The sequence below is a fragment of the Paeniroseomonas aquatica genome (genome assembly GCF_030409335.1).
GTDB lineage: Bacteria > Pseudomonadota > Alphaproteobacteria > Acetobacterales > Acetobacteraceae > Belnapia > Belnapia aquatica.
This window is the reverse complement of sequence record NZ_JAUFPN010000108.1, coordinates 1-56,258: the sequence shown is the minus strand read 5'-3', so window position 1 is coordinate 56,258 and position 56,258 is coordinate 1. Positions and strand designations below refer to the sequence as shown.

Below are 56,258 nucleotides of genomic sequence, written 5' to 3'. Positions count from 1 at the left end.
GGCCTCGCCTTCGAGGCGGTGCACGCGCACGACTGGCAGGCCGGGCTGGTCGGCGCCTATCTGCGGCACGTCCATGCCAGCGCGCTGCCGCTGGTCTTCACCATCCACAACCTGGCCTTCCAGGGCCAGTACCCCGCCAGCCTCTTCCCCGCGCTGGGCCTGCCGCCGGCCGCCTTCGGCATCGAGGGGGTGGAGTATTTCGGCCAGGTCGGCTTCCTCAAGGCCGGGCTCTGGTTCGCCGACCGGATCACCACGGTCTCGCCGACCTATGCCATGGAGATCCGCACCGCCGCGGGCGGCATGGGGCTCGACGGGCTGCTGCGCGGCCGCGGCGGCGCGGTCAGCGGCATCCTCAACGGCATCGACGATGCCGAGTGGAACCCGGCGACGGACGCCCATCTCGCCGCCCGCTTCGACGCCAGGGACCCGGCGCCGCGGGCGCTGAACAAGGCGGAATTGCAGGCCCGCTTCGGCCTGGCGGCGGAGCCGGCGGCGCCGCTGTTCCTCTTCGTCGGGCGGCTGGCCTGGCAGAAGGGGGTGGACCTGGTGCTGGACGCGCTGCCGGCGCTGCTGGGGGAGGGCGGGCAGCTCGCCATCCTCGGCACCGGCGAGGCGGCGCTGGAAGCCCGCTGCCGGGACGCGGCGGCGGCCCACCACGGCCGGGTCGGCACGGTCATCGGCTTCGACGAGGCGCTGGCGCGGCTCGGCTACGGCGGGGCGGATGCGGTGCTGGTGCCCTCCCGCTTCGAGCCCTGCGGCCTCGCCCAGCTCTGCGCGCTGCGCTACGGCGCGCTGCCGGTGGTGGCGCGGGTCGGCGGGCTGGCGGATACTGTGATCGACGCCAACGAGGCGGCGCTGGCGGCCGGCAGCGGCACCGGGGTGCAATTCGCCCCCGCCACCGCCGAGGCGCTGACGGCCGCGATCCTCCGCACCACCGGGCTCTACCGGGATGCGCCGGCCTGGGCGCAGGTGCAGCGCAACGCGCTGGCCGGCGACGTGTCCTGGCGCCGCTCCGCCGCGCGCTACGCGGCCTTGTTGCATGGGATATCGCATGGCTGATGGTCGGGTGGGCGAGGGTGTGCCGGAGCCGCTGGGGGTGGTGGCCGATGCGGCGGGGGTGAATGTCGCCGTCGTCGCGCCGGAGGCGACCGGGGTGGAGTTCTGCCTCTTCGATGCGACCGGCACGGTGGAGCTGGCGCGGCATGCGCTGCCCGGGCGGTGCGGGGCGGTGTGGCACGGCCATGTTCCCGGCGTGGCGCCCGGGGCCCGCTACGGCCTGCGGGCGCATGGGCCCTGGGACCCGGAGGTGGGGCACCGCTTCAATGCGGCCAAGCTGCTGGTCGATCCCTGGGCGACCGCGCTCGACCGGCCCTTCCGGCTGGACCCCGTCCTGTTCGACACCGGGGACCGGCCGGATGCCGCCGACAGCGTGGCGGCGGTGCCGAAGGCCATCGTCGCGCCGCCGCCGGCGCCGCCGGCGCCGCCGGTGCCGCTGCCGGCCGGGCCGCGGGTGATCTACGAGCTGCACGTCCGCGGCTTCACCATGCGCCACCCCGGGGTGCCGGAGGCGATCCGCGGCACCTTCGCCGGCCTCGCCCATCCGGCGGCCATCGCCCACCTCAAGGCGCTCGGCGTCACCCATGTGGAGCTGCTGCCGGTGGCGGCGGGGGTCGACGAGCGGCACCTGCCGCCGCTCGGCCTGACCAACTACTGGAACTACAACCCGGTCGCCTTCCTGGTCCCCTGCCCGAAGCTGGCGCCGGGCGGCATGGCCGAGGTACGGGCCGCCGTCGCCGCGCTGCGCGAGGTCGGGATCGGCACCATCCTCGACGTGGTCTTCAACCACAGCGGCGAGGGCGATGCCGACGGTCCGACGCTGTCGCTGCGCGGGCTCGGCAATGCCGGCTTCTACCGGGTGCGCGGGCGCGGCTACGCCAATGATTCCGGCTGCGGCAACACGCTGGCGCTGGACCGGCCCTGGCCGCTGCGGCTGGTGATGGACGCGCTGCGGCACTGGGCGGTGCAGGCGGGGGTGGCGGGATTCCGGCTGGACCTGGCCGCCACCCTGGGGCGGCGGGACCACGGCTTCGACCCCGAGGCCCCGCTGCTGAGCGCGATGCGCCAGGACCCGGTGCTGCGGCACTGCCTCATCATCGCCGAGCCCTGGGACATCGGCATGGGCGGCTACCAGCTCGGCCGCTTCCCGCCCGGCTGGGGCGAGTGGAACGACCGCTTCCGCGACACGGTGCGGCGCTTCTGGCGTGGCGACGCCGGGATGCTGGGGGAGCTGGCGACGCGCTTCGCCGGCTCGGCCGACCTGTTCGGGCCCGGCCGGTCGCTGGCCGACAGCGTCAATTTCGTCACCGCGCATGACGGCTTCACCATGGCCGACCTGGTCTCCTTCACCCATCGCCGCAACGAGGCCAACGGCGAGCAGAACCGCGACGGCGGCGGCGAGAACCATTCCTGGAACCATGGCACCGAGGGGCCGAGCGACGACCCCGCGGTGCGGGCGCGGCGGGCGGCGGACGTGCGGGCGCTGCTGGCGACGCTGCTGCTGGCCCGCGGCACGCCGATGCTGTCCATGGGCGACGAGGCCGGGAGGAGTCAGGGCGGCAACAACAATGCCTATGCCCAGGACAATGCCCTCTCCTGGTTCGACTGGGCGGGCATGGATGCGGGGCTGGCGGCCTATGCCGGCCGGCTGGTCCGCGCCCGGCTGGCGCATCCGGCGCTCCATGCCGCGGCCCGGCTGACCGGGGCCGGGGATGTCGCCTGGCTGCGGCCGGAGGGCGGGGCCTTCGAGGACTGGCACAGCGGGCGCAGCATCGTCGTGCTGCTGCAGGCGGCGGGCGACCGGGTGCTGGTCGCGCTGCATGGCGGCGACGTGCCCTGCCCGCTGGTGCTGCCGCCGCCGCGCCCCGGCTTCGCCTGGCGGCTGCTGGCGGACAGCGCCGGGGAGGCCGGGCCGGAGACGCGTCCCCTGGCGCCGCGCAGCGTCCGCCTGCTGGCGGAGGCGGCTACTTAGCCGCCACCGGCACGCCCAGCGCCGGCGGCGCCGCGGCCGGCTTCCGCCGGCGCTCGAAGATGCCGACGATGCCGCGCGGCAGGTAGATCATGAAGAGCACCAGCAGGATGCCGTAGATGAAGGGCGCGCCGCCGGTGAAATCGGTGCCGAAGGCGACCCGCAGCGATTCGTCGAGGCCGATGGTGATGATGGCGCCGACGGTCGGGCCGAGCGGCGCATACATGCCCCCCGCGATGGCGCCGAAGACGATCTGCAGCGAGGGACCGAGGCCGGCGAGGGATTCCGGGTTCAGGTACATCCGGTACTGCGCGGTCAGCGCCCCGGCCAGGGCGGCGAGCCCGGTCGAGATCAGGGTGACCTTCAGCTTCTCCCGCGTGACGCGGATGCCGATGGAGGCCGCCGCATCCTCATCCTCCGAGATCGCCGCCAGCGCCTTCGAGGACATCGAGCGGTCGAGCAGCCACCAGGCGAGCAGCCCGCCGGCCCAGGCGGCGAGCGCCAGCCACCAGAAGCCCGTCTTGTCGAATTGCATCGCCAGGAAGGCGCTTTCCGGCGGCACCCGGTCCGGCGTCATGCCGAGCGAGCCGCCGGTGTACTCGCGGAGCGCGGTGATGAGGATGCGGACGATCTCGCCGGCCGCCAGCGTCACCAGCGCGAAGTAATGGCCGATGACCTTCAGCCGGAAGCAGGGATAGCCGAGCAGCACGCCGGCCCCCGCCGCCAGCGCCACCCCGATGGGGATGCCGACCCAGGGCGAGAGCCCCGCCATGTTCCACAGCAGCGCCATGGTATAGGCGCCGATGCCGAGGAAGGCGCCATGGCCGAAGGAGACGAGGCCGTAGCGCCCCATCATCGCCCAGCCGGTGCCGGCGACCGCGGTCAGCAGCACGGTGACGCCGAGGTGGATGAAATACTCCGGCGGCGAGAGCAGCGGCAGGCAGGCCAGCAGCGCGACGACGACGGCCCAGGGAATGAGGGATTTCATCGGGCGAACAACCCCCGGGGACGGGCGAACATGGTGACGATGAAGAAGCCGAAGGCCACCACGTAGGAGAATTCGGTGGTGCCCCAGAAGCCGCCGACCGAGACGATGATCCCCATCAGGAAGGCCGCGAGGAACCCGCCCAGCATGTTCCCGAGCCCGCCCATGACGCAGATCATGAAGGTGATGGGACCGAAGGACAGGCCGACGAAGGGGTGGACGTCGAGCTGCACCACCAGCAGGCAGGCCGCCAGCCCGGCCAGCGCCCCGCCCACCGCCGAGGCGATGAGGTAGATGCGCTGCGGGTCGACCCCCATCAGCGGCATCACCTCCCTATCGCGGGCGATGGCGCGGATGGCGGTGCCGACATAGGTGTACTTGAGGAAGGCCCAGAGGATGGCGGCGCCGACCAGCGCCGCGCAGAAGGCCGCCAGCTTGGTGCCGCTGACGAAGATCTCGCCCACCTCCATCGGCGGCATGTCGACGCCGAGGCTGCGGAACTCGGTGCGGAAGACCAGCGTCATCGCGCCCTGCAGCAGGAACAGAACGCCGCCCGTCGCCAGCACCTGGTTGATCGGCGGCGAGGACAGCAGCGGCCGCACGACAAGGTAGTGCAGCGCGATGCCGAGCAGCGAGACGATCGGCAGGCAGGTGGCGAAGGCCAAGGGCAGGGGCCAGCCGAGCTGGGTGAAGAGGAACCAGACGGCATACATGCCGACCATCACCAGCTCGGCGTAGCAGAGCCAGACCACGTCGACGACGCCGAAGACCAGGTTCAGCCCCAGCGCCGGCAGGGCGAAGACGCCACCCAGCAGGATGCCGTTGACCAGGGCCTCCAGGAGAAACGGGTCCATGGGTCAATGCCCTCCCAGATAGCTGCGGCGGATGGCGGGGTCGGCGGCAAGCTCGGCGGAACGGCCCTCGGCGGCGACGCGGCCGGTCTCGAGCACATAGGCGCGGTCGACGACGCGCAGCACCTGCGCCACGTTCTGCTCGACGATCAGCACCGTCAGGCCTTCCTGGCGGATGCGGCGGACGAGGTCGAAGACCTGCTGCACCACCAGCGGCGCGAGCCCGGCCGAGGGCTCGTCCAGCAGCAGGATGCGGGGGCCGCACATCAACGCCCGGCCGATGGCGCACATCTGCTGCTCGCCGCCCGACATGGTGCCGGCGAGCTGGTGCCTGCGCGCCTTCATCTTCGGGAAGAGCTCATAGACATGGTCCCGCCGCGCGATGAAATGCGGCCGCGCGGCCGGGGAGAAGGCGCCGACCTTGAGGTTCTCCTCCACCGTCAGATGCGGGAAGAGCCGCCGGTTCTCCGGCACATGGGCGATGCCGAGGGCGGGCAGCGCATGCGCCGGGGTGGTGGTCAGGTCATGGCCGTCGAAGCGCAGGCTGCCGGCGGTCGGGCGGATGAGGCCGGAGATGACCCGCAGCAGGGTGGTCTTGCCCGCCCCGTTCGGGCCGACGACGCCGACCGCCTCGCCGGGGTCGACATGCAGCCCGACGCCGAAGAGGGCCGCGAAGTCGCCGTAGCCGGCATGGACGCCGTTGAGCTCGAGCGAGGCGCTGGAGGCGGGGCGGGGCCGGTGCAGCGGTTCCACGGCGGCGCTCATGCGACCCTCGATTCCGGCGGGCCGAGATAGACCTCGGCGACCTTCTCATCCTCCTGCGCCTGCTGCGGCGTGCCCTGGAAGATGACCGCGCCATGGTCCAGCACCACCACCCGGTCCACGACGGAGAGAAGCACGCCCATGATGTGCTCGACCCAGACGATGGTGATGCCGCGCTCGTCGCGGATGCGCTTCAGCATGGCGGCCGCCTGGTACATCTCGGTGGTGTCGAGCCCGCCGAGGCTCTCGTCGGCCAGCAGCAGCTTCGGCTGGGTGGCCAGGGCCCGGGCCAGCTCCAGCTTCTTCAGCCCGGCGGCGCCGAGCCCCTGGGTCGTCGCATGCGGGTCGACCGGCAGCTGCGCCAGCTTCAGCGCGTCCCGGGCGCGGCTCTCGGCCTCCTCCCGGCTGATATGGCCGCCGGCGCCGTAATGCGCGGCAAGCGCGGCATTCTCGAGCAGCGACAACCCGCGGAAGGGGCGGGGGATCTGGAAGGTGCGGCCGATGCCGCGCCGGCAGGTCTCATCGGCCGTCAGCCCGCCGATCTCCTCCCCGGCGAGCTTCACCGAACCGGCGCTGGGCTTCAGCATCCCGGCGATGCAGTTGAAGGTGGTGCTCTTGCCCGAGCCGTTCGGCCCGAGCAGGCCGAGGATCTCCCCCTTGGCGACCGAGAAGGAGACCGCGTCGACGGCGGTGAAGCCGCCGAAGCGCTTGGTCAGTCCCGCGACCTCGAGCAGGGCTGTCATCGGGCGGCGAAGGCATGGCCGGCGGGCAGCGGCAGCACCGGCGGCACGCCGATGGCGGTCGGCCAGATGACGCGGGACTTGCCGTTGTCGAATTGCATGACCACGGCGATGCTGCGCTGGTTCTGCCCGGCCATCGCATCCCCGGGGGGCGCGAATTTCACCCCGTAGCCCTGGATGGTGCCGCCGGTCGGGATGTCGATCTCGAGCGCGGCCTCGCGCAGCGCATCCGCGGTCATGCCGCCGGTCTTCCGCACCGCGGGCTTGAGCACGTGCTCGAGGAAGATCCAGGTGTTGTTGAAGCCCATGGAGGCATGCGGCGGCAGGTCGCGGAGGTTGTGCTTGGCCTGGAACTTCTCGACGAAGGCCTTCGCCAGGTCGCCGACGCCGGGGCCGAGCTTCGACCAGTCCAGCATCTGGGTCGCCGCCGGGTCGACGTTGCACATGTGGTTGACGTCGGCGCCGAAGGTCTCGGTCAGCCGGTCGATCTGCGACCAGCCGGCACCATGGCCGATCAGCATCTTGAAGCGCAGCCCGCCGGACTTGGCCTGGCGGAGGAACAGCGTGATGTCCGGGTTGTAGCCGACCTGGAAGACCACGTCCGGGCGTTCCCGCCGCAGCTTGGTCACCAGCGTCGAGAGGTCGGGCGCGGTCGCCGCATAGGCTTCCTTCAGCACGATCGGCATGCCGCGCTGCTTGGCATTGGCCTCAATGGCGGAGGAGACGCCGGTGCCGTAGGGGCCGTCCTCGTAGATGACGCCGAGCTTCACCTTGTCGGGCGCCGTGCCGAGCTTGGCCTGGGCGTGCTCGTGGATCATCGAGACCGAGCCTTCGCCGTACTGGTCCGAATGCACGGTGGGGCGGAAGACGTAGCGGAAATTCTTGTCCTTCAGGACAGCGGTGGCGATCGCCGAGGTGATCCACATCATCTTCTTCGACTGCTCGAAGCGGCCCGAGAGCGGGACGGCATGGGCGGAGGAATAGATGCCCGTCACCACCTCCAGCCGTTCCTGGCCCAGCAGGCGCTCGGCCTCGTTGATGGCGACGTCGGCCTTCGACTGGCTGTCGGCGGTGATGGCCTGGACCGGCCGGCCGTCGACCCCGCCGGCGGCGTTGAACATCTCGATCGCCACCTCGGCGCCCCAGAACAGCGGCTGGCTGCCGGCGCCGGCGAAGGGGCCGGAGAGGTCGGTCATCACGCCGACCCGCAGCGGGTCGCCGCCGCGCGCCGGCGCTTGGGCGCGGGCGACGGTGGCGGGCAGGGTGAGCGCGCCGGCGGCGAGGCCCGCACCGGATTGCAGCAGGCCGCGACGGGTGGTCCCGAGGTCTTTCATGGATGAGTCTCCCTGGAGGATCTTGTTCGTGCGGCCGCCGCGGGGCGGGGCCGATGGGTCAGGCGGCGGCATCCCGATGCCGGGTGCTGGCCGCGCTCGGCCGTGGAATGCCGTCCGGCATCAGGCGTCTCCCTTCCCGGCGCCGTCTGTCGCGGCGCGTTTCAGTACGAAGCCAAGCCTTGTTGCGCGGCGGCGTCAAGCGCCCCCTAGCCCTCCTGCGGAATGCCGGCGCGGCGGATGAGGTCGCGCCAGTAGGGCACCTCGCGGGCGATGCGGTCGGCCAGGCCTTCCGGGCCGCCGCCGCGGAGGCCGAAGCCGGCGGCGCGCAGGCGGCCGGCGGTCGTCGGCTCGGCCAGCACCGCCCGCGCTGCGGCCTCCAGCCGCCGGATGATGGCCGGCGGCGTGCCGGCGGGGGCGAGCAGGCCCTGGAAGGTTTCGGAGACGAAGCCGGGATAGCCGAGCTCGAGCATGGTCGGCACCTCCGGCAGGTCGGGCCAGCGCTCGGCGCCGGTGATGGCGAGCGCGCGGAAGGCGCCCGACCGGATATGCGGCTGGGCCGGCGGCAGGGCGGTGATGCCGACCGGGGTGGTATTGGCCAGCAGCGACTGCACCGCCAGCGCCGCGCTGGCGTGCGGCACCTGGACGAAGCGGATCCCGGCGGCGAGCTGCAGCAGCTCCGCCGTCAGGTGCGGGGTGGAGCCGGTGCCGGGATTGGCGAGGTCGAGCCCGCCCGGCTGCACCCGGGCGCGGGCGACGAGGTCGGCGACCGAGCCGATGCCGGATTGCGCCGTGGCGAGGATGACATTGGGCGAGGCGCCGAGCTCCGTGATCGGCGCGAAGTCCCGCACCGGGTCGTAGCCGGGGTTGCGGAACAGGCTGGGGTTCACGACGAAGCCGGTCGAGGTGACCAGTAGGGTGTAGCCGTCGGGCGCGGCCCGGGCCGCGGCGGCGACGCCGATGTTGCCGCCGCCGCCGCCGCGGTTCTCGACCACGACCGGCTGGCCGAAGGCCCCGCCGAACCCGGCCGCGAGCACGCGGGCCATGACGTCGGTCGGCCCGCCGGGGGCGAAGGGGACGATCAGCCGGATGGCGCGGCCCGGATAGGCCTCGGCGCGCGCCGCGGCGGGGCCGGCGGCCAGTCCAGGGACCAGGCGCAGGATCAGGCGGCGGGTCACCCGCATGGCGTCGTTCCTCCGCGGCGGCCATCCTTGCGCGGGCCGCCCTTGCCGGGAGGATGCGGAAGGCGCCGCCGCCGCGTCAAGCGGCGGCGGCGGGCGCCCTCAGGGCACCGCGACGGTATCGCCCGGCCGCTGCGGCGGCAGCTTGATGGCCAGCGCGCGGAACCGCCCGGTGGTGGCGCGCGAGCCGGCATGGACCGTGCCCTTCGGGATGATGACGAGGTCGCCGGCCTTGACCTGCATCTCCCGCTCGCCGAGCCAGAAGGAGCCGGCGCCGTCGAGGATGAGCTGGATCTCGTTCGCGTCGGCGTGGAAGTGGCGCATGACGTTGCCGCTCTGGAGGCTGACGGTGCCGTCGCCGGTGGCGCTCAGCAGGCGGGAGCGGAGGTCGGTGTTCGGCACCAGCGGGCCGATCTCGTCGTCGGTCATGGCCATGACGTTGATGATCTGCGGCACCATGGGCGGCGGCCCCGGCTGCGCCTCGGCCTCCGGGACGACGCGGGCGGCGAGCAGCCCGGCGGCGAAGGCGGCGGCAAGGCAGGCGCCACGGCCGGCATGGCGGAGGAGGGGCTGGCGCATCGGTGTCTCCTGAAGGTCTGGACGCGCGGTGATGATCCGCCGCGCCGGGCCGGTCCCGCAACCCCGGCCGCGGCGAAACCTAAGGGGATCGTAATGTCATCTTTCTGCAGCATCGGCCGTTGGGACGCCTGACCGCAGAAGGACCGACGATGCTTCCCCCATGCCAGGGCCTAATGGCCCGATGAGCGGCGCCGCCCGGGCGAAGGCCGGCCCCCGGCCGCAAGACCGGCCGGCGATCCTGGCCGCCGACCGCAACCGCAAGATGGCCTCCTCGGCCCATGCCTATGTGCGGGGCAGCACGACGCGCTTCTACGAATGGCTCGAGGCCTCGGGGCGGCTGCGGCTGCCGGAGGGTCCGCCGGTCTGGATTTGCGGCGACTGCCATGTCGGCAACCTCGGGCCGGTGGCCAGCGCCGAGGGGGCGCTGGCGCTGCAGGTGCGCGACCTCGACCAGACGGTCATCGGCAACCCGGCGCACGACATCATCCGGCTCGGCCTGTCGCTGGCGATGGCGGCGCGGGGCTCCGACCTGCCCGGGGTGACGACGGTCCATATCCTCGAGCAGGTGGTCGCCGGCTACGAGGCCGCCTTCGCCCCGGAGACCGCGGCGGCCCCCGGGGCCGGCGCCAGCCCGAAGCTCATCCGCTCGGTGATGCGCGAGGCCGCCCGCCGGTCCTGGAAGCACCTGGCCGACGAACGGATCGAGGGCGTGGCGCCGGTCATCCCGCTGGGCAAGCGCTTCTGGCCGCTGACCCGGGCGGAGCGGGAGGCGGTCGAGGCGCTCTTTGCCGAGGATGCGCTGCGCGGGCTGGCGACCGCGCTGCGCTCGCGCGATGCCTCCGCCCCGGTGCGGGTGCTGGATGCCGCCTACTGGCGCAAGGGCTGCAGCTCGCTCGGCCGGCTGCGGCTCGCGGTGCTGGTCGCGGTCGATACCGGCAAGGCCGAGCGGCACTGCCTGATGGACGTGAAGGAGGCGATCGCCGCCGCCGCCCCGCGCAGCGGCGCCGGCGAGATGCCGCGCGACAATGCCGCGCGGGTGGTGGCCGGCGCCCGGGCGCTCTCGCCCTTCCTCGGCGGGCGGATGGTCGCGGCGCGGCTGCTGGACAAGGCCGTCTTCATCCGGGAATTGCTGCCGCAGGACCTCAAGCTCGAGATCGAGCACCTGACCCGGGCCGAGGCGATGGACGTGGCCGCCTTCCTCGCCCAGGTCGTCGGCCAGGGCCATGCCCGGCAGATGGAGGCCGCGGGCCGCCGGCACTGGCTGGCCGAATTGCAGCGCCATCGGCCCAGGACGATCGATGCGCCCTCCTGGCTCTGGAACAGCACCGTCGAACTGGTGGCGGCACACGAGGCGGCCTACCTCGAGCATTGCCGCCGCCACGCGATGCAGCCCGGCTGACGCGTCAGCGGCCGCGCCGGGCCGCGATGGTGACGAACATGACCACCACCAGGATGATCATCCCGGTCCGGTGCTCGGCGATCCATGCAAGCGCCTGTTCAAGTGGCATGCTCTCTCCTCAGGTGATGGTCCGGCCCGGCCAGAAGGCCGGCATCGCCGAGCCGTCCCGGCCGCCCCAGCCGGCGGCGGCGGCGCTGTCATAGGCCGTCAGCGCCGTCTCCGTCATCGGCAGGCGCGCCCCGCGGGCGGAGGCTTCCGCCAGCATGGCGCGGAGGTCCTTGCGGATGCCGTCGATGTCGAAGGCGGTGGCGCCGAGGTCCGCGCCCTGCAGGGCGCGGGCGATGGTGCCGCCGCGGATCTTCAGCACGTTGGCGCCGCCGGTGGTGTCGCCGAACAATTCCATCAGCCAGGCCGGGTCGTGGCCGAGGTGGGCGCAGAGCGTCACCGCCTCCCCCAGCGTCTGGTAGTAGAGCGCCAGCGGCAGGTTGATGGCGAGCTTCATGGAGGCGCCGGCGCCGATGGGCCCGACATGCTCGATGCGGCGGCACAGCTGCTCCAGCAGCGGCCGGGCCCGGGCGACATCCTCGGCGCGGCCGGCGGCGAGGCCGAGCAGCCTGCCCTGCCGCGCCGGGGCGGTGGTGCCGCCGACCGGGCATTCGACGAAGGCGCCGCCGCGGGCCTCGACGCGCGGGGCCAGGGCCTGCGGCGCCTCCGGCCGCAGCGTGCTCATCTCGATCACCAGCCGGCCCGTGAGATCGGCGGCCAGGATGCCCTGCGGGCCGGCATAGACCGCCTCGACGGCGGCGGCGTCGGTCAGGACGGTGACGATGACCTCCACCGCCCCGGCCAGCGCCGCCGGGCTTTCGGCCAGGGTGGCGCCGGCCGCCGCCAGCGGCGCGCATTTCTCCGCCGAGCGGTTCCAGACCGTCACGGCATTGCCCGTCTCCAGCAGCCGCGCCGCCAGCGCCGCCCCCATCCGGCCGAGGCCGGCGATCCCGATCCGCGCCATGCTGTGCTCCCCCGCGTGTCGCCGGCAGGATGGCCCGGGCCGGGGGTGCCGGGCTAGCCTCACCCCCAGCAGGGGAGACCGCGTGCATGACCGAGCCCAGCAACCACTACGGCGCCACCGCCGCCCGCCGCCACGCCAGGCCGGGGCGGGAGACGCGGCCCGCGTCGCTGACCGTCGACATCCACGCCCATGTGCTGGTGCCCGAGGCCGGCGCCTTCGTCGCCCCGCACCTCGACCCCGCCACCATCCCGCTGTCCCGCTTCGCCACGCCCGAAACCCGGGCGCTGAACGCGAAGCAGAATGCCGACCGGCGGGAGGTCTTCCTGCGGCACGGCCCGCGGCTGGCGGCGCTGGATGCCATGGGCATCGACTTGCAGGTCTGCGCGCCGCCGCCGCCGCAATGCTACTACACCGTGCCGCTCGAGATCGCAGTGCCGGCGACGCGCATGGTCAACGACGGCATCGCCGCCTTCTGCGCCGCGCGGCCGGACCGCTTCATCGGCCTCGGCTCCGTGCCGATGCAGGATGCCGGCGAGGCGGTGCGCGAGCTCGGGCGCTGCATGGGCCCGCTCGGCTTCAAGGGCGTGCAGGTGCTGACGACGGTGGGGGACAAGGAGCTCTCGGACCCCGCCTTCGAGCCTTTCTGGGCGGCGGCGGAGCGGTTCGGCGCGCTGGTGATGATCCACCCCAACGGCTTCTCGGACGGGGCCCGCCTCACCCGCTTCTACCTCAACAACGTCCTCGGCAACCCGCTCGATACCACCGTCGCGCTGCATCACCTGATCCTCGACGGCGTGCTGGAACGCTACCCGGGGCTCAAGATCCTGGCGGTCCATGGCGGCGGCTTCATGCCAGCCTATTCCGGCCGCATCGACCACGCCTGGGGCGCGCGCTCCGACAGCCGCGGCGCCCTGCCGCAGCCGCCGACGCACTACCTGCGCAAGGTGTATTTCGACACCATCGTCTTCACCCCGCATCAGCTCGAGTATCTGGTGAAGGTCTATGGCGTGGACAGGATCGTCATGGGGACCGACTTCCCCTTCGACATGGCCGACAGCGACCCGATCGGCCATGTCTGCGCGGTCGAGAGCTTCGACGAGGCGACCCGCGCGGCGCTGGCCGGCGGCACCGCGAAGGCGCTGCTCGGCCTCTAGCCCTGCGCGGCCCGGCGGCAACAGGCGCCGACGGTCACGCCCAGCAGCATCCCCGTGACCAGGTCGGTGAGGAAATGCGCGCCGACCCCCATCAGCGCCCCGCCCACCGCGGCACAGCCCAGCAGCCAGGCCAGCCGCAGCGGCCAGCCGTAGGCCCAGGCGAAGGCGGTCAGCACGCCGAGCACCGCCATGTGCCCGGAGGGAAACGACCCGGCATAGAACAGGTGGAAACTCCGCAGCGGGCTGCTGTAGTGGCGGAACCACATCACCGGCTCGACCCGGCCGAACAGCAGCTTGAACTCGGTCTTCAGGGCCAGCGCCACGCAGACGCCGAGGCCGGCGAGGAACAGCGTATTCCAGCCGCCCCGCAGCCGCCCCGCCGCGCAGCGCCACAGGCCGAGCCCGGCCGTCCCGGTGATGGCCAGGGCGGTCAGCGCCTCCGGCCCGCGGATCAGCAGATAGGCAGGCCGCGACGGACCGATCCAGCGGTACATCGCCAGCGCCAGCCAATGGTCCGCTAGCACCACGCCCGCCAGCGACCCGGCACAGGCCACCACCCAGATCGCCAGCCACAACGGCAGGCTGGTCCAGGCGGGCCGTACCGGGGCGTCGTGGCGCGGGGCCTCCGGCATCGGTCCTCAACCCTCCTGTCTGCTGGGACAGGGGGTTAGAGGGCCGCGGCGGCGCCGGTCAAACCGCAATGCGGTGTGCCCGGCGCCGCATCCTGTCAGACGTGGATGCCGTCCAGCTCCTTGCCCGCATTCTCCGGGCTCCAGAACCAGACCACCGCGCCCTGCAGCAGCATCACCACGGGTATCAGCAGGAAGGCCGCGGCGAAGCTGCCGGTGCCCTCCCGCAGCCAGACCGCGACGAAGGGCCAGAGCACGTAGCCGATGAAGAAGGCGACCGCCCAGGAGAAGCCGTTGCCCACGCCGCGGATGCGGGTCGGGTAGATCTCGGTCGTGTAGGTCGTGGCCGGCCCCCAGACGCCGAGGAAGCCGATGCTCCAGAGCAGGCCGTAGGTCCAGAGCATCGGCTTGCTGTCGGCATAGACCCAGAGGGTCAGGAACAGCGCGCCCTCCAGCAGCATCAGCAGGAAGCCGAGCCGGCGGCCGAACCTGTCGATGATCCAACCGGCGCCGGCGATGCCGAGCACGCCCACCAGCCCCCAGGCGATGTAGAAGCTGCCGTATTCCGCCGCGGTCCAGCCGTGCGCCTCCTTCAGGAAGAGCGGCATCCAGAGCCCGACGGTGGAGAAGGCGATCAGGTTGGTTGTCGCGACGAAGGTGGCGAGCGCGGTGTTGCGCCGCATGTCCGGCAGGAACAGCTGCCGGATGCCCACCTTCTCGGCCTTGCCGATCCAGGCGCCGTCGTCCTCGCTCAGCCGGGCGCCGCGCGCCTGCTGGTCCCGGATGCGCCGCTTGCGGTCGATGGTGCGGACCCAGTAGGGCGATTCCGGGCAGAGCAGCCGGACGTAGATCGCCAGCAGCGCCACCACGCCGGGCAGGATGAAGGCGGCGCGCCAGCCCCAGCCGCCGACGACGAAGGCGGTGATGGTGCCGGCCAGCGCCGCGCCGACGCCCCAGGCCGCGCGGTCGGCGCAGACGATCCGCCCGCGCAGCCGCGCCGGCCAGGTCTCCGCCACCAGCATCGAGCCGATGGCCCATTCGCCGTTCAGCGCGAAGCGGCACATCGCGTAGGCGGCGACGAAGAAGCCCCAGCTCGGCGCGAAGGCGACCAGCGGCATCATCAGCGAGAACATGGCGATGTTGATGGCCAGCAGGTTGCGCCGGCCGTAGCGGTCGGCCAGCCAGGGCCAGAGGTAGAGCCCGATGATGCCGACCAGCATGGCGATCTGCACGCCGGTCCGGTACTCCGGCAGGCCGACGGCAAATTCGGCCATGACCATCGGCGCGACCAGCGCGAAGATCGCGCCATCCATGCCGTCGAAGCCCCAGCCCAGGCCATTGGCCCAGGCGATGTGCCAATGCGTGCCGGTCAGCTTCTGCTGCTGCGCCACGTTGCGATAGGCCGGGGAGCGCAGGTGATGCTCCTCCAGCGGGCCGCCCGCGATCAGGGCGGGGTCGGTGGTGGGTGCTGGTCTGCTGGCCGCTCCGTAGGTTGTCGTGCTCATGCGCTTCCTCCTGGTTCGCGCGTTGCTCGCGCTTTGCCGGGCGCCGCGGGGCGTCCGGGTGGACCATGGTGGTTGGCGCGGGTCGCCCCGCGCTGGGGCGATCGTGACCGCCGGCTCCGGCGGTTGCAATCCTCAACCGGCGGTGGCCGGCCCGGCGCGACGCGCGCGGCCCGCTTCGCTCCGGCAGCGGGAGCCGCATGGGCGCCGTCACTGGCGGAAGTGCTGCATCCCGTCGAAGGCGAGCTGGGCGGCGGTGATCAGCAGGACGACCGAGGTGATCTGGAACATCGGGCGCAGCGGCAGGCGGATCGTGGTGCGGATGGCGATCTGCCAGAGCACCAGCAGCACCAGGACGGCGAAGGCGACCCCGCCCCACAGGTCGGCCGGCGCGCCGTGCCGGCCCAGGGCCGCCAGGAACAGCGCGGTCTCGACGCCTTCGCGGAAGACCGCCAGGAAGCCGACGAAGCCGAGGGCCAGCGGCGCGCGCCGGGCCCCGAGCGCCTGCCAGGCGGTGCGCTCCAGGGTCTGGTCCCAGGTCCGCGGATCGGTCTGCCGCCACAGCCAGCCGCCGACCCAGAGCATCAACCCGGCCGCGAGCAGGCAGGTGATGCCCTCCGCGTCATTGGCATAGGCGCTGGGCGGGCGGCTGGCATAGACCCCGCCGATCAGCAGGCTGGCGAGCAGCCCGAGCACCGCCCCGATCCAGAGCGCCAGGGTCCGCGCCGGCGTCACCCGCCGCAACAGGGAGGCGACCGCAAGCAGGACAATGACGGCCTCCATTGCTTCCCGCAGCAGAACGACCGAGATCTGCACTACAACAGCTGGATTCATCACGCCCTTATGAAATGACCGGAGTTGTTTCGCCGCTGTCGTGCCTGTCGGGGGCGGTCATACTGCTCCCGGTGGAGGAGGTCCTGGCACGCCTTGGTGTGCGGACCGCCGGGGCCCGTCGTTGTCATGCAACCTTCGGTGATTCCGTTGGCGGATGAGAGCTGCGGCACCGGTTCACCTGCCCCGGTGAGCCTAATGCCACGGCCGCTTTCCCGGCTACGGGGGGTTGCGCCGGTTGGGGGACGGATCATGCACGACATCGAACTCATCGCCTTCGTCTTCGGCATCCTGTTCAGCGAGCTCGGCGCGGTGATGATGCCGGTCGCCCTGGCGACGACGGCCGTCGCCGCCGCCGCGAACGTGCAGTTCGAGCCGGTCGCCGTCTGAGGCCTCCCGGGCGCCGGAGGGGCCCGGCTAGTCGGCGGTGGCCCCGGAGGCGCGGATGATCGGGATCCACAGCGCCAGCTGCTGGTCCCAGAAGGGCCCGAGCAGCGCCGCGCCCTCGCCGCGCGGCTCCACCCCGGCCTCGACCAGCCGGCCGCGGCCGCGGCCGACCGCCTCCAGGGCCGCCGCCTCGAGCCGGGCGAGGATCGGCGGCGGGGTGCCGGCCGCGGCATGCACCGCGTGCCAGTTGTAGGTCTCGTAGCCCGGCACGCCGGCCTCCTGGGCGGTCGGGACCTCGGGCAGGGCGGCGCTGCGGGTGGTGGTGGTGACCGCGAGGCCGCGGACCTGGCCGCCGCGGATGGCCGGGATCACGCTCGCCATCGTATCGACCATCATGTCCACCGTGCCGTTGAGCAGGTCGGCGAAGGCCGGGCCGGAGCCCCGGTAGGGGACATGCGTCGCCTCGGCGCCGACCATGCTGGCCAGCAGCTGGGCCGAGAGATGGGTGATGGTCCCGGCCCCGGAGGAGGCATAGGCGATGCGGCCCGGCCGCTGCCGCATCAGCGCGATCAACTCGGCCAGGCTGCGCGCCGGGACCTTGGGGCCGACCATGACGATGTTCGGCAGGGTGCCGATGAGCGCCACCGGGGCGAAGGCGCGGCGGACGTCGAAGGCGAGGTTGCGGTAGAGCCCGGCGTTCAGCACCGCCGAGGAGAGGGTGTGGAGGATGATGGTATGGCCATCGGCCGGCGCCTGGAGCGCGGCCTCCGAGCCGATGACTCCGCCGGAGCCGCCGCGGTTCTCCACCACCACCGGCTGGCCGAGCGCCTCCTGCATGCCGAGGGCGGTGATGCGGGCGACCACGTCGGCCGAGCCGCCGGCGGCGAAGGGCACGATCATCCGCAGGGGGCGGTTGGGGAAGGGCGCCTGCGCCAGGGCCGGCGCCCCGGCGGCCAGCCCGGCCAGGCCGCCGGCCAGGCTGCGGCGCGATACAGGATGCATGATTTTCCCCCCGGTTCCTGGCCGGCAGGCTAGGGCAAGCCGGGCGCCTTGCTCAATCGGCCGGCCTGCCGGAGACTTCGCGGCAGCGGGCGGGGGAGCGGAGAGGATGCGGCATCCTGGCAGGGCGTCCGACGCATGAGCGCGCATCCCGCCATGGCGCCGCCGCTGACGCTCGCCACCGCGACGCCCGGGGGCGGCTTTCCCCTCTACGGCGAGGCCTTCGCCGCCACCCTCGAGGCCGCCGACCCCGGGCTGAAGCTGCTGCCGCGCCATACCCGGGGCAGCACCGAGAACCTGCCCCTGCTGCGGGCCGGGGCGGTGGACCTGGCCCTGGTCCAGGGCGAGGTGGTGCAGGCCGCCTTCGCCGGCGGGGCGCCGGCCGGGCTCAGCATCCTCTGGGCGATGTATCCGGCGCCGGGGATGTTCGTGGTCCGCGGCGACTCCGCCGCCACCTCCATCGCGGCGCTGCGGGGCCGGCGGGTGGCCTGGGGCGCCCGCGGCTCCGGGCTGGTGCTGCTGGCCCGGGCGGTGCTGGACGGGCTGGGGCTGGACCCGGAGCGCGACTTCGAGGCGGTCTTCCTCGACCGGGCCGGGGATGGGCCGGCCATGGTGCTCGACGGGCGGGTGGCGGCGCTCTGGGGTGGCGGGGCCGGCTGGCCCGGCTTCGCCGCGGTGGCGGAAGGTCCGGCCGGCGCCCGCTTCCTCGCGCCGGAGCCGGCGGATGTCCCGGCCATCCTGGCGCGCCAGCCCTTCCTGCGGCGGATGACCCTGCCGGCCGGCAGCTATGCCGGCCAGGCGGCGCCGGTCGCCTCCGTCGGGTCCTGGAGCTTCGTGCTGGCCCGGCCGGGGCTGGAGGAGGCCATGGGCTACCGGCTGGCCCGGGCGCTGCACCGCGGCGAGGCCGACCTCGCCCGGCGCCTGCCCCAGGCCCGGGAGAGCACGGCGCAGGCGACCGCCGGGGCGGCCGACCCGGCCCTGCTGCACCCCGGCGTCCGCCGGGCGCTGCGGGAATGGGGCTCGCTGCCGTGACCCAGGGTGGATGCCCGTTCATGTCGCTGTCGAGACCATAAGCCTTCGGTAACGCGCCCGCTTGCCCGTATTGCCAAATCCTCAACGGCTGTATGGTGGGGGTTCGAATTGGGAGACCCGAATGGGAGAGGCGCGCAGCCAGCCGGCCCCCGCGCGGCGGCAGACCCCGCCGGCGGAGGACCTTGTCGCATTGTCCTTCGAGGATGCGCTGGCGGAATTGGAAGAGATCGTGAAGTCGCTCGAGGGCGGCAAGGGCACGCTTGCCCAGGCCATCGCCGACTATGAGCGGGGAGCCTCGCTCCGCCGGCATTGCGAGCAGAAGCTGGCCGAGGCGGAGGCGAAGGTGCAGGCGATCGTGGACGGCCCGGCGGGCCCCACCCTGCGGGATGTGGAGTAGGCCCGGGATGACCACCGACGAGACGGAGCTGCGGCGCGCCATGGCGGCAGCGGCGGAGGAGATCGACCAGGCGCTGGACATCCTGCTGCCGACCGAGGAGGGCGACGAGGCCCGGCTCTACGCCGCCATGCGCTACGCGACGGTGGGCGGCGGCAAGCGGCTGCGCGGCTTCCTGGTGCTGGAGGGCGCCCGGCAGTTCGGCGTCTCCCGCAACGCCGCGCTGCGGGTCGCCGGCGCCATCGAGATGGTCCACGCCTATTCGCTGGTGCACGACGACCTGCCGGCGATGGACGACGACGACCTGCGCCGCGGCAAGCCGACGGTGCACAAGGCCTTCGACGAGGCGACCGCCATCCTCGCCGGCGATGCGCTGCAGACCCAGGCCTTCACCACCCTGGCCGAGGAGGATACCCACCCGGATACCGCGGTGCGGATCGAGCTGGTCCGCTGCCTCGCCCGCGCCGCCGGCGCCCGGGGCATGTGCGGCGGGCAGATGCTGGACATGCTGGCGGAGGAGCAGGGCGGCGACCTCGACGAGAGCGCGATCGGCCGGCTGCAGACGCTGAAGACCGGCAAGCTGATCGAGTTCTCGGCCGAGGCGGGCGCCGTGCTCGGCAAGGCCGCCTCCTCCCAGCGGCATGCGCTGCTGGGCTACGGCCGCGACCTCGGCGCCGCCTTCCAGATCGCCGACGACCTGCTGGACGCGACCGCGACCCCCGAGGAAGCCGGCAAGCGCACCGGCAAGGATGCCGAGGCGGGCAAGGCGACGCTGGTGTCCCTGCTCGGCCCGGAGCGCGCGCGGATCCAGGCGGAACGCTTGGTGGCGCAGGCCAAGACCCATCTTGACGTCTTCGGCGAGCGAGCCGACCTCTTGAGAATGCTCGCAGATTTCGTGATCGAGCGGAGAAGCTGATGTCCCCCCAACCCGCGACGCCGCTCCTCGACCGGGTCAAAGTCCCGGCCGACATGCGCAACCTCTCCGGGGAGCAGCTCAAGCAGCTGGCCGGCGAGCTTCGGGCGGAAACCATCCAGGCGGTCAGCCAGACCGGCGGCCACCTCGGCGCCTCGCTCGGCGTGGTCGAGCTGACGGTCGCGATCCATGCGGTCTTCGAGACCCCGCGCGACCGGCTGATCTGGGATGTCGGCCACCAGGCCTATCCGCACAAGATCCTGACCGGGCGGCGCGACCGCATCCGCACGCTCCGCCAGGGCGGCGGCCTCTCCGGCTTCACCCGGCGGTCCGAGAGCGCGTACGACCCCTTCGGCGCGGCGCATTCCAGCACCTCGATCTCCTCCGGCCTCGGCATGGCGGTGGCGAGCGACCTGCTGGGCGACCCGCGCAACGTCATCGCCGTCATCGGCGACGGCGCGATGAGCGCGGGCATGGCCTATGAGGCCATGAACAACGCCGGCGCCGCCAAGTCGCGGCTGATCGTGGTGCTGAACGACAACGACATGTCGATCGCCCCGCCGGTCGGGGCGATGAGCGCCTACCTCTCGAAGGTCGTCTCCTCCCGCCCCTTCATCTCCGTCCGGGAGATGATGGCGAAGCTGGCGCGGCACTTCCCCGGGCCGATCGAGCGCGCCGCCAAGCGGGCGGACGAGTACGCCCGCGGCCTGCTGACCGGCGGCACGCTGTTCGAGGAGCTGGGCTTCTACTACGTCGGCCCGATCGACGGCCACGACCTCGACCACCTCATGCCGGTGCTGCGCAACCTGCGCGACACGGAATTGCAGGGGCCGATCCTGCTGCACGTGGTGACGCAGAAGGGCAAGGGCTACGCGCCCGCCGAGGCCAGCGCCGACAAGTACCACGGCGTGCAGAAGTTCAACGTCGTCACCGGCGAGCAGGTCAAGGCCCCGCCGGGACCGCCGAGCTACACCAAGGTGTTCTCCAACGCGCTGATCGCCGAGGCCGAGGCCGACAGCCGCATCGTCGCCATCAACGCCGCCATGCCGAACGGCACCGGCCTCGACGCGTTTGCCAAGAAATTCCCCAGGCGCAGCTTCGACGTCGGCATCGCCGAGCAGCATGCCGTCACCTTCGCCGCCGGCATGGCGACCGAGGGCATGAAGCCCTTCGTCGCGATCTACTCCACCTTCCTGCAGCGCGGCTACGACCAGGTGGTGCACGACGTGGTGCTGCAGAACCTGCCGGTCCGCTTCGCCATGGACCGCGCCGGCCTGGTCGGCGCCGATGGCGCGACCCATGCCGGCAGCTTCGACATCGCCTACCTCGGCTGCCTGCCGAACATCGTGCTGATGGCCGCGGCCGACGAGCTGGAGCTGATGCACATGGTCGCCACCGCGGCCGCCATCGACGACCGGCCCAGCGGCTTCCGCTATCCGCGCGGCGAGGGCCTCGGCCTCGAGCTGCCGGCCCGCGGCACCCCGCTCGAGGTCGGCCGCGGCCGCATCCTGAAGGAGGGCACCACCGTCGCCCTGCTCTCCTACGGCACCCGGCTGGCCGAATGCCTGAAGGCAGCCGAGGAGCTGGGCGCGCGCGGCCTCTCGACCACCGTCGCCGATGCCCGCTTCGCCAAGCCGCTCGACGCCGCCCTGGTCGAGCGGCTGGCGCGCGAGCACGAGGTGCTGATCACCGTCGAGGAAGGCTCGGTCGGCGGCTTCGGCAGCTTCGTGCTGCAGCACCTGGCGCTGCGCGGCATGCTGGACCACGGGCTGAAGATCCGCCCGCTCTGCCTGCCGGACCGCTTCATCGACCACGAGAACCCGAAGAAGCAGTACGACGAGGCCGGGCTGAACGCGGCGCAGATCGTCGCCGCGGCGGTCGCGGCGCTCGGGTCGGGTGCGGCCATGAAGCCGGCGCGGGCCTGAGGCGATCGCCCGGGAACGCGCCGACCAGGCACTGGTGGACCGGGGGCTGGCCGAAAGCCGCACCCGGGCCCAGGCCCTGATCCTCGCGGGCAAGGTCTATTCCGGGACGCTGCGGATCGAGAAGGCCGGGCAGTTCCTGGCTCCCGGCACGCCGCTCGAGCTGCGCGGCCAGGACCATCCCTGGGTCTCCCGCGGCGGCGTCAAGCTGGCGCATGCGATCGCGCATTTCGGCCTGGACCCGGCGGGGAAGGTGGCGCTCGACGTCGGCGCCTCGACCGGCGGCTTCACCCATGTGCTGCTGCACCATGGCGCGGCGAAGGTCTTCGCCGTGGATGTCGGCCACGGCCAGCTGGCCTGGACCCTGCGCAACGACCCCCGGGTGGTGGTGATGGAGCGGGTCAACGCCCGCTACCTCGAGGCCCCGCAGCTGGGCGAGGCGCCGGAGGTGCTGGTCTGCGACGCCAGCTTCATCGGCCTGCAGGTGGTGCTGCCGCAGGCGATCTCGCTCTGTGCCCCCGGGGCCTGGGCGGTGGCGCTGATCAAGCCGCAGTTCGAGGTGGGGCCGGCCGTCGCCAAGGGCGGCGTGGTGCGGGATGCCGCGGTGCATCGCGCGGTCTGCAGCCGCATGTCCGAATGGTGGGCGGGCCTGCCGGGCTGGCGGGTGCTGGGCGTCGAGCCCAGCCCGCTGCTGGGGCCGGAAGGCAACCGGGAATTCCTGATCGCCGCGACCCGCGAGGGCTGAATGTTGCGATGCAGCAGGGGCGTTGTCGGGCCCGGCGCCCAGCCGCTATAGACGGCCATGCCCGATGACATGACCCCCTTCGATCCCGCGACCACCGGCTGGAAGCGGATGCAGCCGGACGGCTATCCCGGGCTGATCGGCCCCTTCTGGTTCAAGCGCGATGCCGACGGCGGCGGCTTCCGCTACGGCTTCACCGCCGAGGCGCGGCACCTCAACCTCGGCGGCGTGGTGCATGGCGGCATGCTGATGAGCTTCGCCGACGACGTGCTGGGCATGACCGTCTGGGAAGCCGCCGGCCGCAAGCCCTGCACCACGGTGCAGCTCAGCACCCAGTTCATCGCGCCGGTGAAGCTCGGCGACTACGTGGTGGGACGGGCCGAGGTGCTGCGCACCACCCGCTCGGTCGTCTTCGTCCGGGGGCTGGTCAGCGTGGGCGACCGGACCATCGTGCACGCCGACGGCATCTGGAAGATCCTCGGCGCCTGAGCCCCCTCAGGCGCCCGCCCGGGACGCCTGGCCCTTGCCGCTGATCTCGGCGAGCAGGGTCCAGACGCGATGCGGGTCCATCCGGGTTTCCAGGTCGTTCAGGATGCGGTCGAGCTCGGCGAGCTTGGCCTGGATCTCTCGATCGGTCATGCGGCTGCATCCTGCTGCTGGGCCGCAGGCAGCACCGGACAGCGACCCGGGCGGCAGCGGCGATCGTGGGGCCTCAGAACGCCGCAGACCGCCGCCGGTTGCCTCGTGTCACCGGGCGCAACCGGGTGTCACATTGACGAGAGGATGCCCGGTGCGAGGGCGGCGACCTTGGCCGCCGGATGGCCGGGATTACGGAAGCGCAACTCGGCCCCCTCGGCCGCATCCGGCGGCGAGGCCCCGAACATCTCGAAGCGCGAGGCGCAGGTGACGGCGACGACGCGGCGGGCGGGACCGCTGGTCAGGAAGCGCCGCACCGCCCCCTCGAGGTCGAGGCGGTCGCGCAGCCCGCGCCATTCGGTGCGGTCCAGGTCCTCGAGGAAGACCGCGACGATGCCGGGCAGCGCCCCCGACAGCCGGGCCTCGGCCGCCTGGCCGAGCCGGCGGGCGACGGCGGCCGCGACCTCGTTCTCCCGCCCGGCGCGGGCGGCCATGACGAAGACGCTGCCGCTGCCGCCGGTGGTGACGGCGAGATGGGCTTCCGGGCCGAACTGGGCGCGCAGCCGGGCGAGCAGGCCGCCGGCCTGGTCCGACGCCTGGGTGCCCGCCAGCATCAACGGGTCGAGCTTGAGCACCGCCTGCGACCCGGCGCCGCCGAGGTCCTGGCGCCTCTCGGCCGCCAGCATCTCGCTGATCCGCTGGTGCAGCAGGGTCAGCTGGTCGGGGCCGGAGATGCCGTCCGGCAGGGTCATCTTCAGCAGGTAGCGGCCGGGATGGGCGGCGAGCCAGGCCTGCAGCTCGGGGGTGATGCGGTCGACCAGCGCATACCAGTCGCCGCGATGGACCGGGCGGCCCTCCTCGGCGGAGACGGTCTCGCAGACCACCGCGGCGGTCGCCCCCTCCCGCTCGACCAGCAGGTCGTGCGGGGTGCCCTCGGCGAGGCCGGTGAAGGCAATGGTGAAGCCGGCCTCGCGCAGCAGCCCGGCGGTGCGCAGCAGGTGGAACAGCGGGATGAGCGTCGACTCGCCCGTGAGCCCGGCCAGGAGCTGGTCGCGCAGCCGGGCGCGGGGGCCCTCCGGCAGGCTGTCGGCGAGGCGGACGGCCTCCTCGGCGAAGGCGCAGACCCGGCGTTCGGCGACACTCGGCCTGGTCAGGGCGCGGCGGCCCGAGAGCCGGGCGAGGGCCAGTTCCAGCGCATGGCGCTGCTGCGCGGCGCGGCCGGTCAGCGAGCCCGCCTGGGCCCGGTTGCCGATATCCGCCAGCCTGGCGGCCCAGGCGGCTTCGCCGCAGAGGGCGACGAAGGCGTCCAGCCCGGGATTTTCCGCGGCCGGTCCGGCGGGGAACCGGCCGCCGTTCTGCAAGCTTCCAGGTAATGGATTAGCGAAGGTCATGGCTTCGTCTCATCCTCGTCGTTGCCGTTGCTAAGCGCCTCCCGCGCCCGGCCGTCAAGTATGACGATTTCATGATTTCACGACCAAATCGATGCCATCGGGCGTCGAGGCGGGGACGCAGCCGGAAAGCGATGCATGACTGTATTTGATCCACTATTGGCGATACTGGGCGGCTACGAGACCGCCCGCTGGAACTATCCGGCCGCGGTGGGCACGGCGCCGGCCGAGCCGGGCGGGATCGGCACCCCCGCCGCGGTCACCTACAGCTTCCTGGAGGACTTCCCGAGCTACTACCGGGCCTCGCCGCCGACCCCCCTGGTGGCCATGGACCCGGCGATGCGGGCCGGGGTGGCGCAGGCGCTCGGGGCGTGGTCGGCGGTCGCCGACATCCGCTTCACCGAGGTCCCGGACACCGGCGCGGGCGGCGACATGCGCTTCGGCCGGCACACCATGGACCCCGGCGGCTATGCCTATTTCCCCACCTTCGCCACCAGCCTCGGCGGCGCTCCGCTGCGGATCACCGCGGCGAGCCCGACGCCGCTCGGGGGCGACGTCTACATCGGCACCCATCCCGGCAATGACGCGCTGGCGCCCGGCGCCGGCGGCTACGACGTGCTGGTGCACGAGACCGGCCATGCGATCGGCCTGAAGCACCCCTTCGAGGCCTCGCCGACCCTGCCGGCCGCGACGGATACCAAGGCCTTCACGGTCATGTCCTATACCGCCCCGGCCAATGCCTCGGTCGTGGCGGTCGCCGGCACCGCCGGCAACTACAGCTACACCGTCACCGACCTCGAGCCGGACGGCCCGATGCTCTACGACATCGCCGCGGCGCAGTACCTCTACGGCGCCAACATGGCGCATGCCGCCGGCGACGACCGCTACGCCTGGGCCCCGAATGCGCGCTTCCTCGAGACGATCTGGGATGCCGGCGGCATCGATACCATCGATGCCGGCAACCAGTCCCTGAGCAACCTCATCGACCTGACCGAGGGACACCACTCCAGCATCGGCCTGCGGCTGACCCGGGCGGAGCTGCGGCTGGAGATTCCCGCCTTCGCCACCGGCGCGCCGGACCCGAGCTACGACGGGCGGGACAACCTGGCGATCGCCTTCGGCGCGGTGATCGAGAACGCGACCGGCGGCAGCGGGGCGGATACCCTCCTCGGCAATGCGGCGGACAATGTCCTGGCCGGGAATGCCGGCGACGACCTGCTGGACGGCGGGGCGGGCCATGACACGCTGGCCGGCGGCGACGGCGACGACCGCTACGTGGTGGACACCCAGGGCGACGTCATCGTCGAGGGTCCCGGCCAGGGCCGCGACACGGCCACCGCCACCACCAGCTACTACCTCTATGCCGGGGTCGAGGCGCTGGTCCTGGCCCCCGGCGCCGGCGACCTCTTCGGCGTCGGCAACGACCTCGCCAACCGCCTTGCCGGCAACGAGGGCGCCAACCTGCTGATCGGCGGGGAGGGCGCCGATACCCTGGCCGGCGGCGGCGGCGACGATACCCTCCACGGCGGCGCCGGCGCGGACAGCATCCTGGGCGGCGAGGGCGCCGACCAGCTCGTCGGGGGCGAGGGCGACGACAGCCTCGACGGCGCCAGCGGCCTCGGCGAGGCCGATACCCTCCATGGCCAGGCCGGCGACGACCGCTACTGGGTGGATTCGGCCGCCGACCTGGTCTTCGAGGCCCCCGGGGAGGGCATCGATACCATCCATGCCAGCATCGCCGGCACCGGCTTCTACCTGCCGGGCGGGGTCGAGGACCTGGTCCTGCTCGACGCGACGCCCTTCGGCGTGGGCAACGAACTGGACAATGCGGTCACCGGCAATGCGGAGGGCAACCTCCTGCTCGGCGGCGCCGGCGACGATACGCTGGACGGCCGAGAGGGCAACGACGTGCTGTTCGGCGAGGCCGGGGCCGATACCTTCGTCTTCGGCCGCGGCGGCGGCAGCGACGTGCTGGGCGACTTCGCCGCGGGCCTCGACCATATCCTGCTCGGCGGCCTGGGTCTCGCCAGCTTCGCCCAGGTGCTGGCGGTGACCGGGGACCATGACGGCACCGCGGCGATCGACTTCGGCGAGGGCGACGTCATCATCCTCACCGGCGTCCTCCGGGCGGCGCTGTCGGAGGCCGATTTCCTGTTCGGCTGAGCCGCATTCAGGGATAATTCAGGGCCCGCCCCCTAGACCAGCCGACCGCAGGCCGCCGCAGCGGCCCCGGTGGGGGATGGATGGCGACGGTCACGGGCACCGCGGGGGCCGATCTGCTGCAGGGCACCGGCGGGGCCGATACCCTGCTGGGCCTCGGCGGCAACGATACGCTCCTCGCCGGCGCGGGCCTCGACAGCCTCGACGGCGGCGCCGGGGAGGATCGCGCGGTCATCGACCGCGCCGCCGCGACCGAGGCGATCACCCTCTACATGCTCGCCCCGGCGCTGGTCAGCGCCCTGGCCGGCGACAGCGTCACCGGCGTCGAGCATCTCTCCTTCACCGCCGGCGCCGGCGACGACGGGCTGGTCGGCGGCGGCGGGGACGACAGCCTGGCCGGTGGCTCCGGCCAGGATGCGCTGCAGGGCGGGGCGGGCGCCGATACGCTGCTGGGGGGCGACGGCGCCGACAGCCTGCTGGGCGGCGCGGGCGCGGACCTGCTGGCTGGCGGCGCGGGAGCGGACCGCTTCTTCCTCCAGGGCAGCGGCGGGCTGGACAGCAGCCTGGCGGCGACCGACCGGATCCAGGACTTCAACGCCGCGGAAGGCGACCGCCTGGTCCTCCGCGGCGAGGCCATCGGGACGGCCCTACTCGCCCTGGCCGGCCAGGGCTTCGCGCTCTCGGGCCAAGCCAGCCTGCCCCTGGGCTTCGCCGGGTCGCTGACGCCGCGCGCCGCGCCGGTGGGCGGGCTTGGCCTGCCCGACCGGACCGGCGGGCTGGGGCTCAACCTCTACTGGCAGCCGGCGACCACCGGCGGCGGCTGGATCCTGCTCGACCTCGACCGGGACGGGATGCTGGCCGGCACCGACCTCGTGGTGCGGCTGGACCTCGCGGCGGGGGAGGCCGTCACCGCGGCGAGCTTCATCGCCGGCACCTTCGCCGGGCTCGGCACCACCGGCGCGGATGCGCTGTCCGGCACCGCGGCGGCGGACCGCCTGTTCGGCTTCGGCGCGAACGACACGCTGGCGGGGCTGGCGGGCGACGATACCCTGCTGGGCGGCGACGGGTCGGACAGCCTGGCGGGGGGAGCCGGCTTCGACAGCCTGCTGGGCGCGGACGGCGCCGATACCCTGGACGGCGGCGACGACACCGACGTGCTGGACGGCGGCGCGGGCGATGACGCGCTGGCCGGCGGGTCCGGCGACGACCTGCTGCTGGGCGGCGCGGGCGATGACCTGCTGCAGGGCGGCGGCGGCGACGATCGCCTGCAGGGCGGCTTCGGCGCCGATACGCTGGACGGTGGCGCCGGGGCGGATACGCTGCTGCTGCAGGGCATGGGAGAGGCGAGCTGGTCCACCCTGGCCGCCCCGGACCGCGTCATCGGCTTCCTCCCCGCGGAGGGCGACCGGCTGAGGCTGAGCAACGCCTGGTTCGGCCGGGGCGACGGCGGCGGCGCCGATGCCGGCACCTATACCGGCGCCGACGGGCTGGCCCGGGCGCTGCTGTTCAGCGGCAGCACCGGCACCGCCCTCGCCGCGCCGGTGGCGGGCATGGCGCTGCCGGCGCAAGGCCTCGCCCCGGGCGGGCTGGAGGCCTACCAGGTCTACTGGATCCCGGGGCTGGGCGGCGGCGGCTGGCTGGTGCTCGACCTCGACCGCAACGCCCGGCTCGATTCGACGGACCTGGTCGTGCGGCTGGACGGCCTGGCCGGCCTGGCGCCGGAGGATTTCGTCGACGGCACCTTCCTGACCCTGGCCGGCGGCTTCGTCATCGCCGGCACCGCGGGCGACGACAGCCTGGCCGGCGGCAGCCTGGGCGAGACCTTCCTCGCCAGCCCGGGCAGCGACCGGATCGCCGGCGGCGCCGGGGCGGGGAACGGGCTGAGCTATGCCGGCCTGGCCGGGCCGGTCGCGGTGAGCATCGACGGCTATGCCATGGGCAGCACCGCCAAGCCGGACGGCGCGCGGGACAGCTTCAGCGGCATCCAGGTCATCGCCGGCACGGCCGGCGCCGATACGCTGGATGCCGCCGCCGCCGCCGACGGCTTCTTCGCCCTCAGCCTCGAGGGCCGGGAAGGGGCGGACCTGCTGGTCGGCAACGGCACCGCGGGGGTGCAGCTTTCCTATGCCGCCAGCCCCGGGGCCATCAGCCTCGACCTGCTGGCCGGCAGCGGCAGCGACGGCTGGGGCAGCACGGATACGCTGGTGGGCATCCGCCGCGTCCTCGCCCTCTCGGCCTTCGGCGATACCGTGCTGGGCTCGGCCGGCGACGACGTCTTCCTCTCGGGCGCCGCCGGCAACAAGACCTTCGATGGCCGGGCCGGCACCGACGAATGGCGCTATGCCGGGGAAGGCGCCATCAGCGTCATGCTGGGCCCGAGCACCGTCGGCGGCTTCGCCCAGGGCGCCTATGTGCTCAAGCCCGGCGGCACCGACCGGCTCAGCGGCATCGAGGTGGTGACCGGCGGGGCCGGCGACGACAGCGTGCTGGGCTCCGCGGCGGCGGAGCGGCTGGCCGGCGGCGCCGGCAACGACACGCTGGACGGCGGCAACAACTTCGACGTCGCCGACTACGGCGCGGGCGGCGGGCTGGCGACCCGCGGCGTCACGGTCGACCTCACCGCCGGCAGCGGCGCCGATGCCTGGGGCGGCACCGACGTGCTGCGGAACATCGAATCCGCCTGGGGCACGCCGCTGGGGGACGAGCTCACCGGCTTCGCCATCGCCGGCGCCTATACCTGGCTGCGCGGCCTCGCCGGCAACGACACGCTGCGGGCGCCGGCGGCGGGCACGATGGTCGGGGCGGACCACGCCGGCGACCCGGCGGGCATCCTCGCCGACCTCGCCGCCGGGACGGTGCGGGACGGCTGGGGCGGGACGGATGCGCTGCAGGCGATCGGCGTGGTGCGGGGCTCGCCGCATGCCGATCGCATCGCCGGCGGCGCCGGGGCGGAGACCCTGCTGGGCGGCGGCGGCGGCGACACCCTGGATGGCGGCGCCGGGGCCGACTGGCTGGAGGGCGGGCCGGGCGACGACCTGTTCTACGTGGAGGCTGCCGGCGACCTGGTGCTGGAAGCCGCCGACGAAGGCGCCGACACCGTCGTCGCGGCGCTGGCCTGGGCGCTGGGGCCGGACCTCGAGGTCCTGGTGCTGGCCGAGGCCGCCGGGGGCGCCTATGGCATCGGCAACGGCGGCACCAACCTGCTGCTCGGCAACGGCTCCGGCAACGTGCTGGATGGTGGGGGCGATGCCGATACCCTCCGTGGCGGCGGCGGCGGCGATAGCCTCTACGGCAGCGCCGGCGACGACCTGCTGGACGGGCAGGACGGCGATGACGCGCTGGTCGGCGGCGCCGGGGCGGATACGCTCCGCGGCGGGGACGGCGACGACATCATCATCGCCGATGCCGATGGCCGCTTCACCGGCACGCTGCTGCTCGATGCCGGGGAGGCGGCGCCGCGTCCCATCCTGCTGGTGAATGCCGGGACCTTCGCCGACAGCATCGAGGGCGGCAGCGGCCTCGACCGCTGGTTCGCCAACCAGCCGGGGTCCCTGCTCGACCTGCGGCTGCTGCCGCTGGCCATGCAGGGGATCGAGGAGGTCTATGGCTCGGCCGGCGACGACGTCCTGCTGCTGGCGCCGCAGCAGGCCGCGGCCAGCGTCACCGGCGGCGACGGCAGCGATACCCTGGCCGGCACCGACGGCGGCGACCGGCTGGACGGCAGTGCGGGCGATGACCTGCTGGCCGGCGGGGGCGGCGACGATACCCTGTCCGGCGGCCCCGGCGACGACACGCTGGCCGGTGGCGCGGGGCATGACCTGCTCGATGGCTTGGCCGGGCACGACATCCTGCGGGGCGGGAGCGGCGAGGATACGCTGGTCTCCGGCGACTGGGACCTCCTGCTGGATGGCGGCCCGGGCGAGGATCTGGCGCTGATCGACCGCGGCTTCGCGGTGGCCGGGCTGACCCTGACGGCGGCGCTGCTGACCGATGGCGCCCAGGCCACGGCGCTCGCCGGCATGGAGCGGCTTTCGGTCAGGGCCGGCGCCGGCGCGGACCTGCTGCAGGGCGGGGCGGGCGCCGATACGCTCGACGGCGGCGGCGGCGGCGACTGGCTCGATGGCGGTGCCGGGGCCAACGCGCTGCTGGGGTCGGGGGGCGACGACACGCTGGTGTCGGCCGGCTGGGACCTGCTGCTGGCTGGCGGGGAGGGCCAGGATCTCGCCATCCTCGACCGCAGCGGCAGCGGGCGCGCCCTGACGATGCGGCCGGGCAGCCTCAGCGATGGCGTGTCCGCCACCGGCTGGACCGGGATCGAGCGGCTGGATGCGGCCGGGAGCGCGCTGGCCGACATCCTGCTGGGCGGCGCCGGGGCGGATACCCTGCGCGGCGGCGGCGGCGAGGATACGCTGGATGGCGGCGCCGGCGCCGATCTCCTGCTGGGCGGGCCGGGCGACGACAGCTACCGGGTCGACGACGTCTTCGATGCGATCCTCGAGCATCCCGGCGAGGGTCACGATACGGTCGTCGCCTTCGTCGGCACCTACCTGCCGGCCGGGGTCGAGGTGCTGGTCCTGGCCGCCGGCGCGGGGCCGATCTACGGCGTCGGCGAGGCGCAGGCGAATGTCCTGCTCGGCAACGAGGCCGGCAACCTGCTGATCGGCGCCGACGGCGACGACACCCTGCTCGGCGCCGGCGGCAACGATATCCTGTTCGGCGAGCAGGGCGGCGACAGCCTGGCGGGCGACGAGGGGGACGACTACCTCTTCGGCGGCGCGGGCGACGATACCCTGGTCGGCGGGGAGGGTTTCGACGTGCTCTACGGCGAGGCCGGCAACGACAGCCTGCTGGACGGGCCGGGGCTGGCCTACCTCATCGCCGGCGCCGGCGACGACACGCTGGACGGCGGCGAGGGCGCCGATGTGCTGTACGGCGAGGAGGGCGACGACCGGCTGGCCGGCGGCCCCGACTTCGTCTTCGACCTGCTGGTGGCCGGGCCCGGAAACGACAGGCTCGATGGCGCCAGCGGCTTCGGCGACTTCGACTACCTCTATGGCGGGCCGGGCGACGACACCTTCCTGGTCGATACCCCCGCCGACCTGGTCTTCGAATTCCCCGGCGAGGGCCATGACACGGTCTTCGCCGACATCCGGGGCGCCGGCTACTACCTGTTCGAGGATATCGAGGTGCTGGTCCTGCTGGGCAGCACGCCCTTCGGCGTCGGCAACCGGCTGGACAACCGGCTCACCGGCAATGCCGTCGGCAACTGGCTGCTGGGCGGGGCCGGGGACGACACGCTGGAGGGGCGTGGCGGCGACGACGTGCTGTTCGGCGAAGCGGGGGCCGATGCCTTCGTCGTCGCGCGGGGGATGGGCGCCGATGTCATCGGGGATTTCGGCCCGGGCACCGACCGGGTCGAGATGTCCGGCATGGGCTTCGCCAGCTTCGCCGGGCTGCTGGCCGCGACCACCGACTACGGCGGCACCTGCCTGATCGACTGCGGCCAGGGCGACCAGCTCGTGCTGCAGAACGTCGGCAAGGACGCGCTGCTCGCGGGCGATTTCCTGTTCGGCTGAGCCGCGCTCAGTTGCGCGGCAGCCGGGCCTCGCTCGGGGCATCGGGGTTCTGGGCGCGGTGGCGCAGCAGGTGGTCGGCGAGCACCAGCGCCAGCATGGCCTCGCCGACCGGCACCGCGCGGATGCCGACGCAGGGGTCGTGCCGGCCCTTGGTCAGCACCTCCACGTCCTGGCCGAAGCGGTCGACCGAGTGGCGCGAGGTCAGGATGCTGCTGGTCGGCTTCACCGCGAAGCGGGCGACGATGGGCTGGCCGGTGCTGATGCCGCCGAGGATGCCGCCGGCGTGGTTGTCGCCGAAGTGGACGCGGCCGCCCGGGCCCATGCGCATCGCATCCGCATTGCCCTCGCCCGTGAGGCTCGCGGCGGCGAAGCCGTCGCCGATCTCGACCCCCTTGACCGCGTTGATGCCCATCAGCGCCGCGGCGATATCGGCATCGAGCTTGCCGTAGATCGGCGCGCCGAGGCCGGGCGGGGCGCCCTCGGCCACCACCTCGATGACCGCGCCGAGCGAGGAGCCGGATTTGCGGACCTCGAGCAGCCTCTGCTCCCAGCGGGCGGCGGCGGCGCGGTCGGGGCAGAAGAAGTCGTTCTCGCCGAGCGCCGACCAGTCCCAGCTGGCGCGGTCGATGCGGTCGTCGCCCAGCTGCACCAGGGCGGCGCGGATGCTGACCCCGGGGCCGAGGACCTTCCGCGCCACGGCCCCGCCGGCGACCCGCATGGCGGTCTCCCGGGCGGAGGAGCGGCCGCCGCCGCGGTAGTCGCGGATGCCGTATTTCAGCTCGTAGGTCAGGTCGGCATGGCCGGGGCGGAAGCGGTCCTTGATCTCGCCGTAGTCGCGCGAGCGCTGGTCCTGGTTCTCGATCATCAGCGCGATGGGGGTGCCGGTGGTCATCCCCTCGAAGACGCCCGACAGGATGCGGACCTGGTCGGGCTCCTGGCGCTGGGTCACGAAGCGGGACTGGCCAGGGCGGCGCAGGTCGAGGAAGGGCTGGATATCGGCTTCCGACAGCGCCAGGCGCGGCGGGCAGCCATCCACCACGCAGCCGATGGCCGGGCCGTGGCTCTCGCCCCAGGTGGTGATGCGGAAGAGGTGGCCGAAGCTGTTGTGGGACATTCCCGGATCCGATGGGGCGGTCTGGCCCGCCAGGTGCGGCTGCGCTGATACCGCAGCGGGGCCGGGAATGCATCAGGCGGCGTGGCGGGGGTGCGGCGGGGGCCTGGGGCGGCCCCCGCCGCGTTCAGCTCAGAGGTACCAGTGGCCGGTCGCCTCGTAGTTCGCGGTGACCTGGGCGGCCAGCGCCTCCCAGTCCACCTTCACCGCCACTTCCACCTGGGGCGCCGGCGCCGGCGCCGGCGCGGCGGCCGGGGCGGCGGAGGCGGCGCCCGGCAGCTCCCAGCGGCCGGTCGCCTCGTAGTGCGCGGTGACCTGGGCGGCCAGCGCGTTCCAGTCGACCGGGCCGGCGTCGGCCGCGACGGCGGCCGGGGCGGCGGCGGGTGCCGAGGGGGCAGGTGCCGAGGGGGCGGGCGCCTGCTGTGCCGGCGCCGGCGTGGCGACCACCGACTGGCCCAGCGGGGTGAACTCGAGGTGGGAGATCGTGAGGGACGTATTGGGGTTGTTGTTCATGAAGCCAATGGTGTTGTTCATGCCGCCATGGTCGTAATCGACCGGGACATTGCCATCGATGGTGCCCTTGGTGACGCCGTCGACCTTGAAGGTGATCAGCCCCGGGGCCCAGATCATCTGGTATTCATGGAAGCTGCCGCCCTGGACGCCGTCGTAGATGACGGTGGCATAGGCATCCGCGCCGTTGTTGTTCCAGTGCACCGTGCCGTACTGCCGGCCCGAGCCGTCCGGGGTGATCTCGAGCATGTCGATCTCCTGGCCGGGCCACTTGTCGTCGCCGGGCCAGAGGATGATGCCGGGGCCGGGCTGGCTGCCCTCGGCTTTCGCGGTGACCGTATAGGTGCCGTAGCCATGGCCGGCGTCGCGCCCGATGGCCCATTCCATCATGGCGGAGTTGCCGGTGAGGCTGACCTGGCCATTGGCCACGGCGGGGACGTTCCAGGCATTGCTGAGTGCACCGAAGCCGCTGTTGAAGCTTTCGGTGAGTGCATTGTTGCTCATGGGTCGGGTCCTTGCGGTTTGCGTTGGCCGGCAGGTCGCGTGACACCGGTCGCCGCGGGGCATGCGGCGGCCTGGGGCGCGCGGGATGGCGGGCTGGAGCAGCCCCGGGCGCGGGAGGATCGCGCCCGTTCGGCAGCGACATGGGATGCTGCCGCGGTCAGCCGTGCGGGGCAGGCGGGCGATCGGCCTCGCTGGCGGCAATGCGTTGCGGCCAAGACACGAGGAATGCCGGGATGCCCGGGAAAGACCCTGCCCGAAGTAGCGCTACGGCCCTATGTGTTGCCATTGAACATAACCGGCTTGGTCACAGCGAATTACTGCAGCCGGAAATCAGCTCAATGCGGTCGTCACATGCGGGATCCTTTCCCTGGGATAGTTTCCGTCCGCCCACGCTTGTCGCGTACTCGTGAGCAAGATTGCGATACGCATTATAAAGTATACGATCAAGGATTGTTTTTTCGGTATTTTTGTGAATCGAAACGGTCCGTGGGGCGCATGATCGGCCTTCGGCAAGGCTTTGCGCCGGCATCACCACCGCCCGGCGGCCGGGCACGCCGCTGGCGTCGCCGTTGTCTTGTTACTGGGCCGGGATGGCGCGGGCGGCGCACAGGGAAGCGCCCGAGGGGGGCCGGCGGCGGTCCGGCAGGACCTATCCGGCCGCGGCGACCTCGATCCGGTCCCGGCCCCGCGACTTGGCGGCATAGGTCGCCGCATCGGCCCGCCGCAGCAGGTCGTCCAGCGACCGGTCCTGCGGCCCGCGCTCGGTGACGCCGAAGCTGGCGCTCATGCGCCGCCCGCCGGGCAGGGCGACATAGCCGATCGCCTGCCGCAGCCGTTCCGCCGCCTCCGCCGCGGCGGCGAGGCCGAGCCCCGGCAGCACCACGGCGAATTCCTCGCCGCCGAGGCGGAAGACCCGGTCGTCGGCGCGCAGGGCGTGGCCGCAGGTCACCGCCACGGCCCGCAGCGCCGCGTCGCCCGCCGCGTGCCCGGCGCTGTCGTTCAGCCGCTTGAAGTGGTCGAGGTCGAAGTGCAGGAGGGCGAGCGGCGTCCCGCCCTGGCGCGAGAGGTAGAAGGCGGCGCCACCGGCCGAGCTGAAGTGGCGGCGGTTGCCGACGCCGGTGAGCGGGTCGGTCAGGGCCTCCCGCGTCAGGTCCTCGGTGCGGGCGACGGCGCGGGCCAGGGTGCCGCGCGCCTCGGTCAGCCGGGCCTCGGCCTCCCGCCGCTCGCTGGTCAGGGCGATCAGGGTCAGCGCATCCATGGCGAAGAGCACGGTCATCAGCCCGACCGACTGCAGCGGGTTGTGCACCCCGGGGCCGTGGAAGGGGCCCTCGCCCATGACCGTGCCGACGGTGGCGGCGACGCAGATCAGGGTCAGCAGCGTATAGGCGGCGCGCAGCGAGATCCGCAGGGTGATCCAGGACAGCGGCACCGTCAGCAGGAAGACCGCATCCGGCCGCACCAGCCTGCCGAGGCCGGGGACGGCGAACAGCGCCGCGGCGGTGGCGACCATGCCGGCGAGTACCAGCGTATCCGCCAGCGAGGGCCGCCGGTCGGAGGCGGCGGCGGTGCGCTCCACCCCGAGCCACAGCAGCAGCGCCGGGGCGAAGAAGAAGGTGCCGCCGCTGTCGCAGAGCCACCAGGCGGAGAAGACCGCATAGGCCTCGGCCAGGGACATCGGCTGCGCCAGCGCGAGCGCCAGGGTGCCGCCGGCCGCGGTGCAGGCGGCATGCAGCAGCACCGCGCCGAGGATGAAGCCGAGCACGCCGCTGAACCGGGTGAAGAGGCCGCTCGCCGGGCGCATCGCCCGGGTGAGCTGCACGCCGGCCCAGGGCCCGAGCGCATTGCTGGCCGAGATCATGGCGGCGACCGGCGGCGCGATGTCGAAGACCGCCGCGTTCACCACCAGGGAGCCGAGGAAGATGCCGGGCAGCAGTCCGGCGCCGCCGACCATGCAGGCGATGGCGGCGATGCCGGCCGGCAGCCAGATCGGCGCCGGAAACAGCCCGTAGGCGCCGAAGAACCGGCCGACCACCGCGCCGAGCCCGGCATAGAGGCAGGCCACGGCCAGGTTGGCCGCGGCCCAGCGCAGGCGGCCGCCCCGGGCCAGCCAAGGCAGGATCCAGGGATTGGGCGCCGGCCGCCGCGCCTCCGCCAGTCCGAGGTCGGGAAGGCTACCCGAATGTGCCAGGGACATGGGCGAGGCCACCACTCTCGGTTTTATGACTATGGCAAGCTACAACAACTTCTCGTTGCTCTCAACGCTCAGCTTGCGCGTTTCTGGAAACGAACCACCGCAGCGTCATCAGGACTTGTGGGTTTGTTGCGGCGGTGTCGCCGCCGGGCCGGCGCCTAGCCGTCGCCCTCGTCGGGGATGCGCAGCATCGTGCCGCAGGCCTTGCAGTGCACCGCATCCGTCTCGTGTCGCTGTAGCCCGCAGCTGTCGCAGGGGAAGCGCACCTTGTTGGGTCGGAACAGCGTCTGCGCCAGCCGCAGGAAGAGCGTGACCCCGGCCAGCATGATGACCACCGAGAGCAGCCGGCCCAGCCGCCCCTGCAGGGTGATGTCGCCGAAGCCGGTCGTCGTCAGCGTCGCCACGGTGAAGTACAGCGCATCGGCATAGTTGGTGATGTGCGGGTTGCCGTGGTGCTGGGTCTCGAAGACCACGCCGGTCATGATGAAGACGAAGACGCCGAGCTGCGCCGCCGCCAGGGTCGCCTCCTCGTTCCGCCGGAAGAAGGGCAGGTCGCTGCGCAGCGAGGCGACCAGCCGCACCGAATGCAGCAGCCGCAGCGTCCGCAGCACCCGCAGGAAGCCGAGCGCGCCATGCAGCAGCGGCGCCAGCAGCAGGGACAGGATGCCGAGCAGGTCGGCCAGCTCCAGCGGCTGGACCAGGCTGCGCCAGGGCCGCGCGCTGGCGCTCTGCCGAGCGATGAATTCCGCCAGCAGGACCAGCCCCAGCCCGCAGTCCACCGTCAGCACCAGGGTGTTGAGTGGCAGGAAGGAGGCCAGGACGATCCAGCCGATGCTCAGCAGGTCGAGGACCAGCAGGGCATAGCGGAACTGCCGCGCCCGCCGGGCCTCGGTCCGGTAGAGCTGCCGCAGCAGGACCCGGGCCCGGTCGTGCCGCGGCATCGCCATGGCTAGAGCGCGCCGCCCTTCCGGCCCGCCATGGCGCCGAGGCGCAGCCGCAGCGCGTTCAGCTTGATGAACCCTTGCGCGTCGAACTGGTCGTAGGCGCCCTGGTCGTCCTCGAAGGTGACGTGCTTCATGGAATAGAGGCTGTGCGGCGACTGCCGGCCGGTGACAATGACATTGCCCTTGTAGAGCTTGAGGCGGACGGTGCCGCTGACGCTGGCCTGGCTGGCATCGGCCATGGCCTGGATCATCCGGCGTTCCGGGCTGAACCAGAAGCCGTTGTAGACGATCTCGGCGTAGCGCGGCATGAGGCTGTCCTTGAGGTGCGCCGCCTCGCGGTCGAGGGTGATGCTCTCGATCGCCCGGTGCGCCTGGTAGAGGATGGTGCCGCCCGGGGTCTCGTAGCAGCCGCGGGACTTCATGCCGACGAAGCGGTTCTCCACCAGGTCCAGCCGGCCGATGCCGTTGGCCTTGCCCAATGCGTTCAGCGCGGCCAGCAGCGAGGCTGGCGACAGCCGTTCGCCGTTGATCGCCACGGCATCGCCACGCTCGAATTCGACGGTGATCTCGGTCGGGGTGTCGGGCGCATCCTCGGGGCGGATGGTGCGCTGCCAGACCATCTCGTCCGGCGCGTCCCAGGGCTCCTCCAGGATTTTGCCCTCGGAACTCGAGTGCAGCAGGTTGGCATCGACCGAGAACGGGGACTCGCCGCGCTTGTCCTTGGCGATCGGGATCTGGTGCGCCTCGGCGAAGGCGATCAGCGCGGTGCGGCTGGTCAGGTCCCATTCGCGCCAGGGCGCGATGATCTTGATGTCCGGCTTCAGCGAGTAGTAGCCGATCTCGAAGCGCACCTGGTCGTTGCCCTTGCCGGTCGCGCCATGCGCCACCGCATCGGCGCCGACCTGCTCGGCGATCTCGATCTGCCGCTTGGCGATCAGCGGCCGGGCGATGGAGGTGCCCAGCAGGTACTGGCCCTCGTACAGCGCGTTCATCCGGAACATCGGGAAGATGAAGTCGCGGGTGAACTCCTCCCGCAGGTCGTCGATGAAGATGTTCTCGGGCTTGATGCCGAGCAGCAGCGCCTTGTCCCGGGCCGGGCCGAGCTCCTCGCCCTGGCCGAGGTCGGCGGTGAAGGTCACCACCTCGCAGCGGTAGGTGGTCTGGAGCCACTTCAGGATGACGCTGGTGTCGAGGCCGCCGGAATAGGCGAGCACGACCTTCTTCACATCCTTGACGCGCATGAATTCTATCCTCGGGCCACGCGGCTGATGGGTGCGGCTAGGCCATGGTCGCCGAGGTCGCGCCCACCGAGGGCGCTCGTCACGCGACATGGAACGCCTAGCGCACGACCGGTGCCGCACCGGCATCGGTCCCGCGCTAGGTGCCCCGGAAGCCTGGGCCGGTAAAGAGGCTGTTTGGCCCGCTGAACTGTTGCGGTATGCTATCGAAACGTGATTGCATCACAAGCATGGCATATCACGTGTTCTTGTGGCTTGCCCTGGCGCCCGCCACGCCGGCCCCGTCCCGGGCCGAACCCGCCCTCCCGCCGCCGAGCCCGGTGCTCGACGTCGCCGCGGTACCGGCCTTGGGGGAGGCCGGGCGCGCCGACTACGCCCGATTCCTGCAGCAGCCGACCCCCCGGGTATTCGCCCTCAGCCCCGACGGCGCCTGGGGCTGGGCCGCGGCGCAGCCCGACCTCGCGGCGACCGAGGCGCGGGCCATCGCCCTCTGCGCCCAGTGGGGCGGCGCCGGGTGCCAGGTCTATGCCCGCGACCTCGCCGTGGTCTGGCCGGGGCGGGAGGCCGTCATCGCGGCCGCGCCCACCCGCCCGGTCCAGGGCGGCCCGGGCTGGGCGGTGGTGCCGGATGGCCGCTTCCTCTGGCAGGGGCCGGCGGCGGCCCGCGGCGCCTATGTCTGGGCGCATGGCCGGGCCGCCGGCGGCCAGGACAGCCGCGGCAGCCAGCCGCAGCCGCATGTGCGGGTCTTCAACAATGCCGGCTGGGACGTGCTGCGCTTCGACCGCGACCCGGCGGTGGACGATGCCGAGGCCGCCGCCGGCTGGCTGCGCGGGGCGTTGCGGGTGCTGCGCGCCCAGGGCTACCGGCGGGTGGTGGTCGGCGGCCAGTCGCGGGGTGCCTGGAATGCCCTGCAGATCCTGGACGAGCCGGGCCTGGCCGACGGCGTCGTCGCGGTCGCCCCGGCCGCGCATGGCCCGCGCGGCAGCCCGGCCTGGCCGGTCGCGGTCGAGGAGCTGCGCCAGGTGCTGGCCCGGGCCCGCAGCCCCGCCGCCCGGGTGGCGGTGGCGACCTTCGACGGCGACGAGTACGACCCGGACCCGGAGGCGCGCGCGACGCTGTTCCGCCGCCTGCTGGCCGCGCCGCAGGTCGCCCGGCTGCTGCTGCTCGACCGGCCCGACGGGCTCGCCGGGCACGGCGGCGGCGCGCTGCCTGCCTTCACCCAGCGCTACGGCGAATGCCTGCTGCACTTCATCGAGGCGCGCCGGCCCGGCTGCGACTAAGCGACCCGGCGCGGCGCCGGCAGCCCGGCCAGGCGCTGCTCGACCTGGGCCAGGGCCAGGCCGAGCGCCGCCGACATCGCCGTCGCGGCATCCGCCGCCCGGACCTTGCTGCCCTGCCGGGCCAGCGGCGCCGCACCCTCGGCGAGGAACTGGCCGAGGATGCGGGCCTCCCCGCTGCCGGATTGCGCCTCCGCCAGCGCCAGCACCGAGAGCGCCGCCCGGCCGAGGCCGGAACCGGGTTCGGCCTGCAGCCGGATCAGCTCGGCCTCCAGCACGAGGTCCGAGCGCAGCCGCGACCCGGGCAGGGTGACCGCGCTGAACCGCCCGCTGGCGGCGAGCCAGCGCCGCAGCGCCTCCTCCGCCAGGTCGGCCGGCGGGGCCGCCCATTCCTGCCAGTACTCGGTGGTGATCTGGCCGTCGGCGCCGAGCAGCCGCAGCCCCCGCACGTCGAGGCCCGGGGCCGCCCGCAGGGTGCGCACCAGCAACACCGGCGCGCCGCGCGCCGGCGTCGCCCGCTGCGGCCGCTCCGGCGCCAGGGCGAAGCGCTGCACCTCCTGGTAGGGCCGGTCCGGCAGGACGCTGCAGCCCGCGAGGGCGGCCGCGAGGGGCATGGTCCGCAGCAGGGTGCGGCGCGTGGCGACGGGGGTCATCGGCGGGACTCCGGGGCTGGCGGCGGGGCGCCGAATATGGCCTGGGACGGGTAGCGCCGGAGCTGCTCGGTGGTGTCCCGCAGGTTGCCCACCGCGGCCCGCAGGTCCCGCAGGATCGGCGCCAGCTCGGCCTGGAGGTCGGTGGTCGCGCCGCGGGCGTTCCGCAGCCCGCCCTCGAGGCTGGCGATGCTCGCCGGCAGCCGGCCGACGGCGCTGCGCAGCTCGGCCGCCGCGGCGGCGGCATTGCTCAGGGTCTGCTGCACCTCCCGCCCGCCGAGCAGGCTCCGGGCATCGGTCGCCACGCCGCGCAGCTCGGCCAGCACCTCCGGCACCTGCGCCGCCTCCGCCTGCGACCGCACCGCCCGTAGCAGGCTGGCCGCCTCCCGCAGGGTGATCGCCAGGTCGCCGTCCTTGACCTGGCCGCGGACGTCGGCGACCAGCGCGATGACGTTGTCCAGCAGCCCCGGCAGGTCGACGTCCTGCAGCTTCTGCAGCAGCAGCTCGGCCGCGCCCTGGACCTGGGCCACGGTGGAGGGCACCGCCGGGACATAGGGGTAGCGGGGCGTCCAGGGCACCTCGCGGGGCGGGAAGCGGTCGGGCGGCAGGAAGTCCAGCTCCAGGTAGTTCACCCCGGTGATGCCCTGGGCCGCGATCCGCACCCGCAGGCCGAGGCGGATCGCCTCCTCCAGCGAGGGCACCTCGCCGATCCGGTTGGTGTCCACGGCGAAGCGGACGAAGACCAGCTGGAAGACGCTGCCGAAGGTCTCCCGCCGCGCCGGGTGGTACTCCGCGGCCACCAGCCCGACCTCCGCCACCCGGCCGATCGCGACGCCGCGGTAGCGCACCGGCGAGCCGACATCGAGGCCCTGCACGGATTCCCGCAGGTAGGTCTCGTAGGTGATGCTGCTGCTGCCGAAGCGGGACGAGGTGAAGAACAGGACAAAGCCGAGGCTCAGCGCCAGGCCGACGACGACCAGCACGCCGACGCGCAGGTAGAGTCCGCGGGATTGCGCCATGGGTCAGCCCCGGCCCCGGGGTGGAGGCGGCGCTTCCAGCACCTCGCGCCGGAAGAAGGCCCGGACCACCGGGTTCTCGCTCTCATCGCGCAGCCGGCGCGGGTCGCCCTCGGCGATCATCCCCTTGGCGTCCTTGTCCAGCATGATGCAGCGGTCCCCGATCGCCAGGATGGATTGAAGCTCATGCGTCACCACCACGAAGGTGGTGCCGAGGTCGCGGGCGAGCTGCCTGATCAGCGCATCGAGCCCGGCCGAGGTGATGGGGTCGAGCCCGGCCGAGGGTTCGTCCAGGAACAGGATCGGCGGGTCCAGCGCCATGGCCCGGGCGATGCCGGCCCGCTTGGCCATGCCGCCCGAGATCTCCGCCGGCAGCCGCTGCGCCGCATCGGCCAGCCCGACCAGGCCGAGCTTCACCCGCGCGACCAGTGCCCGCGCCTCGGCCGGCAGCGCGGTATGCTCCTCGAGCGGCACCTCGATGTTCTCGGCCAGCGTCGAGGAGCCGAACAGCGCGCCCGATTGCCACATCACCCCGATCCGCCGCAGCAGCGCGGTGCGCGCAGCGCCATCGAGCGAGCCCATGTCCTCGCCGAGGATATGGATGCTGCCCTCGGCCGGCGGATAGAGGCCGATCATGTGCTTCAGCAGGGTGGACTTGCCGCAGCCGGAGCCGCCGAGGATGACGAAGACCTCGCCCCGCCGGACCTCGAAGCCGACATGCTCGAAGATGGTCCGGCCGCCGAAGCGGGCGGCCAGGTCCTCCACCCGGATGACGGTCTCGGCCTGCGGCTCGGCCATCGTCACCAGCCCAGGCGGAAGAACAGGATGGCGAAGATGCCGTCCAGCAGCACGATGGAGACGATGCCGCCAACCACCGCCGCCGTCGCCGCGTCGCCGACCGCGCGCGGCCCGCGCCCGGCGCCCAGCCCCGCGCGGCAGCCGACGAGGCCGATCGAGAGGCCGAAGACCGCCGCCTTGAACAGGCCGCCCGCCAGGTCGCCCAGCTGGACCGCGGTGCGGAGCTGGGCGATCACCCCGGTCGGGGGGAAGCCCAGCGCCGCCATGACCGCGCCCATGCCGAGCAGGCCGGCGAGGTCCATCAGCAGCGCCAGGACCGGCATGACCAGCACCGCCGCGATCAGCCGGGGCAGCACCAGCCAGGCGATCGGGTCGATGCCCATGATGCGCAGCGCATCCACCTCCTCGTTCACCGTCATGGTGCCGAGCTCGGCGGCATAGGCCGAGCCGGTACGGCCCGAGAGCACCACCGCGGCCATCAGCGGCCCCAGCTCCCGCAGCAGGGAGAGCCCGACCAGGTTGGGGATGAAGATCTCGGCGCCGAAGCGCCGCATCGGGATCGAGGACTGGAAGGCGAGGATGACGCCGATCAGGAAGCCCAGCAGGATCGTCAGCCCGAAGGCGCGCAGCCCGGCCTCGTCCAGGTGCCGCAGCACCTCGGCGAGGCGCAGGCGCCAGGGCCGCCGCAGGATGCCGAGGCCGGCCACCGCGGCCTCCCCGAGGAAGCCGATCTGCGCCAGCATGCCCTTGCCGCGTTCCACCGTGGCCTGGCCGATCAGCGCCAGCACCGACAGCGAGGCCGGGGTCGCCGGCGCCGGTGCGACCAGGGCCTGGCGGGTCCGGTCGAGCACGGCCTGGAGCGGGCCGGCCGCCAGCCCCTGCCATTCCGCCTTGCCTGCCGTCTGCTCCAGCCGCAGCAGCAGCACCGCCCCGGCGGTATCCAGGCCCTCCACTCCCTTGAGGTCGAGGATGAGGCGGGCCGCGCCCCTGGCCTGCCGCGTCGCCTCCGCCCAGACGCGCGCCGCGGCGGCGGCATCCAGGATGCCGGCGAAGGACAGGCGGAGGCTCTCCCCGTCGGTCCGCGTGGCGAGGGTGGCGGGCGGCGGCGGGGCCATGGTCAGCGGCGCGGCATCTGCAGCCGGCCGGGCGAGGGCGCCGCCTTCGGGCGTGGCGGCGGCGCCGGCCGCGGCGCCGCCTGGGCCGGGGTGCCGGCGAGCGCATGGAACAGCACCGCGGCCGCCGCCGAGACGTTGAGACTCTCGACCATCCCGCCGCCGCGCAGGGTCACGCCCGCCTCGCTGGCCTCCAGCACGTCGGCGGCCGGCCCCTGCTCCTCGTTGCCCAGCACCAGGGCGAGTGGCCGGTTGCGCGGCAGGGCGGCGGGGGCGACGCCGCCGGCGGCGACCGCCGCCACCACCAGGTACTGCCCGCGCATGCCGCGCAGCAGCTCGGGCAGCGCCCGCGCCCGCATCACCCGCAGCAATTCCAGGCCGCCCTCGGCGGTGCGGAAGGCCGCGTCCGAGAGGTCCGCCTGGGCGGCATCATCCGAGAGCAGCAGCCCGCGGCAGCCGAAGAAGGCGGCGGAGCGGGCGATGGCGCCGAGGTTGTGCGGATTGCCGATGCGGTCGAGCACCGGCAGCAGCGGCGAGACCGGCAGGTCGGCCGGCAGGGCATGCGCCGGCAGCCGCTCGGCATAGCGGACCTGGGTGATGGCGCAGATGCCGCCGTGGTGGGGCGTGCCGGCGATCCGGGCCAGCTCGTCGGGCAGGACCTCCCGGTAGGGCCGCCGGGTGCGGGCGAGATGGGCGCAGAGCGGCCCGGCCACCCGGCGCATCGCCTCGGTGTAGAACAGCCGCTGCACCGCCTCCGGCCGGCGGAGGAAGACCGCGCGCACCGGGTTGCCGCCGCAGATGCGATGCGGCTCCGGCGGGCGGGGCTGGTACTCGATGATCGGTGATTCAGGCTGCAAGCGCGTTCAAACCCTCGAAAACTGATTGCGGCACGTCCAGGCCCCCGCCGTCCGCCGCGGTGGCCGCGGCCAGCAGCGCCGCGCGCCGGGCCCCCGGCAGGCGGACGCCCTCCTCGGCCAGCATGGCCGCGACCAGCGTCTCCACCCGCTCCAGGTAGGTGGCCTCGCCGGCCAGGGCGCCGGGGTCCACCGCCAGCAGGAACTGCCCGAGCCGCGGCCGGTTGCCGGCCTCGGTGAAGAGGCTGTCCGCCTCGAAGCCGAAGGCCGCGCCGGTCAGCGCCACGCAGAGCAATTCCACCACCAAGGCCAGCAGCGCCCCCTTCGTCCCGCCCATCGCCAGCATCGCGCCCGAGAGGGCGGCGCCGGCATCCGTCGTCGGCTGCCCCGCAGCATCCAGCGCCCAGCCGGGCGGGATCGGCTGCCCAGCCTTGGCCGCGAGCATGATCTTGCCCCGTGCAACCTCTGATAGCGCCAAATCGATCACCAGTGGGCCACCATTCCGCCTCGGAAACGCCGCTGCCACCGGATTGGTTCCCATCAACGGGCGCCGTCCGGCCGGCACCGGCATGGCCGCCGGCGAATTGGTGAAGGCCAGCGCCACCAGCCCTTCGGCCGCCAGCGCCGCGACCGGCAGGCCCATGGCGCCGGAATGCTGGCTGTTGGTGATGCCGACGCAGGCGATGCCGAAGGCCCGCGCCCGCCGGGCGGCCTCGGCGACGGCCAGCTCCAGCGCCGGATAGGCCAGCCCGTCCCGGGCATCGACCAGCGCGGCGCCGCCGCGCTCGGCGACGACCGCGGCGACCGCCGTGCCGTCGGCGCGGCCGTTGCGCAGGAAGGCGGCGTATTGCGCCACGCGGGACAGGCCGTGCCCGGCCTGGCCCTCGGCCTCCGCCCGCACCAGCACCCGCGCCGTCGCCGCCGCCATCGGCGCCGAGGCGCCGGCCGCCAGCAGCGCCCGGCGGGCGAGATCCTCGGCCGCCGCCAGGCTCATGCGCGGCATGCGGCTAGTCCATCGCCAGGGCGACGAGGACCCGCGCCGCGATCAGCGAGGAGACCCGGAGGTTGCTCTCCCGCGTCGCCCCGGCGATGTGCGGCGTCAGCACCAGGTTCGGGGCGCCGATCAGCGGGCTGTCGGAGGGCAGCGGCTCCACCTCGAAGACATCGAGCACCGCCCCGCCGAGATGGCCGGAGCGCAGCGCGGCGGCGAGGTCGGCCTCCACCACCACCCCGCCGCGTGAGGCATTGACCAGCACCGCGCCGCGCTTCATGGCGGCCAGCATCGGTGCGGCGACCAGGCCGCGCGTCGCCGCCTCCAGCGGCACGTGCAGGCTGATCGCATCCGCCCGCGCCACCAGCTCGTCGAGCGTGACGGATTTGGTGCCGTGCTCGGCCCAGCCGGAATGGTCGATCGGCAGCACCGGGTCATGCGCGATCACCCGCATGCCGAAGGCCCGCGCCAGCTTGGCGACCCGGCGGCCGATGTCGCCGAAGCCGAGGATGCCCAGCGTCTTGCCGCCCAGCTCGCGCCCGCCGCTGAGGCGTTCGCGCGGCCAGTCCCCGGCGGCGATCTCGGCGGTGGCCAGGAAGGCGCCGCGCAGCAGCATGCCGACCGAGAGGATGGCGTATTCCGCCACCGAATCCGCATTGGCCCCGGCCGCCGGGATCACCTCCACCCCGCGCGCCCGGCAGGCCTCGAGGTCGATGTTGTAGAGCCCGACGCCGAGCCGCCCGAGCACCTTCAGCCCCGGCGCGGCGTCCAGCAGGGCTGCGTCCACCTGGGTCTTGTTGCGGACGATCAGTGCCCGGGCCCCGGCCACCGCGCCGCGCAGCCGGTCCGGCGCGATGCCCAGCTGCGGGTCGTAATGCGTCACGTAGGCTGCGTTGAGCCGCTCGATCGCCGCGGCCTCCATGTATTCGGTGATGACGATCTGGCCCATGCGGCAATACCTCCGGCGCCTGATCCGCCGCCTGCGGCCAGGATATACGCCGGGCGGGGGGGCGGGCGACAGTGCACCGTATATAACGCAGGGTTTCCGCCGGGCTCGGCGTTGCCGATTGTTACCCGACCGGCAGGCGGATCACGAAGCGCGCGCCCAGCACCTTGCCGTCCGCATCCCGGCGGTTCTCGGCGGCGATCCGCCCGCGCAGCCCCTCGACGATCTGCCGGCAGATGGACAGGCCGAGGCCGGAGTGCTGGCCGAAGCGCTCCCCGGTCGGGCGCTCGGAGTAGAAGCGCTCGAAGATCCCCTCCAGCTTGGCCTCGGGGATGCCGGGGCCCTCGTCCTCGACCACCACCTCGACCATCGCCCCGGTCGGCCGCGCCCGCACCCAGACCCGGCCCTCGGCCGGGCTGAAGGACAGCGCATTGCCCAGCAGGTTGCGCAGCACCTGCACCAGCCTGCCCTCGACGCCGCGGACCACCAGCCCCTCGGCCGGGGCCTCCAGCACCACCGTGGGGTCGTTCGCCTCATCCTCGCGGGTCGCGTTGTGCAGCTCGGCCAGGGTCGAGAGGATGGGGGCGATGTCGACCGGCACCGCCACGGTGCGCGACAGCTCGGCATCGACGCGGGAGCTGTCGGAGATGTCGGCGATCAGCCGGTCCATCCGCACCGCGTCCTCGGCGATGATGGCCAGCAGGCGCTTCTGCTGGTCGGGGTTCTCGATCCGCCGCAGGGTCTCGATGGCCGAGCGCACGCTGGTCAGCGGGTTGCGCAGCTCGTGCGCCACATCGGCGGCGAAGCGCTCGTTGGTGTCGATCCGGGCCCAGAGCGCGGTCGCGGCCGACTGCAGGTCGCGCGCCAGGATGCCGATCTCGTCGTCGCGCGCCAGCACGGCGGCGGGGACGCTGCCGCCGCGGCCCTCGCCCTGGCGCATGGCGGCGGCGGCGCCGGCCAGCTGCATGATCGGGTTGGCGAGCGTCTGCGCCAGGTAGAGCGAGAGCAGCACCGTCAGGATCAGGGCGATGACGAAGATGCCGAGCACGCTGGCGCGGATCTCGAACAGCCGTTGGTCGACCTCGCGCGCCTCCCGCGTCAGCAGCACGATGCCGACCGACTGGTTGCCGCGGCGGGCCGGCTCGGCGACCGAGACCAGCAGCCGGCCGTCGGCGGTGCGGCGGATATAGGGGGTGACGCCGCCCTCGAGCGCCAGGCGCAGCTCCTCCCGCCGGTCGGGGCCGAGGTTCGGCTGCCAGTCGAAGGAGGCCGCGTCCGGGTTGATGTCGACCGCGACGTCGGAGGGGCCGGTGCGCGGCACCAGGGTCAGCAGCCGGTCATAGAGCCCGGCGATGGAGCTGGAGAAGGCGCCGCGCGGCTCGGGCGGCGGCAGCGGCTCGGTCACCACGGCGCCGCCGGAGCCCTCGCGCACCCGGCTGTCGGCGACGACCAGCCCGGTATTGTCGAACAGCCGGGCCTGGGTATTGGGCGACGGGTCCACCAGCCGGCGCAGCAGCGGGCGGATCGCCTCGGGGACCAGGACCAGGCGGTCGTCCTGGGTGCGGACCCCGGCCTCGGCGATGGCGCCGGCATAGATCCGGGCCTGGGTGCGCATCGCCTCGACCTCGGCGGCGAGCAGCCCGTTCTGGTACTGGTCGAGGTAGAGCATGGCGGCGGCGAGCAGCGCCGGCGGCAGCACGTTCAGCAGCAGGATGCGCCGCAGCAGCGGGGAGACCCAGCGCTTGCGGCGCGGGGCGGGGCTGGTCTGCTTCTGGTCCGGGAGGACGCCGACATCTGGCATCCCCGGAGTGTAGCGGAAAAGCCGGGCGCGCGAGAGGGATCGCCCGCTGCCGGTGCGGCGCTACGCGACCAGCCGGGGCAGCGCGGCGCGTTCCAGGTAGTCGAGCCGGCTCGCCAGGTCGTCCCGGCGGCAGACCATGACGCTGCGCAGGCCGATGCCGACCAGCCGGGGGTCGCCCGGCGCCGGGGCCACGCCGGGCCCATTCTCGATCTCGATCTCGACCTCGGCCCCGCCGGCGCCCTCCACCTCCAGCATGCAGAACAGCGGCTCCCCGGCGGCGGCGGCCACCGGGCGGAAGTCCGTGGCCGGCTCGCCCCGGACCTGGGCGCGGATGCGGAAGCCGACCGGCAGCGGCGGCGCGACCAGCTCCAGGTAGACCCGCAGCCGCGCCCGCGGCAGCCCGGCTTCCAGCGGCAGGTGCAGCAGGCTGCGGCCGGGCAGGGTCCAGACCCCCCACTCCTCCAGCCGCGACCAGCCCGGCCCGCTCCGCAGCACGTCGGCGACGGCCATGGCGAGGCCGGTCTCCGGCCCCGGCAGCAGCCGCAGCGCATGCACCTCGCCCAGGCGGAGGTCCAGCCGCTCCCGCGGCGGCGGCAGGCGGCCGTGGCCCGCCTCCTGCACCGCGTCCAGCACCTGCGCCGCGACCGCGGCCCAGGGGCGGGGCCGGTGCGATGCCGCCACCACCGCCTCCTGCGCCGTGCGGAAGGCCGCATCGAAGATCAGCCGCTCCAGCTTCGCCACCAGGTCGGGCTCGCTCTGCGGGGTGAAATAGACCGCGCCCTGGCCGCCCGCCTCCCGCAGCGAGGAATGGTCCGGCACCAGCGCCACCCTGCCATGCGCCAGGCTCTCGGTGACCGGCAGGCCCCAGCCCTCGTAGAAGCTGTTGTAGAGGGTGAAGAGGCAGCCGCGGTACAGGCCTTCCAGCTCGGTATCGGCGACGCCGTGCAGCAGGTGGACCTTGGCCCGCAGCGCCGCCGAGTTCTGGTGCAGCTTCAGCACCGCCTCGGCCAGCCAGCCCCGCTTGCCGACGCAGACCAGGTCCGGCACCGCCTCCGCCCCGTGGCGGCGCAGCAGCGTCAGCCAGGCGCCGAAGGCCAGCAGGTGGTTCTTGCGGGATTCGACGGTGCCGACGAAGAGCACGTAAGGGCGGCGCGCCGGTGGGGCCGCAGCGGCGGCCTGCGGCTCCGCCGCATCCAGCGGGATGGGGAAGCAGGGGATCGCCAGCCCCGGCAGCAACTGCTGCTGCAGGCGCAGGAAATCCGCCCGGGTGCATTCGGAATTGGTCAGCACCGCATCGGCATGCAGGCAGACCGCGGCGAACCAGCGGGCGAATTCATCGACCAGGGCCGCGGCGCAATGCTCGGGCACCAGCAGGGGGATGCAGTCGTGGAGGAAGGGGATGTAGCGCAGCCCGTGCTGCTCCTTCGCCTCCCGCACCACCCGCAGATAGTCCGGGATCCACCAGGAGGTCCCGAGGTTGACCAGGCTGCAGCCGGGCGCGAGGCCCAGGGGCGCGGCGTCCCGCAGCGCCTCCTGCACCGCGGCCAGCGCGGTGCGCCAGGCCGGGTCGGCGACCGCGGTGCCCTCCCGCGACAGGCAGGCCAGGCGGCGGAAGAGCGCCTCGGGCACCGCCTTCCACACCCCCTCCCCGGCGACGAAGCCGGCGATCGCCACGCCCGGCGTCGCCGCCAGGGCCTCGCGGATGATGGCGAGCTGGACCCGCTGGATGCCGGTCGGCGCCCGGTTGTGCTGGAAGTAGTCGAGCAGGTCGGAGGCGTCGAAGATCACGGTGGCGGCGCCGGCGGGCTGGCCCGCCGCCGCGGCCGGCGGCGCAAGGTCCCGGGGCAGGTGGCCGGGGCCCGGCATCGCCGGCGGCTCCGGCAGGCCGGGGTCGAGCGCCATGATCTCGGCCCGCGCCGCCGGGCTGGCCGGGTCCAGCAGCAGGGCCCGGGCATATTCCTCGAGCGCCTCCTCGTGCCGGTCCAGGCGCTTCAGCACATGGCCGATCTGCAGGTGGATGTCGGCATCGCCGGGCTGCAGCCGCTCGGCCTCCCGGTAGGCCAGCAGGGCCCGGTCCGGGTCGCCGGATTCCTTCAGGCAGTGGCCGTACTGGACGCGGATCGCCCAGTGGTCGGGGCGGAGCCGGAGGAAGGCGGCATAGGCGTCGGCGGCCTCGGACCAGGCCTGCTGGTCACGGAGGGCATCGGCGCGGGCGAGGAGGGCATCGGCATCGGCGGTCGCGTCCGGCGATTCCACCCATGAGATCATATCCATCCGATGGCTCCTGCCGGTAGAAGGCGTTCCTGGCGGTCGCATCACCACCATAGGGCGTTGCTACCGCAAACAGGCCTCTCCCAGTAGGGTCACATCGTTTCTAATTCAAGCGAATGCGAGCAGCGCCAGCAGGGCGACGGGCGAGAGGAGCAGGAGAATGGCGCTCGCCCGGACCATCAGCACCGCCAGCTCCGCCATGCCCATGGCCGCGACGTTGCGTAAAGGCAACAGCGCGGCGGTGACTTCCAGGCTGCCTACCCTACCAGAGGACCGTGCCACGTTCGGCTCCCAAACCATGCAAGCGATTAGGCACTGCGGCGTTTCGCTTCGCAAGGGATATCATCAGTTGATGTGCAACCCGGAAACGATAACCCATATGAGAGCGTTTCAAGAATTCGTGTGGATGGAACCAGGCCTCCGCAGCCAGGTCCAGCAGGGATGAGGGCGGCCGCCCCGCCGGGCCGTCCCCGGGTCTTCCTGGACGGGTACAACCTCGCGCTCGACCAGGGCACCGGAGTCGCCACCTATGCCCGGAACCTCAGCTTCGCCTTCGGCCGACTCGGCTTCGAGACGGGGGTGCTCTACGGCACCCGGGCGGCGCCGGGCCGCGACCCGCTGATCCGCGAGATCGCCTTCTTCGACGAGCGGGTCGGCAGCCCGCCGCGCTGGCTGGTGGCCCTCCGCCGCGCCCGCCGCATGGCGACGACGCCCTTCGGCGAGCAGGCCGTGCCGGTGCCCATCACCGGCCAGGTCATCGCCACCACCTTCCGAGATCGTCTGCCGCATTTCGACGAGATATGGAACGTGCAGGACCTGTTCCAGCAGGCCCATGTGCATTTCCGCATCTTCAAGCGGGAATTGCAGGTGACCATTCCGCACCCGCCGCAACTCATGCACTGGACCTATCCGCTGCCGCTGCGGGCGGTCGGGGCGCGCAACATCTACACCCTGCACGACCTGGTGCCGCTGCGGCTGCCCTACACGACCCTCGACAACAAGCGGCGCTACTTCCGCCTCAACCGCCGGCTCGGCCAGCGGGCCGACCATATCGTCACCGTCTCCGAGGCCTCCCGCCGGGACATCATCAGCCTGCTGGGCGTGCCCGAGGAGCGGGTGACCAATACCTACCAGGCGGTCGACATCCCGCGGAAGTTCACCGAGGCCCCGGCCCAGGCGGTCGCCGACGAGGTGCGCGGCAGCTTCGGCCTGGAGCCCGGCGGCTATTGGCTGTTCTTCGGCGCGATCGAGCCGAAGAAGAACGTCGGCCGGATGATCCAGGCCTTCCTCGCCAGCGGCGTCGAGGGGCCGCTGGTCATCGTCGGCAAGAAGGCCTGGAAATCCGAGGAGGAGCTCCGGCTGATGTTCGACGACCATATCCGCACCCTGGTGCAGGAGGGCATGACGCTCAGGACCCGGCGCAAGATCATCCTGCTGGACTACGCGCCCTTCCGCCTGCTGGTGAACCTCATCCGCGGCGCCCGGGCGGTGCTGTTCCCCTCGCTGTACGAGGGCTTCGGCCTGCCGGCGCTGGAGGCGATGCTGCTGGGCACGCCGGTCATCACCTCCAATACCGCCTCCATGCCGGAGGTGGTGGGCGATGCGGCGCTGACGGTGGATCCCTACGACATCTCGGCCCTGGTCGGGGCGATCCAGGCGATGGACCGGGATCCGGCGCTGCGGGCCCGGCTGGCCGCCGCCGGGCCGGTCCGCGCAGCGCTGTTCAGCCCGGAGCGCTACGCCGAGCGCCTCGCCACGCTGTACGCCCAGCTCGGCGTGGCGCCCGGGGCGGCGGGGCGGACCGGGTAGCCCGCCCCTGACAGCATAATTTCGCCCATCAAGAGAACTTGACGCCGGCGTCTGCACCAAAGCGCTACATCCCATCTCGCCGAGGCGTGTCTGGCCGCCCCTCTGGGCGGCGGCACGGGCATGGCGATTGGAGCGGCGATGAACCACGCCCTGGCGCTGGACGGGCTTCGAATACTGGTCGCGGAGGACGAACCGCTCGCGGCCATGGTCATCGAGGAGGCGCTCACCGACTACGGGCACAGCGTGATGCTGGCGGCCGATGGCGAGGAAGCCCTGCGCCTGGCCGAGGCGGTCAGCTTCGACGTGCTGGTGACCGACCTGGCCATGCCCCGCATGACCGGCTGGGAGCTCATCCCCCGCCTGCGGGCGCAGCGGCCGGACCTGCCGGTCGTGGTGATGACCGGCTTCCTGCCGCCCAATGGCGAGCAGCTGCTGCAGTCCGCCGGCGGCAGCCCGCTGGCGCTGCTGCTCAAGCCCTTCGAGATCGCCGATCTGGCCGCCGCCATCCGGCGGGTCGCCGCCCAGGCGGCGCACAGGTCTGCGGCGCTCCGGGCTGCGGCGCCCAGGCCCGCCGCGCTCAGCCTCTGCTGAGCCGGCGCCGCGGCGCTATGCCCCGCGGGCCTCAGGCCGGCGCCCGCCGCAGCAGCCGGCCGGACCGCGCCGCGGTCGCCCCGGCCGCCGGCGTATAGGCGGTCTGCCCGTTCACCCAGACCTCGTGGATCCCCGCCGCCGCCTGCCGCGGTTCGGCGAAGGTGGCGCGGTCCCGCACCGTGGCCTGGTCGAACAGCACCAGGTCGGCGAAGGCCCCCGGCCGCAGCATCCCGCGATCCGCCAGGCCGAAGACCGCCGCCGGACGGCCGGTCATCTTGTGGACCGCCGCCTCCAGGCTGAACAGGCCGAGGTCCCGGCTGTAGTGCCCGAGCACCCGGGGGAAGCTGCCCCATAGCCGCGGATGCGGCTGCTCCGCCAACGGCCCGCCGTCGCTGCCGATCATCGCCAGGGGATGCGCCATGATCCGCTGCACGTCCTCCTCGGCCATGCTGTGGAAGATGCCGCTCGCCGGCAGCAGCCGCGCCACCGCCGCCTCCAGCCCCAGGCCCCATGCCGCCGCGACATCCGCCAGCATCCGCCCGGCCATCTCCGGATGGGGCAGGGAGGCGGCGACCTGCACCGGCACGTCCGGCCGCGGCCGGCGGGCGGCGAGCGAGGTGGAGGTGGCGGCATAGGGATAGACGTCGAAGGCGACCGGCTGCCGCGCCGCGCCGGCCTCGATCATCGCCAGCGTCTCCCGCGACCGGCCGTGGTTCTCCGGCATGGCGCATTTGTGGTGGCTGATCACCACCGGCACCCCGGCCGCGGCACCGATGCCCAGCGTCTCCGCGATGCTGTCGAGCACCCCGTCCGCCTCGTCCCGCATGTGGGTGACGTAGAGGCCCCGCTGCGCCCGCAGCGCCTCCGCCACCGCGATCACCTCGTCGGTCGGGGCATGCCGGCTTGGCGCATAGAACAATCCGGTGGAGAAGCCGGCAGCGCCCTCGGCCAGGGCCTGCGCCAGCTGCCGGCGCATCGCCGCCGCCTCCCGGTCGGTCGCGGGCCGGTCGAGCGCCGCCCCCATCGCCCCTAGGCGCAGCGACATGTGGCCGATCAGCGCCAGGGTGTTCACCGAGGACGGCTCCCGCGCCAGCCGGTCCGCATAGGCGGCGAAGCTGTCGAAGACCCACCATTCCGGGGCGCAGACCTGGTCCAGCGGCGCCGGCGGCCGGGTCGCCATCGGCACCGGCGAGAGGCTGATGCCGCAATTGCCGACGACCACGCTGGTCACCCCCTGGGAGGTCTTGCAGAGCATGCAGGCCGGGCCGCAGAGCACCATCTGGTCGTCATGGGTATGGGCGTCGATGAATCCCGGCGCCAGGACCCGGCCCGCGGCCAGCACCTCCCGGTCGCCGCTGGCGCCGCCGAGGTCGCCCATGGCGACGATCCGGTCGCCGGTCACGCCGAGGTCGCCGCGCCGGCGCGGCCCGCCGCTGCCGTCGACCAGGGTGGCGTCGCGGATGATGAGGTCGCAGCGCAGCGCCATGGTCCGTCCTCCTCCGGTGGGGGCAAGGGTGGCGCGGCGCTGGCACGGCGCCAAGCCGTCGTTGACGCGGCGCCGCGCGGCGCCGGATGCTCAGCCTTCGGACAGGAGCCCCCCGATGACCCAGCCCGCCCGACATGCCCGCCGCCCCGCGGCCGCCGGTGAGGAGGCTTCGGCATGAGCCTGCAGCCGCGGGACCGAATCCCCTATTCCGCCATCGTCGACCGGCCGCCGCTGGTGCTGCCCGGCGGGGCCCGCATCGTGGTCTGGAGCATCGTCAACCTCGAGGTCTGGGACATCGCCAGGCCGATGGCGCGGCAGGTGCTGCCGGCGCCGACCGGGCAGGTGCTGCTGCCCGACGTGCCCAACTGGTCCTGGCACGAATACGGCATGCGCGTCGGCGTCTGGCGCTTCTTCAGGCTGTTCGAGAGGCTGGGCATCGCCCCCACCCTCTCGATCAACGCCCGGGTCTGCCAGGACTACGCGCGGGTGGCGCGGCAGGCGCATGGCGCCGGCTGGGAGTTCATAGGCCATAGCTGGGAACAGGGGCCGATCCACAAGGAGCCCGACCAGGCCGCGATGATCGCCCGCTCGATGGCGGAGATCGAGCGTTTCACCGGCCGCCGCCCCGTCGGCTGGCTCGGACCCGGGCTGACCCAGACGCTGGAGACGCCGGAGCTGCTGGCCGAAGCCGGCGTGCAGTACATCGGCGACTGGGTCTACGACGACGAGCCGACGACGATCCATACGGAGAAGGGTCCGTTGGTCACGCTGCCCTATACCGTCGAGCTGAACGACATCCCGATGATGCTGGTCCAGCACCATGAGAGCGACTACCTGCTCAAGCGCGCCATCGACCAGTTCGACCGGCTGTACGAGGAAGGGGCGGAGCGGGCGAAGATCATGTCCATCGCCATCCATCCCTACATTTCCGGCCAGCCGCACCGGATCAGGTATCTGGAAGCCTTCTACGACCATGTGGCGAAGTACAGCGGCGTGCTGCACTGGAACGGCGTGCAGCTGCTCGACTGGTACCGCGGCCAGCCGAAGGGCTGAAGCCCCGCCTCAGCCCGCTGCCTGCTGGCCTTCCACCATCTCCACCGCGCGGCCGAGGTCGACGCTCAGCAGCCGGCTGACGCCGCGTTCCTGCATCGTCACGCCGTAGAGGCGATGCATTCGCGCCATGGTCAGCGGATGGTGCGTGACGATCAGGAAGCGGGTGCCGCTTTCCGCCGCCATGCCGTCCAGCAGGTCACACAGCCGCTCGACATTGGCGTCGTCGAGCGGGGCGTCGACCTCGTCGAGCACGCAGACCGGCGCGGGCTGGCAGCGGAAGACGGCGAAGATCAGGGAGAGCGCGGTCAGCGCCTGCTCACCGCCCGAAAGCAGGCTCAGCGCCGAGAGCTTCTTGCCCGGCGGCTCGGCATAGATCTCGAGCCCGGCTTCCAGCGCATCCTCCGAGCCGACCAGCGCGAGATGGGCCCGGCCGCCGCCGAACAGCCGGCTGAACAGGGCGCGGAATTCGGTATCGACCCGGTCGAAGATGGCGCGCAGCCGCTCGCGGCCTTCCCGGTTGAGCGAGCCGATCGAGCCCCGCAGCTTGGCGATGGCGCTGCCGATCTCCTCGCGCTCGCGGGTGATGGTGGCGATGCGCTCCTCGATCTCCGCCATCTCGACATCGGCGCGGAGGTTGACTGGGCCCATCTCCTCCCGCTCCTTCGAGAGACGCTCCAGCTTGCGCCGGGCCTTGTCCTCGGCGGCGTCGGTCAGCTCCTCCGGCGGCGGCAGCTCGGCGCCCTCGCCGAGGCGCTCGGCGACGCGTTCCTCCACCGCAGTGGCGGCGGCCTCGGCCTGGGCGGCGGCGCCCTCGCCCCGGAGCTGCGCCTCGCGGGCGGCGGCGAAGGCGGCATCGGCGGCACGGCGGGCCTCGTCGGCCGCCTGGCGCTCGGCCTCGGCGGCGGCGAGGCGTCGGGCGGCCTCGGCATGCAGGGCTTCGGCCTCGGCCAGGATGGCGCCGGCCTGGCGGCGGCGGGC

At 73.2% G+C, this 56,258-nt stretch carries 47 protein-coding genes and 1 pseudogene (1 of these 48 running past the window's edge); 17 read left to right on the top strand and 31 right to left on the bottom strand.

Features of this window, described 5'->3' with window-relative positions; genetic code table 11:
* Together glgA and glgX are read left to right on the top strand one after the other, a co-directional pair.
* Positions 1-1,059, top strand: partial view of a glycogen synthase GlgA gene (glgA, locus tag QWZ14_RS09900; RefSeq protein ID WP_290316481.1) — the 3' portion only. It extends 381 nt beyond the left edge of the window; the window shows 1,059 of its 1,440 coding nt (coding positions 382-1,440); the start codon falls outside the window, past its left edge; the stop codon is at positions 1,057-1,059.
* Positions 1,052-3,028, top strand: coding sequence for a glycogen debranching protein GlgX (gene glgX, locus QWZ14_RS09895; protein ID WP_290316480.1), 1,977 nt, complete (start codon positions 1,052-1,054; stop codon positions 3,026-3,028). The genes glgA and glgX overlap by 8 nt, the downstream gene beginning before the upstream one ends.
* Here the strand turns inward: glgX and QWZ14_RS09890 are convergent.
* From QWZ14_RS09890 to QWZ14_RS09860, 7 genes are all read right to left on the bottom strand, one after another.
* Positions 3,021-4,013 (bottom strand): branched-chain amino acid ABC transporter permease, encoded by a 993-nt coding sequence (locus QWZ14_RS09890; RefSeq protein ID WP_290316479.1) that lies wholly within the window; start codon positions 4,011-4,013, stop codon positions 3,021-3,023. The two genes, glgX and QWZ14_RS09890, sit on opposite strands and share 8 nt — an antisense overlap.
* Positions 4,010-4,864 (bottom strand): branched-chain amino acid ABC transporter permease, encoded by an 855-nt coding sequence (locus tag QWZ14_RS09885; protein ID WP_290316478.1) that lies wholly within the window; start codon positions 4,862-4,864, stop codon positions 4,010-4,012. Before QWZ14_RS09885 ends, QWZ14_RS09890 begins: the two co-directional genes overlap by 4 nt.
* A 3-nt stretch (positions 4,865-4,867) precedes the next feature.
* Positions 4,868-5,626 (bottom strand): ABC transporter ATP-binding protein, encoded by a 759-nt coding sequence (locus tag QWZ14_RS09880; RefSeq protein WP_290316477.1) that lies wholly within the window; start codon positions 5,624-5,626, stop codon positions 4,868-4,870.
* Complete coding sequence (locus QWZ14_RS09875) at positions 5,623-6,366, bottom strand: ABC transporter ATP-binding protein (protein ID WP_290316476.1); 744 nt, start codon at positions 6,364-6,366, stop codon at positions 5,623-5,625. Before QWZ14_RS09875 ends, QWZ14_RS09880 begins: the two co-directional genes overlap by 4 nt.
* Positions 6,363-7,697 (bottom strand): ABC transporter substrate-binding protein, encoded by a 1,335-nt coding sequence (locus QWZ14_RS09870; protein ID WP_290316475.1) that lies wholly within the window; start codon positions 7,695-7,697, stop codon positions 6,363-6,365. Before QWZ14_RS09870 ends, QWZ14_RS09875 begins: the two co-directional genes overlap by 4 nt.
* A gap of 206 nt (positions 7,698-7,903) precedes the next feature.
* On the bottom strand, positions 7,904-8,878 hold the full coding sequence (locus QWZ14_RS09865; RefSeq protein ID WP_290316474.1) for a Bug family tripartite tricarboxylate transporter substrate binding protein: 975 nt from the start codon (positions 8,876-8,878) through the stop codon (positions 7,904-7,906).
* 99 nt (positions 8,879-8,977) lie between these two features.
* Positions 8,978-9,454, bottom strand: coding sequence for a cupin domain-containing protein (locus QWZ14_RS09860; RefSeq protein WP_290316473.1), 477 nt, complete (start codon positions 9,452-9,454; stop codon positions 8,978-8,980).
* A gap of 181 nt (positions 9,455-9,635) precedes the next feature.
* On the opposite strand from QWZ14_RS09860, the gene QWZ14_RS09855 reads away from it, so the two are divergent.
* On the top strand, positions 9,636-10,853 hold the full coding sequence (locus QWZ14_RS09855; protein WP_290316472.1) for a DUF2252 family protein: 1,218 nt from the start codon (positions 9,636-9,638) through the stop codon (positions 10,851-10,853).
* 118 nt (positions 10,854-10,971) lie between these two features.
* Here QWZ14_RS09855 and QWZ14_RS09850 read toward each other — a convergent pair whose 3' ends face one another.
* Positions 10,972-11,862 (bottom strand): NAD(P)-dependent oxidoreductase, encoded by an 891-nt coding sequence (locus tag QWZ14_RS09850; protein ID WP_290316471.1) that lies wholly within the window; start codon positions 11,860-11,862, stop codon positions 10,972-10,974.
* 86 nt (positions 11,863-11,948) lie between these two features.
* Here QWZ14_RS09850 and QWZ14_RS09845 point away from each other — a divergent pair, with 86 nt between their 5' ends.
* A complete protein-coding gene (locus QWZ14_RS09845) occupies positions 11,949-13,016 on the top strand; it encodes an amidohydrolase family protein (RefSeq protein WP_290316470.1) in 1,068 nt (355 codons plus the stop codon).
* Here the strand turns inward: QWZ14_RS09845 and QWZ14_RS09840 are convergent.
* The 3 genes from QWZ14_RS09840 to QWZ14_RS09830 all read right to left on the bottom strand — a co-directional run bounded on the left by QWZ14_RS09840 (position 13,013) and on the right by QWZ14_RS09830 (position 15,981).
* Positions 13,013-13,648: a phosphatase PAP2 family protein gene (locus QWZ14_RS09840; RefSeq protein ID WP_290316469.1), complete on the bottom strand. Its 636-nt coding sequence runs from the start codon at positions 13,646-13,648 to the stop codon at positions 13,013-13,015. The two genes, QWZ14_RS09845 and QWZ14_RS09840, sit on opposite strands and share 4 nt — an antisense overlap.
* Before the next feature lie 95 nt (positions 13,649-13,743).
* Entirely contained in the window at positions 13,744-15,150 is a 1,407-nt protein-coding gene (locus QWZ14_RS09835; RefSeq protein WP_290316468.1) for an MFS transporter, read from the bottom strand.
* 207 nt (positions 15,151-15,357) lie between these two features.
* Positions 15,358-15,981 carry an FTR1 family protein gene (locus QWZ14_RS09830; RefSeq protein WP_290316467.1) on the bottom strand — a complete coding sequence of 208 codons (624 nt, stop codon included), beginning with the start codon at positions 15,979-15,981 and terminating at the stop codon, positions 15,358-15,360.
* Positions 15,982-16,230: 249 nt separating this feature from the next.
* Between QWZ14_RS09830 and QWZ14_RS09825 the strand changes: the two genes are divergently transcribed.
* Positions 16,231-16,368, top strand: a complete 138-nt coding sequence (locus QWZ14_RS09825) for a hypothetical protein (RefSeq protein ID WP_290316466.1) — start codon at positions 16,231-16,233, stop codon at positions 16,366-16,368.
* A 27-nt stretch (positions 16,369-16,395) separates the two neighbouring features.
* On the opposite strand, the gene QWZ14_RS09820 is transcribed toward QWZ14_RS09825, so the two are convergent.
* Positions 16,396-17,367: a tripartite tricarboxylate transporter substrate-binding protein gene (locus QWZ14_RS09820; RefSeq protein ID WP_290316465.1), complete on the bottom strand. Its 972-nt coding sequence runs from the start codon at positions 17,365-17,367 to the stop codon at positions 16,396-16,398.
* A gap of 135 nt (positions 17,368-17,502) precedes the next feature.
* Here QWZ14_RS09820 and QWZ14_RS09815 point away from each other — a divergent pair, with 135 nt between their 5' ends.
* The 6 genes from QWZ14_RS09815 to QWZ14_RS09790 all read left to right on the top strand — a co-directional run bounded on the left by QWZ14_RS09815 (position 17,503) and on the right by QWZ14_RS09790 (position 22,856).
* Positions 17,503-18,396 carry a TAXI family TRAP transporter solute-binding subunit gene (locus tag QWZ14_RS09815; RefSeq protein ID WP_290316464.1) on the top strand — a complete coding sequence of 298 codons (894 nt, stop codon included), beginning with the start codon at positions 17,503-17,505 and terminating at the stop codon, positions 18,394-18,396.
* Between the two features lie 121 nt (positions 18,397-18,517).
* Entirely contained in the window at positions 18,518-18,793 is a 276-nt protein-coding gene (locus tag QWZ14_RS09810) for an exodeoxyribonuclease VII small subunit (protein WP_290316463.1), read from the top strand.
* Positions 18,794-18,800: 7 nt separating this feature from the next.
* A complete protein-coding gene (locus tag QWZ14_RS09805; RefSeq protein WP_290316462.1) occupies positions 18,801-19,706 on the top strand; it encodes a polyprenyl synthetase family protein in 906 nt (301 codons plus the stop codon).
* Positions 19,706-21,628: a 1-deoxy-D-xylulose-5-phosphate synthase gene (gene dxs, locus QWZ14_RS09800; RefSeq protein ID WP_290316461.1), complete on the top strand. Its 1,923-nt coding sequence runs from the start codon at positions 19,706-19,708 to the stop codon at positions 21,626-21,628. Before QWZ14_RS09805 ends, dxs begins: the two co-directional genes overlap by 1 nt.
* A gap of 4 nt (positions 21,629-21,632) precedes the next feature.
* The gene (locus tag QWZ14_RS09795) at positions 21,633-22,370 is read left to right on the top strand and encodes a TlyA family RNA methyltransferase (protein WP_290316524.1); all 738 of its coding nucleotides are present in this window, start codon (positions 21,633-21,635) and stop codon (positions 22,368-22,370) included.
* Between the two features lie 57 nt (positions 22,371-22,427).
* Positions 22,428-22,856, top strand: coding sequence for a PaaI family thioesterase (locus QWZ14_RS09790; protein WP_290316460.1), 429 nt, complete (start codon positions 22,428-22,430; stop codon positions 22,854-22,856).
* 6 nt (positions 22,857-22,862) lie between these two features.
* Here the strand turns inward: QWZ14_RS09790 and QWZ14_RS09785 are convergent, their stop codons facing one another.
* Complete coding sequence (locus tag QWZ14_RS09785) at positions 22,863-23,006, bottom strand: peptide chain release factor 1 (RefSeq protein WP_290316459.1); 144 nt, start codon at positions 23,004-23,006, stop codon at positions 22,863-22,865.
* Between the two features lie 128 nt (positions 23,007-23,134).
* Positions 23,135-24,394 (bottom strand): hypothetical protein, encoded by a 1,260-nt coding sequence (locus tag QWZ14_RS09780; RefSeq protein WP_290316458.1) that lies wholly within the window; start codon positions 24,392-24,394, stop codon positions 23,135-23,137.
* Between the two features lie 135 nt (positions 24,395-24,529).
* On the opposite strand from QWZ14_RS09780, the gene QWZ14_RS09775 reads away from it, so the two are divergent.
* Both QWZ14_RS09775 and QWZ14_RS09770 read left to right on the top strand, forming a co-directional pair.
* On the top strand, positions 24,530-26,554 hold the full coding sequence (locus QWZ14_RS09775) for a M10 family metallopeptidase (RefSeq protein ID WP_290316457.1): 2,025 nt from the start codon (positions 24,530-24,532) through the stop codon (positions 26,552-26,554).
* A gap of 80 nt (positions 26,555-26,634) precedes the next feature.
* Entirely contained in the window at positions 26,635-32,127 is a 5,493-nt protein-coding gene (locus QWZ14_RS09770) for a calcium-binding protein (protein WP_290316456.1), read from the top strand.
* 7 nt (positions 32,128-32,134) lie between these two features.
* Here QWZ14_RS09770 and aroC read toward each other — a convergent pair whose 3' ends face one another.
* The 5 genes from aroC to QWZ14_RS09745 all read right to left on the bottom strand — a co-directional run bounded on the left by aroC (position 32,135) and on the right by QWZ14_RS09745 (position 38,628).
* Complete coding sequence (aroC, locus tag QWZ14_RS09765) at positions 32,135-33,241, bottom strand: chorismate synthase (RefSeq protein ID WP_290316455.1); 1,107 nt, start codon at positions 33,239-33,241, stop codon at positions 32,135-32,137.
* A 129-nt stretch (positions 33,242-33,370) separates the two neighbouring features.
* On the bottom strand, positions 33,371-34,252 hold the full coding sequence (locus QWZ14_RS09760; protein WP_290316454.1) for a glycoside hydrolase family 16 protein: 882 nt from the start codon (positions 34,250-34,252) through the stop codon (positions 33,371-33,373).
* Positions 34,253-34,901: 649 nt separating this feature from the next.
* Positions 34,902-36,446, bottom strand: coding sequence for a GGDEF domain-containing protein (locus QWZ14_RS09755; RefSeq protein ID WP_290316453.1), 1,545 nt, complete (start codon positions 36,444-36,446; stop codon positions 34,902-34,904).
* 155 nt (positions 36,447-36,601) lie between these two features.
* The gene (locus tag QWZ14_RS09750; protein ID WP_290316452.1) at positions 36,602-37,390 is read right to left on the bottom strand and encodes a potassium channel family protein; all 789 of its coding nucleotides are present in this window, start codon (positions 37,388-37,390) and stop codon (positions 36,602-36,604) included.
* Between the two features lie 2 nt (positions 37,391-37,392).
* On the bottom strand, positions 37,393-38,628 hold the full coding sequence (locus tag QWZ14_RS09745) for an argininosuccinate synthase (protein WP_290316451.1): 1,236 nt from the start codon (positions 38,626-38,628) through the stop codon (positions 37,393-37,395).
* 239 nt (positions 38,629-38,867) lie between these two features.
* Here QWZ14_RS09745 and QWZ14_RS09740 point away from each other — a divergent pair, with 239 nt between their 5' ends.
* The gene (locus tag QWZ14_RS09740) at positions 38,868-39,905 is read left to right on the top strand and encodes a hypothetical protein (protein ID WP_290316450.1); all 1,038 of its coding nucleotides are present in this window, start codon (positions 38,868-38,870) and stop codon (positions 39,903-39,905) included.
* Here QWZ14_RS09740 and QWZ14_RS09735 read toward each other — a convergent pair.
* The 10 genes from QWZ14_RS09735 to QWZ14_RS09690 all read right to left on the bottom strand — a co-directional run bounded on the left by QWZ14_RS09735 (position 39,902) and on the right by QWZ14_RS09690 (position 50,623).
* Positions 39,902-40,555 (bottom strand): ABC-type transport auxiliary lipoprotein family protein, encoded by a 654-nt coding sequence (locus tag QWZ14_RS09735; protein WP_290316449.1) that lies wholly within the window; start codon positions 40,553-40,555, stop codon positions 39,902-39,904. The genes QWZ14_RS09740 and QWZ14_RS09735 overlap by 4 nt on opposite strands.
* Positions 40,552-41,571 (bottom strand): MlaD family protein, encoded by a 1,020-nt coding sequence (locus tag QWZ14_RS09730; RefSeq protein WP_290316448.1) that lies wholly within the window; start codon positions 41,569-41,571, stop codon positions 40,552-40,554. Before QWZ14_RS09730 ends, QWZ14_RS09735 begins: the two co-directional genes overlap by 4 nt.
* 3 nt (positions 41,572-41,574) lie before the next feature.
* On the bottom strand, positions 41,575-42,366 hold the full coding sequence (locus QWZ14_RS09725; RefSeq protein ID WP_290316447.1) for an ABC transporter ATP-binding protein: 792 nt from the start codon (positions 42,364-42,366) through the stop codon (positions 41,575-41,577).
* Positions 42,367-42,368: 2 nt separating this feature from the next.
* Positions 42,369-43,481, bottom strand: coding sequence for an MlaE family ABC transporter permease (locus QWZ14_RS09720; protein WP_290316446.1), 1,113 nt, complete (start codon positions 43,479-43,481; stop codon positions 42,369-42,371).
* A 2-nt stretch (positions 43,482-43,483) separates the two neighbouring features.
* Positions 43,484-44,335, bottom strand: coding sequence for a TrmH family RNA methyltransferase (locus tag QWZ14_RS09715; protein ID WP_290316445.1), 852 nt, complete (start codon positions 44,333-44,335; stop codon positions 43,484-43,486).
* Complete coding sequence (locus QWZ14_RS09710; protein WP_290316444.1) at positions 44,325-45,335, bottom strand: Ldh family oxidoreductase; 1,011 nt, start codon at positions 45,333-45,335, stop codon at positions 44,325-44,327. Before QWZ14_RS09710 ends, QWZ14_RS09715 begins: the two co-directional genes overlap by 11 nt.
* 4 nt (positions 45,336-45,339) lie before the next feature.
* Positions 45,340-46,272 carry a hydroxyacid dehydrogenase gene (locus QWZ14_RS09705; protein WP_290316443.1) on the bottom strand — a complete coding sequence of 311 codons (933 nt, stop codon included), beginning with the start codon at positions 46,270-46,272 and terminating at the stop codon, positions 45,340-45,342.
* 121 nt (positions 46,273-46,393) lie between these two features.
* Positions 46,394-48,070, bottom strand: a complete 1,677-nt coding sequence (locus QWZ14_RS09700) for a stimulus-sensing domain-containing protein (protein ID WP_290316442.1) — start codon at positions 48,068-48,070, stop codon at positions 46,394-46,396.
* A 60-nt stretch (positions 48,071-48,130) separates the two neighbouring features.
* A complete protein-coding gene (locus QWZ14_RS09695; protein ID WP_290316441.1) occupies positions 48,131-50,344 on the bottom strand; it encodes a glycosyltransferase family 4 protein in 2,214 nt (737 codons plus the stop codon).
* 105 nt (positions 50,345-50,449) lie between these two features.
* Entirely contained in the window at positions 50,450-50,623 is a 174-nt protein-coding gene (locus tag QWZ14_RS09690; RefSeq protein ID WP_290316440.1) for a hypothetical protein, read from the bottom strand.
* Between the two features lie 159 nt (positions 50,624-50,782).
* Between QWZ14_RS09690 and QWZ14_RS09685 the strand changes: the two genes are divergently transcribed.
* Together QWZ14_RS09685 and QWZ14_RS09680 are read left to right on the top strand one after the other, a co-directional pair.
* Entirely contained in the window at positions 50,783-52,150 is a 1,368-nt protein-coding gene (locus QWZ14_RS09685; RefSeq protein ID WP_290316439.1) for a glycosyltransferase family 4 protein, read from the top strand.
* 138 nt (positions 52,151-52,288) lie between these two features.
* Complete coding sequence (locus tag QWZ14_RS09680; protein ID WP_290316438.1) at positions 52,289-52,741, top strand: response regulator; 453 nt, start codon at positions 52,289-52,291, stop codon at positions 52,739-52,741.
* A gap of 31 nt (positions 52,742-52,772) precedes the next feature.
* Here the strand turns inward: QWZ14_RS09680 and QWZ14_RS09675 are convergent, their stop codons facing one another.
* Entirely contained in the window at positions 52,773-54,227 is a 1,455-nt protein-coding gene (locus tag QWZ14_RS09675; RefSeq protein ID WP_290316437.1) for an N-acyl-D-amino-acid deacylase family protein, read from the bottom strand.
* A 174-nt stretch (positions 54,228-54,401) separates the two neighbouring features.
* Here QWZ14_RS09675 and QWZ14_RS09670 point away from each other — a divergent pair, with 174 nt between their 5' ends.
* A complete protein-coding gene (locus tag QWZ14_RS09670) occupies positions 54,402-55,280 on the top strand; it encodes a polysaccharide deacetylase family protein (RefSeq protein WP_290316436.1) in 879 nt (292 codons plus the stop codon).
* Positions 55,281-55,289: 9 nt separating this feature from the next.
* On the opposite strand, the pseudogene QWZ14_RS09665 reads toward QWZ14_RS09670, so the two are convergent.
* Positions 55,290-56,258: pseudogene (locus QWZ14_RS09665) on the bottom strand (chromosome segregation protein SMC); the annotation flags it as partial.

Coding starts and splice junctions, on each gene's coding strand:
- QWZ14_RS09720 (WP_290316446.1), bottom strand. CDS start 43,481: ATGGCCCCGCCGCCGCCCGCCACCCTCGCCACGCGGACCGACGGGGAG.
- QWZ14_RS09790 (WP_290316460.1), top strand. CDS start 22,428: ATGCCCGATGACATGACCCCCTTCGATCCCGCGACCACCGGCTGGAAG.
- QWZ14_RS09890 (WP_290316479.1), bottom strand. CDS start 4,013: ATGAAATCCCTCATTCCCTGGGCCGTCGTCGTCGCGCTGCTGGCCTGC.
- QWZ14_RS09725 (WP_290316447.1), bottom strand. CDS start 42,366: ATGGCCGAGCCGCAGGCCGAGACCGTCATCCGGGTGGAGGACCTGGCC.
- QWZ14_RS09855 (WP_290316472.1), top strand. CDS start 9,636: ATGAGCGGCGCCGCCCGGGCGAAGGCCGGCCCCCGGCCGCAAGACCGG.
- QWZ14_RS09815 (WP_290316464.1), top strand. CDS start 17,503: ATGAGCGCGCATCCCGCCATGGCGCCGCCGCTGACGCTCGCCACCGCG.
- QWZ14_RS09685 (WP_290316439.1), top strand. CDS start 50,783: ATGAGGGCGGCCGCCCCGCCGGGCCGTCCCCGGGTCTTCCTGGACGGG.
- QWZ14_RS09860 (WP_290316473.1), bottom strand. CDS start 9,454: ATGCGCCAGCCCCTCCTCCGCCATGCCGGCCGTGGCGCCTGCCTTGCC.
- QWZ14_RS09775 (WP_290316457.1), top strand. CDS start 24,530: ATGACTGTATTTGATCCACTATTGGCGATACTGGGCGGCTACGAGACC.
- QWZ14_RS09805 (WP_290316462.1), top strand. CDS start 18,801: ATGACCACCGACGAGACGGAGCTGCGGCGCGCCATGGCGGCAGCGGCG.
- QWZ14_RS09830 (WP_290316467.1), bottom strand. CDS start 15,981: ATGAATCCAGCTGTTGTAGTGCAGATCTCGGTCGTTCTGCTGCGGGAA.
- QWZ14_RS09750 (WP_290316452.1), bottom strand. CDS start 37,390: ATGGCGATGCCGCGGCACGACCGGGCCCGGGTCCTGCTGCGGCAGCTC.
- QWZ14_RS09675 (WP_290316437.1), bottom strand. CDS start 54,227: ATGGCGCTGCGCTGCGACCTCATCATCCGCGACGCCACCCTGGTCGAC.
- QWZ14_RS09820 (WP_290316465.1), bottom strand. CDS start 17,367: ATGCATCCTGTATCGCGCCGCAGCCTGGCCGGCGGCCTGGCCGGGCTG.
- QWZ14_RS09785 (WP_290316459.1), bottom strand. CDS start 23,006: ATGACCGATCGAGAGATCCAGGCCAAGCTCGCCGAGCTCGACCGCATC.
- QWZ14_RS09845 (WP_290316470.1), top strand. CDS start 11,949: ATGACCGAGCCCAGCAACCACTACGGCGCCACCGCCGCCCGCCGCCAC.
- QWZ14_RS09835 (WP_290316468.1), bottom strand. CDS start 15,150: ATGAGCACGACAACCTACGGAGCGGCCAGCAGACCAGCACCCACCACC.
- QWZ14_RS09745 (WP_290316451.1), bottom strand. CDS start 38,628: ATGCGCGTCAAGGATGTGAAGAAGGTCGTGCTCGCCTATTCCGGCGGC.
- QWZ14_RS09735 (WP_290316449.1), bottom strand. CDS start 40,555: ATGACCCCCGTCGCCACGCGCCGCACCCTGCTGCGGACCATGCCCCTC.
- QWZ14_RS09670 (WP_290316436.1), top strand. CDS start 54,402: ATGAGCCTGCAGCCGCGGGACCGAATCCCCTATTCCGCCATCGTCGAC.
- QWZ14_RS09770 (WP_290316456.1), top strand. CDS start 26,635: ATGGCGACGGTCACGGGCACCGCGGGGGCCGATCTGCTGCAGGGCACC.
- QWZ14_RS09760 (WP_290316454.1), bottom strand. CDS start 34,252: ATGAGCAACAATGCACTCACCGAAAGCTTCAACAGCGGCTTCGGTGCA.
- QWZ14_RS09880 (WP_290316477.1), bottom strand. CDS start 5,626: ATGAGCGCCGCCGTGGAACCGCTGCACCGGCCCCGCCCCGCCTCCAGC.
- QWZ14_RS09865 (WP_290316474.1), bottom strand. CDS start 8,878: ATGCGGGTGACCCGCCGCCTGATCCTGCGCCTGGTCCCTGGACTGGCC.
- QWZ14_RS09840 (WP_290316469.1), bottom strand. CDS start 13,648: ATGCCGGAGGCCCCGCGCCACGACGCCCCGGTACGGCCCGCCTGGACC.
- QWZ14_RS09730 (WP_290316448.1), bottom strand. CDS start 41,571: ATGGCGCAATCCCGCGGACTCTACCTGCGCGTCGGCGTGCTGGTCGTC.
- QWZ14_RS09705 (WP_290316443.1), bottom strand. CDS start 46,272: ATGGGCCAGATCGTCATCACCGAATACATGGAGGCCGCGGCGATCGAG.
- QWZ14_RS09680 (WP_290316438.1), top strand. CDS start 52,289: ATGAACCACGCCCTGGCGCTGGACGGGCTTCGAATACTGGTCGCGGAG.
- QWZ14_RS09700 (WP_290316442.1), bottom strand. CDS start 48,070: ATGCCAGATGTCGGCGTCCTCCCGGACCAGAAGCAGACCAGCCCCGCC.
- QWZ14_RS09810 (WP_290316463.1), top strand. CDS start 18,518: ATGGGAGAGGCGCGCAGCCAGCCGGCCCCCGCGCGGCGGCAGACCCCG.
- QWZ14_RS09710 (WP_290316444.1), bottom strand. CDS start 45,335: ATGCCGCGCATGAGCCTGGCGGCGGCCGAGGATCTCGCCCGCCGGGCG.
- QWZ14_RS09825 (WP_290316466.1), top strand. CDS start 16,231: ATGCACGACATCGAACTCATCGCCTTCGTCTTCGGCATCCTGTTCAGC.
- QWZ14_RS09885 (WP_290316478.1), bottom strand. CDS start 4,864: ATGGACCCGTTTCTCCTGGAGGCCCTGGTCAACGGCATCCTGCTGGGT.
- QWZ14_RS09755 (WP_290316453.1), bottom strand. CDS start 36,446: ATGTCCCTGGCACATTCGGGTAGCCTTCCCGACCTCGGACTGGCGGAG.
- aroC (WP_290316455.1), bottom strand. CDS start 33,241: ATGTCCCACAACAGCTTCGGCCACCTCTTCCGCATCACCACCTGGGGC.
- QWZ14_RS09695 (WP_290316441.1), bottom strand. CDS start 50,344: ATGGATATGATCTCATGGGTGGAATCGCCGGACGCGACCGCCGATGCC.
- QWZ14_RS09875 (WP_290316476.1), bottom strand. CDS start 6,366: ATGACAGCCCTGCTCGAGGTCGCGGGACTGACCAAGCGCTTCGGCGGC.
- glgX (WP_290316480.1), top strand. CDS start 1,052: ATGGCTGATGGTCGGGTGGGCGAGGGTGTGCCGGAGCCGCTGGGGGTG.
- QWZ14_RS09850 (WP_290316471.1), bottom strand. CDS start 11,862: ATGGCGCGGATCGGGATCGCCGGCCTCGGCCGGATGGGGGCGGCGCTG.
- QWZ14_RS09870 (WP_290316475.1), bottom strand. CDS start 7,697: ATGAAAGACCTCGGGACCACCCGTCGCGGCCTGCTGCAATCCGGTGCG.
- dxs (WP_290316461.1), top strand. CDS start 19,706: ATGTCCCCCCAACCCGCGACGCCGCTCCTCGACCGGGTCAAAGTCCCG.
- QWZ14_RS09780 (WP_290316458.1), bottom strand. CDS start 24,394: ATGACCTTCGCTAATCCATTACCTGGAAGCTTGCAGAACGGCGGCCGG.